Genomic DNA, 56580 nt, shown 5'->3' with positions numbered 1-56580 from the left:
ATGTATTACCTGGTGGCGCTGCCGCTGCAGCAGGACCTGTCGTACTACGACGAGACCGGCCGTGGCGCCAGCGTGCAGTGGCTGGACCTGCGCCCGGACCAGGCGCGTGCGCTGGCCGCCGACCTGGCCGAGCGGGCCAAGCCGGAAAATGCGCGCTACCACTACGATTACTACACCGCCAACTGCGCCACGATGGTGCGCGATACCGTGGACAAGGCGCTGGGCAGCGGACTGCAATCGCAGCTGTCGGGGCGCTCGCGCGGCAACACCTATCGCAGTGAATCGGTGCGCCTGGCCTCGCCGGCAGCGTGGATGTGGCTGGGCTTCGACGTCGGTCTCGGCCCGTTCGCCGACCAGCCGCTGTCGCGCTGGCAGGAAGCGTTCGTACCCATGCGTCTGGCCGATGCGCTGCGCCAGGCACGCAACAGCGATGGACGACCGCTGGTGCAGTCCGAACAGGAACTGTTGCCGCACCGCATCGACCCGGAACCGAAGGAATTCGCGCGCCGCTGGTGGCCGTGGCTGCTGTGCGGCCTGGTGATCGCCGCCGGCGTGCTGGCGCTGCGCAGCCGCCCGCGGCTGCTGGCCGGGCTGGCCCTGCCGTTCTGGCTGCTGTGTACCATCGCCGGCAGCCTGCTGGTGTTCCTGTGGGGCTTCAGCACCCACTACGCCGCCTGGGCCAACCGCAACCTGCTGCTGCTTTCGCCGCTGGCGGTGCTGCTGCTGCCGGGCGCGATCGCCGTGCTGCGCCGGCGCGTGCCGGGCCGCATGTTCAGGATCGTGCTGTGGCTGCTGGCGGTACAGGCCGTGGCCGCGCTGGTACTGCACTGGCTGAGCCTGCAGGCGCAGTACAACGTGCAGTGGATCGTGCTGCTGCTGCCGGTGCACGTCGCCCTGGCGTGGGTGCTGGGGCGTCGTCCTCACTTGTCCGAAACACGCCCCTGACGCACGATGGCGGGCATGTCATTGCCCGCCTCCGCTTCCGCACCTGCCTCGGCCAACCCCGCCTGCGTCATCAACTGCGTCCACTACGATGACGAGGGCAAACGCCACGACATCAGCCTGGACGCCATCAGCGATGTCATTGCCAGTGGCAACGGCTTCGTCTGGGTGGGCCTGTACGATCCCAACGACGATGTGCTGCTGAAACTGCAGGAGGAATTCTGCCTGCACGACCTGGCCATCGAGGATGCGCGCAACGCGCACCAGCGGCCCAAGGTCGAGACCTACGGCAATTCCCTGTTCGTGGTGGTGACCACCGCGCAGATGGTCGATGAGCGCATCCAGTACGGCGAGACCCACGCCTTCCTCGGCCCGCGCTTCCTGGTGACCGTACGCCACGGCGCTTCCCTGTCGTACGCGCCGGTTCGTGCGCGCGTCGAGCGCGAGCCGCAACTGCTGAAGATGGGCCCCTCGTACTGCCTGTACGCGGTGACCGACTTCGTGGTCGACAACTACCTGCCGATCGTGCATCGCTTCCGCGACACCCTGGACCTGCTGGAAAAGGACATCTTCGCTGACAACTACAAGCGCAGCACCGTGGTGCGGCTGTACGAACTCAAGCGCGAACTGAACAAGATGCGGATGGCAGTGGCGCCTCTGCAGGACGTGCTGGCACAACTGCGCCGCTACCAGGGCGATCTGATCCCCGACGAAGTGAAGCTGTACGTGCGCGACGTGCACGACCACGCTGTGCGCATCAGCGATGTGATCGACACCCTGCGCGAAATGCTGGGCACCGCGCTGAGCGTGAACCTGTCGCTGGTGACGCTGGCGCAGGGCGAGACGGTCAAGCGCCTCGGTGCATGGGCCGCACTGCTGGCGGCGCCGACGCTGATCACCAGCTGGTATGGCATGAACTTCAGCCACATGCCGGAGCTGAGTGAACCATGGTCCTACCCGCTGATGATCGTCGGCGTGGGCGGCGTGTGCGTGGGGTTGTACCGGTTGTTCAAGCGCTCGAAGTGGTTGTAGAGCGTATCGACCAACGGTCCATACCCACCAAACCGGTAGGCCACGACCGTGAGTCGTGGCACATGACCCGCCTTGGGTAGTGCCGGCCGCTGGCCGGCAACCAGGCAATGCCGGCCAGCGGCCGGCACTACCGTTCGGCATCAAGCCACGTAGACGGTCTTGATGTTCATGAACTCATGGATGCCGTGGTCGGCCAGTTCGCGGCCGAAGCCAGACTGCTTGCTGCCGCCGAACGGCAACCGCGCGTCACTCTTGACGATGGCGTTGACGAACGCGGCGCCACACTCCATACGCTGGGCAAAGCCTTCGCCGCGCACCGGGTCGCGCGTCCACACACTGCCGCCCAGGCCAAAGCGGGTGTCATTGGCCACGCGCAGCGCCTCGGCCTCGTCCTTGACCCGGATCACTGCGGCCACCGGCCCGAACAGTTCCTCGTCGTACGCCGGCATCCCTGGACCCACATGATCGAGCACCGTGGCCGGATAGCCGGCATGCGTGCCGGCAATCGGCTCGCCACCGATCAGCACGCGCGCGCCCTTGGCCACACTGGCCTGCACCTGCTTGTGCAGTTCGTCGCGCAGGTCGGCGCGGGCCATCGGCGCCAGCGTGGTACCACGCTCATCCGGATCGCCGTACTGGCGCTCGCCCGCCGCCTCAACGAAGCGACGGGTGAATTCATCGGCCACGGCATCCACCACGATGAAGCGCTTGGCTGCGATGCAGGTCTGGCCGCTGTTGTCGAAGCGTGATTTCACTGCCGCCGCCACGGTCTTGTCGAGGTCGGCATCGTCGAGCACCACGAAGGCATCACTGCCGCCGAGTTCCATCACCGACTTCTTCAGCTGGCTGCCGGCATTGGACGCGATCGAGCGCCCTGCCCGTTCGCTGCCGGTCAATGTCACCGCCTTCACCCGCGCGTCGCGCAGCACGTCGGCGGCCTGGTCGTTGTCGATGTGCAGCACATCGAACACGCCTTCGGGAAGGCCACCGTCGCGGCACACCGCCAGGATCAGGTCGGCGCACTGCGGCACGTTGCTGGCGTGCTTGAGCAGGGCCACGTTGCCGGCCATGAACGCCGGGGCCAGGAATCGGAACACCTGCCAGATCGGGAAATTCCACGGCATCACCGCGAACACGCAGCCGATCGGCTCGTAGCGCACGTAGCTGCGCTGGGCTTCGGTGTCGATCAGCTGCGGCTTGAGGTAGTCGGCGGCATGGTCGGCGTAGTACTCGCAGGCGGCGGCACACTTGTCGACCTCGGCCAGCGCTTCGGCCTTGAGCTTGCCCATTTCATGGGTCATCGCCTGCTGCAGGTCGTCGCGGCGCGTGCGCAGCTGCGCGGCGATCTGGCGCAGGATGGCGCCCCGGTCCTGCAACGAGCGATCCGCCCAGCCCGGGAAGGCATCGGCGGCAGCCTGCAGGCGCTGCTCGATATCGGCAGCGCCCATCAGTTCATGGCGGTAGGTCACCAGGCCGGTGGCCGGATCAACGATCTCGACGGTCATGGGGGATCTCCTTCAGGAAGACCCCCATTGTGCGCCGCCGGCCGTGAGCCGGATGTTGCCGGCGCTGATGTTGCCGGCCCTGCCGGCAGACCTCAGCCGTTGTCCTGCCGCGCCAGCTGCAGGTCGCGCTGGCGCCGCTTTTCGGCGCGTGCATTGATGTACCAGCCGATCACCGCGGCGATCGATACCGCCGACACCAGCAGCGTTGCCAGTGCATTGATCTTCGGACTGATGCCCATGCGCACCGAGGCGAACACCTTCATCGGCAGCGTGGTCGAACCCGGCGTGGCGACGAAGCTGGCCACCACCACGTCATCCAGCGACAGGGTAAAGGCCAGCAGCCAGCCTGCCACCAGTGCCGGGGCGATGATCGGCAGGGTGATGCGGCCGAACACGGTCAGCCGGCTGGCACCCAGGTCCATCGCCGCTTCTTCCAGCGAGAGATCCATTTCCTGCAGGCGCGAAGACACCACCACGGTGACGAAGCACAGGGTGAAGGTGACGTGCGCGATCCAGATGGTGGCCAGGCCGCGCGCGGGGAAGCCGGGAATCGCGCCCATCGAGGCCAGCAGCGCCATCAGCGAGAACCCGAGGATGACGTCCGGCATCACCAGCGGTGCAGTGACCAGGGCGCCGAACAGCGGCTTGCCGCGGAAGCGCTTGAAGCGGGTCATCACCATCGCCGCCAGCGTGCCCAGCACGGTGGCGGTACAGGCGGTCCAGAACGCCACCACCAGGCTGGTCCACATCGCGTCCATCAGCGCGCGGTCGGCGAACAGGTCGCTGTAGGCACGGGTGGAGAACCCGGCCCAGACCATCGCCAGCCGCGAGCTGTTGAACGAGTAGAACATCAGCAGCAGGATCGGCAGGTACAGGAAGGCGAAGCCGAGCAGCAGCACGCCCAGCCCCAGGCCCTTGGCGGTACGCGGGCTCATGCCTGCTTTCCTTCCAGCAGGCGCTGCTGGGAACGGTTGAACAGCAGGATCGGCACCAGCAGCAGCAGGATCATCGCCACCGCCATCGCCGAGGCACCCGGCCAGTTGCGGTTGTTGAAGAACTCGTTCCACAGCTGGCGGCCGACCATCAGCGTCTCCGAACCGCCCAGCATTTCCGGGATCACGAATTCACCGATCGCCGGGATCATCACCAGCATGCAGCCGGCGATGATGCCCGCCTTCGACAGCGGCAGGGTGATGCGCAGGAACGCCTGCCACGGCTTGGCGCCAAGGTCGTAGGCCGCTTCCAGCAGGCGGTGGTCGTGCTTGACCAGGTTGGCGTACAGCGGCAGCACCATGAACGGCAGGTAGCAGTAGACGATGCCGATGTAGGCCGCGGTCGGGGTGTCGATCAGCTGCAGCTTCGGCAGGCCCAGGCCGGTCATCAGCGTCTGCAGGCCGGTGAACTGCAGGAACTGGTCAAGCAGGCCGTTGCGGTCCAGGATCGCCTTCCACGCATACACGCGGATCAGGAACGACGTCCACGACGGCAGCACCACCAGCATCATCGCCACGTTGCGCGCGGCCGGCGACAGGCGTGCGATGGCATAGGCCATCGGATAACCGATCAGCAGGGTGAGGAAGGTGGAGATGGCCGCGATCTTGATCGAGCTGAGGAACGCCTGCGCGTAGATCGAATCGCGGAACAGCGCCAGGTAGTTTTCCAGGTTCAGCTTCAGCGAGAAGCCGCCGTCCACGTACTGCAGCAGCCAGGTGTACGGCGGCGAGCCGACCCGGCTGAGCGAGAAGCTGATCATCAGCACGATCAGGAACGGCACCGCGAAGAACAGCAGCAGCCACAGGTACGGAATGCCGATCACCGTGGCACGCAGCCCCGGCAGCCAGCGCTTCAGGCCGGCGACGTTCATGAGGTCAGCACCACGCCATCGTTGTCGCGCCAGTGCACCCACACACTGTCGCCCCAGGTCAGGCCATCGCTGGCCCAGCGCTGCGAGTTGGCGAAGTTGGCCAGCACCTTGGCGCCGCTGGGCAGGCGCACGTGGTAGACCGAGTGGCTGCCGAAATAGGCGATGTCCTCGATCACGCCCTGTGCCTTGTTGGTGTGCCCTTCCGGCTCGTCCTTGCCGATCATCACCTTCTCCGGGCGCAGCGCGAACGCGACCGGCTGCCCTTCATAACCGGTGATGCCATGGGCGATGTAGATCGGTGCCGGGAACAGCGGCGAGCGCACGGTCACGTACTCGGGCAGGTCCTCGTCGATCACCCCGTCGAACAGGTTGACCGAACCGATGAACTCGGCCACGAAGCGGTTGGCCGGCTGCTCGTAGACCTCGTCGGGCTTGCCGACCTGCTGGATCCAGCCGGCATCCATCACTGCGATGCGGGTGGCCATGGTCATCGCTTCTTCCTGGTCGTGGGTGACCATCACGCAGGTCACGCCCGACGACTCGATGATGCTGACCAGTTCCAGCTGCATCTGCGAGCGCAGCTTCTTGTCCAGCGCGCCCATCGGCTCGTCCAGCAGCAGCAGCTTCGGCCCCTTGGCCAGCGACCGCGCCAGCGCCACGCGCTGCTGCTGGCCACCGGACAGCTGGTGCGGCTTGCGCTTGCCCAGGTGGCCCATCTGCACCAGCTCCAGCATCTCGCCGACGCGCTTGCTGATCGCGTCCTTGGCCAGGCCATCCTGCTTCAGCCCGAAGGCGATGTTCTGCTCGACCGTCATGTGCGGGAACAGCGCATAGGACTGGAACATCATGTTGACCGGCCGCTGGTACGGCGGCAGCGCGTCCAGGCGCTGGCCATCGAGGGTGATGCTGCCCTTGGTGGGCGTCTCGAAGCCGCCCAGGCAGCGCAGCAGGGTCGACTTGCCACTGCCGGAGCCGCCGAGCAGGGCAAAGATCTCGCCCTTGCGCACGTCCAGATTGACGTCGTCGACGGCGACGAAACCGTCGAATTCCTTGCGCAGGTCACGAATGGAGAGATAGCCGGGCGCACCGGTCGTGTCGACGACGGCGGCTACCGGCTGGGCTTCAACGGGCATGGGGGCTCCGGGAGCGGGCGGTGGACAGCGGCCGCCATTCTAACGGCCCGGGGGCGCAGGGGATATGACGGCAACAGGCGGGCGGGGCCGGTCGGACCGCGCCTGCGCGGCCACTGCCCTTGCCGGGCAAGGCGCGCCTCCCTTCCCGGGGAGCGGGCGCCGGGCATGACCCGGCGCCGCCGGACCGGCTTACCGCCCGGTCTTCACCTCGGTCCACAGCCGGGTGTAGAGCTTGTCGGTCTCCGGCGTGTTGATCGAATAGGTGAACATCCTCTCGGCCACATCGGCCGGCGGGTAGATGGTCGGATCGGTACGGATCGCCTCGTCCACCAGCGGGGTCGCGGTCGGCACCGGGTTGGCGTAGTGGATGAAGTTGGTGTTGGCTGCGGCCACCTTCGGCTGCAGCAGGTAGTTGATGAACGCGTAGGCCGCTTCCGGGTGCTTGGCGTCCTTCGGGATCGCCAGCATGTCGAACCACTGCGGGGCGCCTTCCTTCGGGATCGAGTAGGCCACGTGCACGCCATTGCTGGCTTCCTCGGCACGGTCGCGGGCCTGGATGATGTCACCCGACCAGCCGACCACCAGGCAGGTGCCGCCATTGGCCAGCGAGCCCACGTACTGCGAGGAGTGGAAATTCTGCACGTACGGACGGATCGACTTCAGCAGGTCGGCCGCCTTCTGCAGCTCGGCCGGGTCGGCGCTGTGCGGGTCCAGGCCCAGGTAGTGCAGCGCGATCGGGATCATGTCCGCCGGCGTGTCCAGGATGGTCACGCCGCAGTCCTTCATCTTGCTGATGTTTTCCGGCTTGAACACCAGGTCCCAGCTGCTGGCGATGTCGGCGCTGCCGCCGAAGCGCTGCTTCAGCATGTCCACGTTGTAGCCGATGCCGGTGGTGCCGATCATGTACGGCACGCCGTACTGGTTGCCCGGGTCCTGGGTGGCGATGCGCTTCATCACCGCCGGATCGAGGTTGGCCAGGTTCGGGATCTTGCTCTTGTCCAGCGGCAGGAACACGCCGGCCTGGATCTGGCGCCCGAAGAAGTTCAGGGTCGGCACCACCACGTCGTAGCCGCTGTTGCCGGCCAGCAGCTTGGTCTCGACCATCTCATCGCTGTCGAACACATCGTAGGTCACCTTGATCCCGCTCTCCTTCTCGAAGGTCGGAATGGTGTCCTCGGCGATGTAATCGCTGTAGTTGTAGACGTTCAGGACCTGGCTGTCCTGCGCGCCACCTTTGCCACCGCCACAGGCGGCGAGCATGGCGGAGGCCAGGCCGAGCGTGAGGATACGCAGCTTCATCGGGTGCTCCAGAATGCGGAAGGGGGGCCGGCGGAGCCGGCAACGGGTGCCAGCCTACCCCCCGGCGGCGGATTTTTCTATTGCGGACGCTCAGACGTTCAGCAGCAGGAACTCGCGTTCCCACGAGCTGATGACACGGAAAAAGGTCTCGTATTCCTTGCGCTTGACCGAGATGTAGGCCCGGCAGAAACGCTCGCCCAGCAGCGCCTGCAGCGCGCCGCACTGTTCCAGGCCATCCAGCGCCTCGCCCAGCGAGCGCGGCAGGTTGTAGCCCAGTTCCTTGGCACTGCCACTGACCGGCGCATCCGGCGCAAGGCGCTCACGGATGCCGAGCAGGCCACAGGCCAGGGTGGCCGCCATGGCCAGGTAGGGGTTGGCGTCGGAACCGGCAAAACGGCTTTCGACGCGCATGTTTTCCGGAGTATCCAACGGCACCCGCAGGCCGCAGGTGCGGTTGTCGAACCCCCAGTGCACGTTGCTTGGTGAAACCTCGCCGAACACCAGCCGGCGGTAGGAATTCACGTTCGGCGCGAAGAAGGCCATGGCCATCGGCACATACTTCTGCAGGCCCGCCAGGTAGTGGGCGAACATGGGGCTGAAATCCTCGCCGCCATGCTCGCCACTGAACACGTTCTGGCCGTCGCTGATCCGCACCAGGCTCTGGTGGATGTGCATGGCACTGCCGGGCTCGTTCTCCATCGGCTTGGCCAGGAACGTGGCGTACACGCCGTGGCGCATCGCCGATTCGCGCATGGTGCGCTTGAACAGGAACACCTGGTCGGCCAGGTCCATCGCGTTGGCGTGGGTGAAATTGACCTCCAGCTGCGCCGCGCCGGACTCGTGGATCAGCGTGTCGACGTCCAGCTTCATCGCGTCGCAGTAGTCGTACATCAGGTCGAGGATCGGGTCGAACTCGTTGACCGCATCGATCGAGTAGGACTGGCGCGCCGTTTCCGGACGGCCTGAGCGGCCCGCCGGAGGCAGCAGCGGGAAATCCGGGTCGGTGTTCTTCTGCACCAGGAAGAACTCCAGTTCCGGTGCCACGACCGGGCGCAGGCCCAGTTCGGCATAGGCGTCCAGCACCCTGCGCAGCACGTTGCGCGGCGCCAGCTCGTGCGGTTCGCCGGTCTTGGTGTAGCAGTCATGGATGATCTGCGCCGTCGGGTCGGTGGCCCAGGGCACCATGCGCACGGTGTCCGGGTCCGGACGCAGGATCATGTCCGAATCCGACGGCGAGGTCAGGTCGTAGTAATCATCGGGGAACTCGCCGGTGACCGTAGTGGCGAAGATGCCTTCCGGCAACCTCGTGCCGTAGTCGTGCGAGAACTTGTCGGCGGGAATGATCTTGCCGCGCGCGTTGCCGGTGATGTCCGGCACCAGGCATTCGACCTCGGTGATCCGCCGCTCCTTCAGCCAGCGCAGCAGGCTGCTTTCCTGCGGTGCGGGGGGCGTGGCCGTCTTGCGCGGGCGCGTTCGGGAACTCATCGGGAATCCAGTCGGTTCTGTTGGTGCTGCCGGCAAGCTTGGCCGAACGCACGGAAAATAGCGTGATAGAACGGCACCTGCATGACACGCCACTCCGGGTGCCACTGTACGCCGAGCACGAATCGATGATGCAGGCTGCGCGCCGCCTCGACCAGCCCGTCGTCGGCCACCGCCTCGACCTGCAGCCCCTGCGCCAGGCGGGCGATGCCCTGCCCATGCACCGAATTGACCTGCACGCGCTCGCCCTCGTGCCACTGCGCCAGCCAACCATCGGCTGCCAGCGTGACCGCGTGGGCCGGGCCGTACTGCACCTCCACCAGCGCCTGCGGGTCCTCGCGATGGTCATCCAGGCCCGGCACGGCATGCACCTGCGGATGCAGGCTGCCGCCCAGTGCGACGTTCAACTCCTGGAAGCCGCGGCAGATCGCCAGCACCGGCAGGTCCAGCGCCAGCGCCCCGTGCAGCAGCGCGAAGGCATTGGCATCACGCGCCGGATCATGCGGGTTGCCCGGCCAGCTGCGGCCGCCTTCATAGTGTTGTGGTTCGATGTTGCTGACCGCACCGGTCAACAGCAGGCCATCCAGCCCCTGCAGCCAGTCACTGGCCGGCAACGGCGGCTGCAGGCTCGGCAACACCAGCGGGGTGACGTCGGCCGCCTCGACCAGCGCGTGCAGGTACTTCTCGCCGGCCACCGCGAAACGGTGATGGCCGAGCACGGTACTGTCGGTGGGCAGGCCCACCCAGGGCAGCCGGCGCATGGGAAAACTCCTTGGCGTGGGGACACGTTACCCGCCGGCCGACGAACGCGGCAAGTCATCACCGTCACACCATGGCCGTCATCCATCGGCGAAACTACACGGGTGAACACCGATCACCCTCCCCCACTCCGACCGTCTGCGCCGCAAGCGCGAGGCCTGCAGTGAGCGCCGCCTTCCCACCCAGCTGGTACGCCGCCAGCCTGCCCGAACCACCCGCGCTGCCCGCGCTGCGGGGCGATGCGCAGGCCGATGTGGCCGTGCTTGGCGCCGGATATACCGGCCTGACCGCGGCGCTGGAACTGGCGGCGCGTGGCCAGCGCGTGGTCCTGCTGGAAGCACAGCGGATCGGCTGGGGCGCCTCAGGGCGCAACGGCGGGCAGGCGCTGGTTGGCTATGGCTGCGAGGTGGATGAGCTGGAGCGCCAGCTCGGCCGCGATGATGCCCGCCGCCTGTTCGACTGGTCGCGCGATGCGGTGCAGGCGATGCGCATGCGCATCGACCGCCATGGCATCGACTGCCACTGGGTGGAAGGCCACGCCAGCGTCGCCATCCGCGAGCGTCACGAGCGTGATCTGCGCGCCAACTGTGAACACCTGCAGCGCCACTACAACTACCCCATGCAGTGGTGGGACCGTGACACCCTGCATGCGCAGCTGGACAGCCCGCGCTACCGCGCCGCGATGTTCGACCCGCTCAGCGCGCACCTTCAGCCGCTGGCCTATGCACGTGGCCTGGCCGATGCAGCACGCGCTGCCGGGGTGGTCATCCACGAGGATTCGCCCGTGGTGCGCGTCCAGCGTGGCTCCCAACCCGCGCTGCACACGGCGCAGGGCAGCGTGCGCGCCGCGCACCTGGTGGTGGCCGGCAACGCCTGGCTGCAGGGCCTGCTGCCCCAGCTGGAACGGCGGATCATGCCGGTCGGCACCTATATCGGTGCCAGCGCGCCACTGGGTGCGCAGCGCGCCCGCGCCCTGATCGGTAACAACATGGCCGTGGCCGACACCGCTTGGGCACTGGACTATTTCCGCCTCAGCCACGATCACCGCCTGCTGTTCGGCGGCCGCGCCAGTTATTCGGCCCTGCCCCCGCCCGGGCTGCACGGGGTGATGCAGCGGCGCATGCACCAGGTGTTCCCGCAGCTGGCCGACGTGCCGCTGGAGCAGGTCTGGGGCGGCTACGTGGACATTACCCGCAACCGCGCCCCGCACTGGGGCCGGCTGGATGGCAACCTGTATTTCGCGCAGGGGTTCTCGGGGCATGGCGTGGCCGCCGCCGGGCTGGCTGGCGAGGTGATTGCCGCCGCCATCGCCGGCCAGAGCGAGCGCCTGGACGTGTTCCAGCGCCTGCGGCATGCGCCCTTCCCCGGCGGGCGCCTGCTGCGGATGCCGCTGCTGGTGGCGGCGATGTCGTGGTACAAACTGCGGGACGCGTTGTGGTGAAACAGTGAGCTGGCACGGAAAGATTCCGAAGAACCGGCAACTCCTGATCCTCTACAGCATGTGAAAGACACTTATACAGAAGGCGTGACGGAATTCTCATTTGATCGGCAGATCGCATCGTCAATTGCATTATCTAATGCATGCCGATACCGTCCCCCCAGAACCGGGTCCCGCGGCGAATGGATACTGACAGGGAACGTGCTAGAGGGAGAAGTGCGATTGAACTGGTGGAATGAAGGTCTGCAGTTGAAGTTGCGTATCCGCCCGGCGGGGCTAGCGCTTGCGCTGTTGTATGCCATCGCGTGCTGGGCGTCTCGCCAGTTGTCGCTCGACCAGTTCTACCTGCCCGCCGGCGTCCGCGTGGCTGCAGTGCTGTTGTTCCCCCCTCGCTGGTGGCCGTACCTGCTGCTCGGCGAATACGCCTACTTTGCGCAGATGCGCGTGCCAATGATCGAGAAGTATGGGCTGGCCTGGATAGTGCTTGGTTCGGCGCTACTGATGCCTGCAGTGATGCTGATCGTGCATCTGCACCGGAAGATGATGGTCACCACGAAGAACGCGTGGCTGATTTCAGTTGCGGCGGCATCGGCGCTGGTGGTCACGGCGCTCAATCTGATGTTGGCACACCTTCTGTGGCCGACACCACCGGATATGCCGGTGCTTGCCAGCATCGCGCGCCTGGTCGTTGGCGACTTCATTGGCATACTGACGCTTGCACCGCTTGCGTTGCTGTGGACACGCCGGACCGGCAACGCCCGTTGGACATCAGGCTTCACTCCGCCTGCACTCGCTGCACTGACGTTGATGACGATGATTGGCCTGTATGCCGCACAGCTCCCGCTGGACGAAGCCAACGCCAAGACGTCGATGCAGCTGCTGATGGCGCTGCCGGTCGTCGTGCTCACCTGCCTGTATGGCTGGAGAGGTGCGGCGATCGGCGTACCGTCGCTCAACTTGATCATTGGTCTGACCACACCAAGCCCCTATACCGGTGCGTTCGATCCAGCCGCGTTCGCGACCCAGCAGATCATGGCGGTCACCGGCGCTGCACTGCTGGTGCTGGGGTCGCGCATTACCCACTACTACCACCGTTCGAGATTGGGCGAAGTGGGTGAAAGAGATGCGCTCAAGCACGCGCGCAATTCACTGGTGGCAAGCGAGCTTGATCTCCGTGAGCGCGCGCGACACCTGAGGAAGCTGGGGGACGGCATCGACACATCGCTCAGCGAGGTGGTGAATTGGCTCAATGCACAGGGCCATCCCACGATAGCGAACAGTCTCCTGCATATGGCTTCGGTCCATTCACGACAGTTCCGTGAACAGACCAGCATGGTCTACCCCGCCGCATTGGAACATCTTGGGCTCTACGTCGCCCTACAGGCCGGCGGCGTACGTAAAAGCTGGGATCTGAGTCATCGCGTGATGCGCCCTTGCTTGCTCGGTGATCCCTGTCAGCTCAGCGTCGGCCTGCAGCTTGCCGCCTATCGCGCTCTCACCGATGCCGTTTCACTGTTGATCAACAGTGAATCAGGTCAGATCAGCATCCGCGTGCGTTGTGGCAGGAGAGGAGAACGCCGCGGCATCCTGATGACGGTCGCACTCCTGGATTCGTACCGCAGCCTGTCACCGTCCACTTGCACCGCCACGGTCGAGCGCTTGGCTGGCCGGACGATTGCCTATGGCGGAACAGTGCAGTGCCATCGGAATCGGATACGGATGGCGATGATGGAAACGGGTGACTCCGCTGCCATCGGCATTGCATCATTCAACGCTATGGATCACGTAACGGCCTCGGGACAGGGAAACTCGCAGACCCAAACCTGATGGCCGATGCCCGCCAAAGGGCAGCCCTTACCGCAATCACCCTCTAACCGCGTTCATCGCGGCAAGTGCAGCGGCGCGGGATATCCCCACACCGCTGCGCACTTCAGCGTCTTTACGGTGTTTCAACCGACCAGATGACCTCGCCGCCACTACGATAACGCACCAGTGAAAAATCACTGCCGCTGTAGATCTGCGAGCGGCTGGCGCCTGCCGGTATCTGGATTTTCTGCTGGGGCAGCGAAACCTTAGCCAGATTGTCGCCTGCCGGCAGCACCCAGTATGCCCCCCCTGCGTTGCCGATGATCAGCTGCACGTTTCCGAGGAGGTCGTTCACCTGCAAATAGGTGATGCCGTCACGCTGGAATCCATAGAGCTGCCAGCTGGGATCCTGGCTGAGATTGACCGCAGCCGGACTTGCCTGCCCCAATCCAGCCGTAGCCAATGGCTTTCCATGAAAATCCGAGGGACCGCCCGCGATTGCCGGGGCAGCGGCAAGCATCAGAAATCCAGTAGCCGTACCAAAACATGAAAATCGCACAGTGACCTCCAGGTCGAAGTTGAAGTCGAGAACCTCCAGCTGATACTAACCGCTTCCCATCTGAGCAATGGGCCAAACGACGAGTACGGACGCTTTCGTCCTAAAGTTGCACTCGAAACTGCCGCTATCCGTGCCGAGCCCTCCCTCGTGAGCCACCGCATCATGCCCGTCCTGCCGCAGGCCGCCGTCGATGGCGACCTGGCCGATCCGCTGCCACAGCGGATCCTGCTGGTCGAAAACTCCCGTGCTTTCACTGGCATGCTGCGCGAGGCCATCGAGCAACGCCTGGAACTGCCGGTGGTGATCGCCTCCACCCTGGCCGAGGCCGACCGCCTGCTGAGCGAGGATGGGGGCTGGTTCCTGGTGCTGACCGGGCTGGTACTGGCCGACGGCGACCGCGATGCGGTGGTCGAGTTCTTCCTCAAGCGCGGCCTGCCGACCGTGGTGGTCAGCAGCGTCTACGATGAAGACCTGCGCAAGCGCGTGCTGCAGCAGCAGATCATCGACTACGTGCTGAAGAACACCCCCGGCAGCATCGATTACCTGGTCTGGCTGGTGCAGCGGCTGGAACGCAACCGTCGCATCGCGGCCCTGGTGGTGGACGATTCGCCCTCCGCGCGCGGCTATGCCGCGGCCCTGCTGCGCATGTACGGCCATGAGGTGCACGAGGCCGCCGACGGCAACGAAGGCCTGGCAGCGATCGAGGCGCACCCGGCGATCCGCCTGGCGGTGGTCGACCAGGAGATGCCCGGCATGCAGGGCGTGGAATTCACCCGCCGCCTGCGTACCCTGCGCTCGCGCGACAAGGTGGCGGTGATCGGCATCTCCGGCAATACCGATGCGTCACTGATCCCGCGCTTCCTGAAGAACGGCGCCAACGACTTCCTGCGCAAGCCTTTCTCGCGCGAGGAGTTCTTCTGCCGGGTCTCGCAGAACGTGGACCAGCTGGAACTGATCGGCACCCTGCAGGACCTGGCCACCCGCGATTTCCTCACCGGCCTGCCCAACCGCCGTTGCTTCCTTGAGCAGAGCCAGCGCCAGCTGCCGCAGCTGCAGCTGCACGGCCAATGCGTGGCGGTAGCGATGATCGACATCGATCACTTCAAGCACATCAACGACACCTACGGCCACGAAGCCGGCGACGATGCACTGCGTGCGGTAGCCGGCGCGGTGGCCGCGCACGCGCGCAGCCAGGACCTGATCGCGCGCTTCGGTGGCGAGGAATTCTGCCTGCTGGTGCCGGACATGGAACAGGACGAGGCGCTGCTGTACTTCGAGGAACTGCGCCAGCGCATCGCCGCGCTGGAAGTGGACATCGGCTCGGCCACGCTGCGCATGACCGTCAGCATCGGCCTGTGCTGCCTGCGCCCGCAGCGTGATGCGCTGCACCGGCTGATCTCCGAGGCCGACCGCCAGCTGTACCTGGCCAAGGCCGGCGGCCGCAACCGGGTCAGCTGCACCACCATGGCCAGTCCGCTGCGCCCACGCGAGCCCGCCCTGCCCTGACCGGCACGCCTTGATCCAGATCAACGCCGCCCGCGCGCTGCGGTTCTACAGTCGGCCCCGACATACGCATGAAGGGGAGCCGGGGATGGCACTACTGGTCTGGCAGGACGATCTGAACATCGGCATCGATGTGATCGATCAGCAACATCGCCGCATCATCGAGATGCTCAACCACCTGCACGTGGCCCAGGCCAGCATGCAGCGTGCGGCGGTGGGCGAAGTGATCGATGAAGTGGTCGACTACACCATGTCGCACTTCGCGTTCGAGGAAGAGCTGATGGAGGAGGCGGGTTATCCGTTCTGTGCCGCGCACAAGCGTGTGCATGAAGTCTTCATCAAGCGCGTGGCCGAGTACCGGCTGCGCTTCCAGGCCGGCGAGGACATCAGCGACGAGCTGCGTACCATGCTCTCGCGCTGGCTGTTCAACCACATCCGTGGCGATGACCAGGCCTACGCCGAGCAGGTCAAGGCGCACCTGAACCAGTTCGCCCGCGAGCATCAGGGCGGCGGCTGGCTGGGGCGCACGCTCAAGCGCTTCTTTGGTTGAGCCGCAGTGCGCGCCGGTGCAGCGCCACCAGCGCGCACAGCGTCGCCACCGCGGTCAGGCACAGGTAGTAACCCACCGCGACCAGGCCGAAGTGTTCGGCCAACCACGTGGCCAGGTACGGTGCCGGGGCCGCGCCGAGGATGCCGGCCAGGTTGAATGACAGCGACGCGCCGGTGTAGCGCACCTCCACCGGGTAGATCTCGGCCAGGAAGGTGCCGCACGGCCCGTAGGTCAGGCCCATCAGGAACAGGCCCAGGCACAGGAAGCCAGTAACCAGCCACGGGCTGTGCGGCTGGAACAGCGGTGCGAACAGCACGCCGAATCCGACGATCAGCACGCTGGCCACGATCATCGTGCGGCGCGTGCCCCAGCGGTCTCCGTAGCGTGCCGACAATGGGATGCCCAGTGCGAAGAACAGCATGCCGGCCATCTGCATCAGCAGGAACTGTTCGCGGCTGTAGCCCAGCACCGCGGTGCCATGGCCGAGGCTGAACACTGTCATCAGGTAGAACAGCACGAAGGTGGCGAACGCCCCCAGCGTGCCCAGCAGCATCGGCACCGGATGGTCACGCAGCACCGTCAGCATCGGCAGCCGCACCGGCGACTTGCGCTCCAGCGCCTTCTTGAAGTCGGGGGTCTCGTGGATGTTCAGGCGCACCCACAGGCCCAGCCCGACCAGCAGCGCGCTGGCCACGAAGGGAATGCGCCAGCCCCATTGCAGGAAGTCGTCCTGGCTCAGGCAGCGGCCCAGCACCAGGAAGATGCCGGCCGACAGCAGGAAGCCCAGCGGTGCGCCCAGCTGCGGGAACATGCCGTACCAGGCGCGCTTGCCCGGTGGTGCGTTCTCGGTGGCCAGCAGCACCGCCCCACCCCACTCGCCCCCCAGGCCCAGGCCCTGGCCGAAACGGCACAGCGCCAGCAGCGCCGGCGCCCACAGCCCGATCTGCGCATGGGTCGGCAGCAGGCCAATCAGTACCGTGGACAGGCCCATGGTCAGCAGTGCGGCCACCAGGGTGGCCTTGCGGCCGATGCGATCACCGAAGTGGCCGAACACCGCCGAGCCCACCGGCCGGGCGATGAACGCCACCGCGAAGGTCGCCAACGACTGCAGCAGTGCCGCCTGTTCGCTGCTGTCCGGGAAGAACAGGTGCGGGAACACCAGCACCGCGGCCGTGGCGTAGATGTAGAAGTCGAAGAACTCGATGGTGGTGCCGATCAGGCTGGCCAGCAGGACACGGCGGGGGGAATTCACGGGCGGTGCGGCAGCGCGGGTCGTCGACATCGGCAACACGGGTAACGGTGGATCGCCCGATTCTGCCACGGGCCGGTGGCCGCACGGGACGATGGTTTCAGCCGACACCGATGCCAACGAAATTTTTCAGGCCGCCCGCTAGGCTGCGCCACCGGTCCCTGCATGGAAGCTTCGCCGATGGCTGCAGTCGCGTTGCCGTGGTCCGATTCCCCGAAGCTGCCGCGCATGGCGGCGTGGCTGGTGGTGCTGCTGGTGCATGGCCTGATGGCGCTGTGGTTGTGGGGCAGTGGCCGGATCGTGCTGCGCGCTGACGATGGCGCACGGATCTCGTTGCGCTGGCTGCCACCGGAGCTGCCGGCGCCGGCGCCGTCACTTCCGGCGTTGCCCTCCGTACCGATGACGCGCCGGGCTGCATCGGTGAAGCCCCACTCTGCCCCGATCGCGCAGGCAAGTACCGCACTGCCGGCCGAAGAGGCTCCGGCGGCAGAGGCGCCGCTGATCCTGGGCCTGCCTGCGGGCAGCATCGACGGTGGCGACGGCATCAGCGCCGCGGGAGTCGCGCCACGCCTGATCGGTCGCCGCGAGGTGCATGCTGCGTTCGCGCCGCGCCGCAACTACTTCCGCATCCGCCGGCAGATGACCCCCGAGCAGATCGTGCACGGCGTGGCGCAGCTGCTGGGGCTGTGGCCGCCCGGGTATATCGTCGACCCTTGCGAGCTGGGGAAGCAGGATATGGACTATTTCCAGAATGTGGTCGAAGAGGCAGATCGCGACCTGTTGCGTGCTGCGGTGCTGCAGGTGAGCACACGCTGCCGGTAGCGTTCCCCAAAGAGCAGTCGAGCGTGGCTCGACTCTACAGAAGCGCGGGCAGACCCGACGCTACAACTGGATCCAGGTGGCCTTGATCTCGCTGTACTTGTCGAACGCGTGCAAGGATTTGTCGCGCCCATTGCCCGACTGCTTGTAGCCACCGAAGGGGGCGGTCATGTCGCCGCCATCCCAGCCATTCACCCACACGCTGCCGGCGCGCAGCTGGCGTGCAACGCGATGCGCGCGACCAAGATCACGTGTCCACAGGCCGGCAGCCAATCCATAGCGGCTGTCGTTGGCCAGGCGCACGGCTTCAGCTTCGTCATCGAAACCGAGCACGGCCAGGACCGGCCCGAACACTTCCTCGCGCGCCAGGGCCTGCTCGGGCCGTACCTGGTCGAACACAGTGGGCTGCACATAGCAGCCGCCCGCTTCCACCTCGGCGCGATGGCCGCCCAGCATCAATCGGGCGCCCTCGCCTTCGGCACGCGCGATATCGCCCATCACCTTGTGCAGATGCGCGGCATCGACCAGCGCACCCATCGGTGCGTCGGCTTCCAGCGGGTGGCGCGGCTGCATGTGCTGGCCATAGGCCACCACCTGGTGCACGAAATCCTCGCGGATCGAGCGTTGCACCAGCAGCCGCGAGCCAGCAGTGCAGACTTCCCCCTGGTTGAAGAAGATGCCCTGCGCCACGCCCTTGGCCGCCGCATCGAGGTCGGGGGCGTCGGCGAACACCACGTGCGGGCTCTTGCCGCCGCATTCCAGCCAGACCCGCTTGAGGTTGGATCGGCCAGAGTATTCCAGCAGCTTCGCGCCCGTGGCGGTGGAGCCGGTGAAGGCCAGCACGTCCACGTCCATGTGCAGGGCCAGCGGTTCGCCGACGCGCGCTCCATGGCCGGGCAACACGTTCAGGACCCCGTCCGGCAGGCCCGCCTCGGCGGCCAGTACCGCCAGCCGCAGCGCACTCAGCGGCGATCGTTCCGAAGGTTTGAGTACCACTGAATTGCCCATCGCCAGCGCCGGCGCGATCTTCCAGCAGGCCATCAGCAACGGGAAGTTCCACGGCACGATGGCCGCCACCACGCCGGCGGCCTCGCGCGTGACCAGCCCCAGTTCGTGCGGGCCGGTGGGCGCGATCTCCCCGTACAGCTTGTCCACCGCTTCAGCGGTCCAGCTCAGGCAGCGCACCACGCCGGGCAGGTCGATGCGCCGCGCATCGCGCACCGGCTTGCCCATGTCCAGGGTTTCCAGCAGGGCCAGTTCGTCGGCGTGCGTTTCCACCAGCGCAGCCAGCGCCAGCAGCACGCGCTTGCGATGCGCCGGGCTGGCCTGCGACCAGTGGCCCGCATCGAAGGAGCGGCGGGCCGCCAGCACGGCACGCTCCACATCCTGCGCGTCGCAGTCGGCGACCGCACCCAGCACGCGACCGTCGATCGGGCTGATGCAGTCGAAGCGGGCGCCGCTGGCAGCGTCGACCTGGCGGCCGTCGATGAAGGCCTGGCCGGGCATCGACAGCTGGAGCGCCAGCGCCTGCCAGTGGCTGCGGTCGGGGAAATCGGCCATGGAACACTCCTGCAATCAACCAGCCTTGCTTATACCGGGGCCGCCGCGACTTCGCCGTGACGCAGCTGCGCTACATTCATCGCATCGCACCCGATGGAGCTGGCATGAAGCGTCCCGAAAGCGACCTGCACGACCTGGCCACCCAGCGTCCCGAATCCCTGGACGCGTACTGGATGCCGTTCACCGCCAATCGCCAGTACAAGGCGGCGCCGCGTGTGCTGGTACGCGCCGAGGGCATGCACTACGAAGATGTCGACGGCCGCCAGATCCTCGACGGCACCGCCGGCCTGTGGTGCTGCAACGCCGGCCACGCGCGGCCACGCATCGTCGAGGCCATCGTCGAGCAGGCCCGCACGCTCGACTATTCACCGGCCTTCCAGATGGGCTCGCCGCCGGCCTTCGCACTGGCGCAGCGGCTGGCCGCACTGGCGCCGGCCGCGCTCAACCATGTGTTCTTCACCAGCTCCGGGTCCGAGGCGGTGGATACCGCGATGAAGATCGCGCTGGCCTACCACCGCCAGCGTGGCGAAGGCCAGCGCACCCGCTTCATCAGCCGCGAGAAGGCCTACCACGGGGTCGGCTTCGGCGGCATGGCACTGGGCGGCCTGCCCAACAACCGCAGGGCATTCGGCCTGCAGCTGGGCGGCGTGGACTATCTGCGCCACACCCTGGACCTGCAGCGCAATGCATTCAGCAAGGGCCTGCCACGCCAGGGCGCGGAGCTGGCCGATGACCTGGAGCGGCTGATCGCGCTGCACGATGCATCGACCATTGCCGCGGTGTTCGTTGAACCCATCGCCGGTTCAGCCGGGGTGATCCTGCCCGCACCGGGTTACCTGCAGCGGCTGCGCGAGCTGTGCGACCACCACGGCATCCTGCTGGTGTTCGATGAAGTGATCACCGGCTTCGGCCGGGTCGGCATGCCCTTTGCCGCACAACGCTTTGGGGTCACCCCGGACCTGCTGACCTTCGCCAAGGCGGTCAGCAACGGTGCGGTGCCGCTGGGCGGCGTGCTGGCCAGCGATGCGGTGCATGCCGCGTTGATGCAGGCGCCCCCGCAGGCCATCGAGCTGTTCCACGGCTACACCTATTCGGGCCATCCGCTGGCCTGCGCAGCGGCGCTGGCCACGCTGGAGGTCTATGCCGAGGAGCGCCTGTTCGAGCGCGCCATCGAGCTGGGTGAATACTGGCAGGAGCGGTTGCACGCCCTGCAGGGGCTGCCCAACGTGATCGATATCCGCAACTTCGGGCTGGTCGGTGCGGTGGAGCTGGCGCCACGCCGGGACACCCCCGGCAGCCGCGGCTACGAGGTGTTCCGCCGCTGCTTCCACGACGGCCGGCTGCTGGTGCGCTGTACCGGCGACATCATCGCGTTGTCGCCGCCATTGATCGTGGACAAGCCGCAGATCGACCAGATCACCGGCATCCTCGGCGAGATGATCCGGGCCACCGCCTGAGTCCGGATCGGCGGTGGCGAGCAGGTACAATGGACGGTTCCGCTCCTGCTCGCTGCCGTGCCCATGGATATCGTCGTCAAAGAAGAACTCAAGGCCTACATCGACCCGCTGACTGCGGACGAACATGACGCGCTGGAGCGCAGCATCCTGGCCGAAGGCTGCCGCGATGCGCTGGTGCTGTGGGGCGATGTGCTGGTCGACGGCCACAACCGCTTCGGCATCTGCCAGAAGCACGGCCTGCCGTTCAACACCGTGCAGAACACCCGCTTCCAGAGCATGGAAGACGTGCACCTGTGGATGATCGAGCAGCACCTGGGCCGTCGCAGCGTTTCGGACTTCCAGCGCGGCGTGCTGGCGCTGCGCAAGCGCGACATCCTGGCTGCCCGCAAGCAGGTCGAGCAGGCGCAGCTGCAACGCGAGAGCGACGGCACCGCCGAGATTGTCGAGGACGCTGGCGAAGACAGCCCGCCGTGGGAACCGGCGCCGAAGATCAGCCGCGCCGAGCTGGCCCGCGAAGCCAAGCTGAGCACCAGCCAGGTCGGCATGATCGAGCGCATCCACGCCCAGGCCGCGGCCGAAGTGGTGGAAGCGGTGAAGGCCGGCGTGATTTCGATCAGCGCCGCCGCAGCCGTGGCCGACCTGCCCGAGGAAGAGCAGCGCGCCGCCGCCGCCGGTGGCAAGGATGAACTGAAGCAGGCCGCCAAGCGCGTGCGCGAGTCCAAGCGCAAGCCGCGTGCCCCGAAGCCGGACGCGGCCGAGATGGACTTCGAGGAGCCGGATGAGGACGCGATCGCCAGCCGCGACGCCGAAGTGCTGTCGGCCCTGGAGCAGCTGGGCGAGGACGCACCGGCGCTGCGTCGCCGCGTCGTCGCGTTGACCCGCGAGAATGACACCCTGCGCGCGCAGCTGGCCGCGCTGCGCAAGCAACTCGAAGCGCTCTGAACCAGCGGGTAGTGCCGGCCGCTGGCCGGCAACCCCATGAACGTTCCGGGTGCGTTGCGGATGCCGGCCAGCGCCCGACACTACCCGATGCTCATGCAGGGCCGGATAGACTTCGGGCATGACGCCTGCCAACGATCCGCGCCGCGCACAGCTGCGGCGCCTGAAAGCCCTCGCGCTGGGCCTGCTGCTGTTGATGCTGGCCGGATTCGCGGTCAGCCACTGGCAGGGCGAGCGCGGCATCTGGGCCTGGGTCTCGGCCTTCTGCGAGGCCGCCGCCGTGGGTGCGCTGGCCGACTGGTTCGCCGTCGTCGCGCTGTTCCGGCGGCCGATGGGACTGCCCATTCCGCACACCGCGATCATCCCGCGCAGCAAGGAACGCATCGGTGACAGCCTGGCGCTGTTCGTGCGCGACCAGTTCCTGGAACCGGGCGTGCTGTTGGCCAAGCTGCAGGTGTTCGATCCGGCCAGCCGCCTGGGCAGCTGGCTGGCCGATCCGGCGCGTTCGCGGATGCTGGCCGACATGGCGCGCGGCTGGGCGTTGCAGGCACTGGATTTCTTCGACGAGACCGCCGTGCGCCGGCAGCTGCACGGTTTCGTGGTGCAACAGCTGCGGCAGTGGAATGCCGCCGCCACCGCCGGCGAGCTGCTGGCCCTGCTGACCGCCGATGGCCGTCATCAGCGCGTGCTGGACGAGGGCCTGCAGCGGCTGGGGCGCTGGCTGGAGCAGGCGGAAGTGAAGGAGCGCGCCTCGCAGCTGATCGTGCGCTACATCCAGCGCGAATGGCCGACGCTGTCGAGCACGGTGAACTGGGTCAAGCCGATCGACGAGATCGGTGACAGCCTGGCCGAGCGCCTGGCGCGCGCGGTGCTGGAAGAACTGCAACAGGTGCTGGCCGAGCCGGAGCATCCGCTGCGCCAGGACTATGAGCGCTGGCTGCAGGCCTACGTGCAGCGCCTGCGCGAAGACCCGGCGCTGGCCGAACGCGTCGAACAGCTCAAGCAGGAAATGATCGACCACCCTGCCCTGCAGGAGTACGTGCAGGGGCTGTGGGCGCGCATCCATGCCAGCCTGCGTGCCGACCTGCAGCGCGACGACTCCGCACTGGTCGGCCACCTGCAGCGCAGCCTGGCCTCGCTGGGCAGCAGCCTGCAGGCCGACCCCGCCCTGCGTGAGGCACTGAACCAGCACCTGCTGGAAGGCGCGCAGCGCCTGACCGAGCGCCTGCGCGAGGGCGTGACCACGCATATCGCGCAGACCGTAAAGGGCTGGGACGAGCGGCACCTGGTCGAGCAGCTGGAACTGAGCGTGGGCCGCGACCTGCAGTTCATCCGCTTCAACGGCACCCTGGTCGGCGGGCTGATTGGCCTGCTGCTGCATGCGGCGACGGTGATCTTCCGGTTCTGAACGCGCGCCTCGATCCACCGGCTGTAGTCGTCACGCTTGATTAACGAAATGCGAATGCCTATCATTTGCTAATCGGTTGTACGCTTAGCCAAGCGGGGCACGGATGCACGTACCCACCCGCCCCTTCGCCCGTGTACATCCCCCGACTACCGGGTCGCCTGCACTGCGCGGGTGGCGCACCGTCGATGGGGCTCGCTGGGCGACGTGCGCGGAGCGCATGGCGACTGTACCTGCGCATTCCATCGCCTGATTCGTCCTGCATGGAATCGCACTGATGGCAATGCCGCTGAACTCCCCCCGTCCCACCGTGTTGGCCCTGGCCGTGACTGCATTGATGATCGCCCCGCTGGCCCACGCCGACGGCACTGCCGATCCTTCCGCGCGCACGCTGGATACGGTGAAGGTGACTGCCGATGGCGAGATGCCCGGCAGCTATACGGTGAAAGGCGCGCGCACCGCGACCAAGCTCGACCTGTCGCTGCGCGAGACGCCGCAGTCGGTAACGGTGGTTACCCGCCAGCGCCTGGATGACATGGGCCTGTTCTCGCTGTCGGACGTGATGGGCCAGGTGACGGGCGTCAGCGTGTCGGTCACCGACAGCGAGCGCATCAACTATGTCTCGCGCGGCTACACCATCGACAACTTCCAGATCGACGGCATGCTCAACACCTTCGGTGGCTCGATCAAGACCAACACCGACAACGTGATCTACGAGCGCATCGAAGTGATCCGCGGCGCCACCGGCCTGACCACCGGCGCGGGTGATCCGTCCGGCACCATCAGCATGATCCGCAAGCGGCCGACCGACACTTTCCAGATGGGCGCCAACCTGACCCTCGGCCGCTGGAACAACCGTCGCCTGGAAGCCGACCTCGGCGGCCCCGTCGCCTGGGACGGCCGCATCCGCGCACGCATCGTGGCCGCCAAGCAGCAGAGCGACTCGTTCCGCGATGTCTACAGGCTCGACAAGGACGTGTTCTACGGCATCGTGCAGGCCGACCTGAGCGACAGCACGCTGTTCGAAGTGGGCTACGAGTACCAGTCGCCGCACACCACCGGCGTGACCTGGGGCGTGGTGCCGTACTGGGGCGCCGACGGCGCACCGGCCAACCTGCCGCGCTCGACCAACCTTTCTGCGTCCTGGAGTGCCTGGCCGATCGTGGAGAAAACCAGCTTCGCTCGACTGGAACAGCAACTGGGCAACGGCTGGTCGGTGAAGGGCAACGTCAGCCACGCCGTGCGCGATACCGATGGCAGCGTCTGGTACGGCGCGGCCGGCTACCCGCGCGCCGACGGTACCGGCGTGACCGCCTACATTTCGCACTTCAACGAACACAGCACGATGGACGTGTTCGACATCAACGTGGGCGGGCCGTTCAAGCTGTTCGGGCGCGAGCACGAGCTGGTGTTCGGCCTCGGCCAGTCGGTGCGCAAGGGTGAGTCCGAGGCCACGTCGTTCGATTCCAGCGCACCGGGCTACGCGCAGGTGCCCGACTGGCGTCACTGGACCGGCGAGGTACCGGTACTGCCGGTGACCCGCTTTGGTCGCCTGTCGTCACAGGACGAACTGCGCCAGCGCGCCGCCTATGTTGCCGCCCGACTTCGCCTTGCCGATCCGTTGCTGGCCGTGGTGGGCGCCCGCTATGGCAGCTGGGAAACCCGTACCTGGGCCTATGGCTATGATGCCGCCGGCAACCGCAACAGCACCAAGCGCAGCGGCTACAAGCCCGACGACATGCTCACCCCGTATGCCGGCCTGGTGTACGACTTCAACTCGACCTTCAGCGGCTATGTCAGCTACACCGACATCTTCAAGCCGCAGAAATCCCGCGACCGCAACGGCAACTACCTGGAGCCGGTGGTCGGCGACATGTATGAAGCGGGCGTCAAGGCCGAGTTCTTCGGCGGCCTGCTGAATGCTTCGGCGGCGGTGTTCGAAGGCAAGCAGGACAACGTGGCCGAGATCGATGATTCAGTGCCGGTGAACTCGCTGCCCGATGGCAGCCAGGCCTACCGATCCACCGGCAAGGGCAACAAGGTGAAGGGGTGGGAAATCGAGACCCAGGGCAGCATCGGCGAGCAATGGAACGTCTCGGCGGGATTCGCCCATACCGTCATCCGCAACAAGGACGGCGTGCTGCAGCGGACCACAGCCCCGCAGGACACCTTCCGCCTCAACGCCAGCTGGCGCCCCGGCGGTATCGATGGCCGCTTCTGGCTGGGAGGCGGCGCCACCTGGCAGAGCCGCATCTGGAACACCAGCACCAAGGCGGATGGCAGCAAGGCCAATATCACCCAGGACGCGTTCTACCTGCTGAACCTGGCCGGCGGCTACCGCTTCAACGAGAACTTCAGCGCGCAGCTGAACATCAACAACCTGCTGGACAGGAAGTATTTCAACAACGTCGGTTTCTACAGCGGCGTGTACTGGGGCGAACCACGCAACGTGACAATGACGCTGCGCTGGAAGCTCTGACCCCCGATGGATGGCACCGGTTCTGCGACCGGTGCCCGGCCATGGATGGCCAACCCCGGCGCGCTGCGGTGCGCCGGTCCCTTTTCACTGAAACCAGCAGGAATGCCGTGGACCGCTCGCCCGCAACCGCCAGCCCCCGCACCTTCTTCTCCAACCCACGCTGGGGCGTGCTGTCACGCTCGCTGGCCGCGATCTTCGGCGGCTACGCGCTGGCCTCGGTGACCAGCGTGTTCTGCGCGCTGGCGCTGCCCGGCGCGCGCGGCCAGACCGTGCTGACCGGCATGCTGCTGGCGATCCTGGTGGCCGCCTGCGCAGCGCTGTGGGCGTTCGCCACCCGCACTGCGCTGCGCGCCTGGGTCGGCATCCTGGTCCCCACCCTGCTGATGGCCGCCGTCGCGCGCCTGCTGGGGGCCTGGGCATGAAGAACGGATTCCGCCAATCGATGGCCTGGCTGCACACCTGGACCGGCCTGCTGGTCGGCTGGCTGCTGCTGCTGATCTTCATGGCCGGCACCGCCAGCTACTACCGCGAGGAAATCAGCCGCTGGATGCGCCCGGAGCTGCCGGCCAACAAGGTCAGCATCGACGTGGCCGCGCAACGCGCGGTGGACTACCTGCAGGCCAACGCCAGCCAGGCCGAGAACTGGTTCGTCACCCTGCCCCAGCCGCGCAACCCGGCCATGCAGATGTTCTGGCGGCTGCCGCCGGAACTGGCCGATCCCAGCCGTGGCCGGCGCGGTGGTTTTGGTGATGCCACGCTGGACCCGAACACCGGCCAGGCCCTGAAGGCGCGCGAGACGCGTGGCGGAGATTTCTTCTACCGCCTGCACTTCGACCTGCATTACATCCCGGTGCTGTGGGCGCGCTACCTGGTCGGCTTCTGCGCGATGTTCATGCTGGTGGCGATCATCACCGGCGTCATCACCCACAAGAAAATCTTCAAGGACTTCTTCACCTTCCGCAAGGACAAGGGCCTGCGGTCGTGGCTGGATTTCCACAACGTCAGCGCGGTGATGGCACTGCCCTACCACGCGATGATCACCTACACCGGCATCGTCACCCTGATGATCATGTACCTGCCGTGGGGGGTGAAGGTGGCCTACCCGCAGGACGAGGACAAGTTCTTCAGCGAAGCCTTCGGCGGCATGCCGGAGGTGACCGCGCCGGCCGAGGGCCGCGCCACGCCGCTGCCGATCGCGCAGCTGCTGGACAACGCGCGTGCGCACTGGCATGGCGTGGAAGTGGCCGGCTTCACCGTGTCCAACCCGGGCGCGGCCAATGCGGTGATCGACATCCGCCAGCGCGACGGCAAGCGCCTGTCCACCGACACCCCGGCGCTGCGCTACGACATGATCAACGGCACGCTGCTGGAAGAGACGCCGCCCTCCGGTGGTGCCACCGCCACCCGTGGCGTGCTGTATGGCCTGCACCTGGCCCGCTTCGCCGACTGGGGCCTGCGCGCACTGTTCTTCCTGTCCGGCCTGGTCGGCTGCCTGATGGTGGCCAGCGGCGTGGTGCTGTGGGCAGTGAAGGAACGGCCCAAGCACGCCAAGAGTGGCCGCATCGGCTTCGGCCTGCGCCTGGTCGATGCACTGAACATCGGCACCGTGGCCGGCCTGCCGATTGCGTTCGCCGCCTACTTCTGGGGCAACCGCCTGCTGCCGCTGGACATCGCCGAGCGCTCCAGTGCCGAGGCCAATGTGTTCTTCTACGCCTGGGGCGCGGCGCTGCTGGCCGCCTTCATCTGGCCGAAGCGGATGATGTGGGCCTGGCAACTGTACCTGGGCGCCGCCGCGTTCGCGCTGGTGCCGGTGGTCAACGCGCTGACCACCCATGCGCATCTGGGCGTGACCCTGCGCAACGGTGACTGGGTGCTGGCCGGCGTCGACCTGTCGATGATCGCGTTTGGTGCGATGCTGGCGCTGTGTGGATGGCGCATGCAGCGCTGGACGCCGCCGCTGTCTGCCGCCGAGAAGAAGAAGCGTGCCGCGGCGGCGGCTGCCAAGGCTCCGGTTGATGCTGCGGAAGCTGCCGAAGCGGAGGCCAGCGCATGATGCTTCTGGCGTTGACCCTGTCGTTCTCCGCGTTCACCGCACTGTCGCTGGCGATGGAAAAACACCAGCACGACCTGCATGGCAAGGCGGCAGCCTCGCCAGCACGGCGCACGCAATTTCGGGTGCTGGGCTGGGCCCTGCTGGCGGTGGCATTCGCGCTGTGCGTGGCCGACCATGGCTGGGCGATGGGCCCGGTGCTGTGGCTGGGCACGATGACGCTGGGCGGCGCGGTGTTGTCGTTCGGGTTGTACCCGTACCGGCCGAAGTGGATCGCCGCGCTGGCGATCGCGCTGCCCGCGGCCGGGCTGCTGGTAGCGGTGCTGTAGCCACCATCCACGCGTGGCGTGGATCTACCGGCCAGACAGGGGTAGTGCCGGCCGCTGGCCGGCATCCCATGATCCCTCTGCGGATCTGTCACCGTTGCCGGCCAGCGGCCGGCACTACCGGACTTACCCCAACCGCTTCAATTCCCACGCGCGGTGGATGCGCGCGTTGCGCTCGAAATCCGGGCCGATGGTGCGCGCGGTGATCTCGCGGCACTGGGCGAACTCGGCGATGGCGTTCTCTTCCAGCTTGAAGCGGCGGAAGTTGTTGGAGAAATACAGCACGCCACCCGGCGCCAGTCGTGCCACTGCGGCGCGCAGCAGCTTCAGCTGTTCGCGCTGCACGTCGAAGTCGTCGGCGCGCGCGGAGTTGGAGAAGGTCGGCGGGTCACAGAAGATCACGTCGTACTGCCCGCGGTCGCCTTCCAGCCACGCCATGGCGTCGGCCTGCACCAGCAGATGCTGGTTGCCGCCCTGCCCGTTCAACGCCAGGTTGTCGTAGCACCACTGCAGGTAGGTGGCCGACAGGTCGACGCTGGTGGTGCTGGCGGCACCGGCCACAGCCGCCTGCACGCTGGCCACGCCGGTGTAGCAGAACAGGTTGAGGAAGCGCTTGCCCCGCACCTGCTCGGCCATCATCCGGCGCAGCGGGCGATGGTCGAGGAACAGGCCGGTATCCAGGTAATCGAACAGGTTCACCTGCAGCAGCGCGTTGTTCTCACGCACCACGATGAACTCGTCGCGCTGTTCGAAGCGGCCGTACTTGCTGCCGCCCTTGCCGCGCTCGCGCGACTTCATCGACACCTGTTCCGGCGGCACGCCGAATACTTCACGCGCGGCCGCCAGCAACTCGTTGCGGCGACGGCGCACGTCGTTCTCCGGAATCGCCGCCGGCGCGGCGTATTCCTGCACATGCAGGAAGGTGCGGCGCTGGCCACCGTCTTCTTCATAGACGTCGATGGCCGCAGCGTACTCCGGCAGGTCGGCATCGTAGGCGCGGAAGCAGGTGATGTCCTCGCGGGCGCGCCAGCTCTTGAACTTCTTCAGGTTCTTGCGCAGGCGGTTGGCCACCATCTGCGCACCTTCGCTCAGCTCGCGCGGCTGCGCCGGGTCGCGGCCCGGCACGGCGATCGGGTCGCAGACGATCAGCGCGCATTCCAGCGCACCATTGAACATCTGGTACTTCTTGCCGGCGCGCAGGCCAGTGGCGAAGGCCAGTTCGTCGTTGCCGCACAGCAGGCTGGCGCGCCACTGCGGCACCGCCTTCTGCAGGGCATTGCCCAGCGCGCGGTACAGCGCCGGATCGGCCGCCAGGCGCTCGTCGTACGGCGGGTTGCAGACCACCGCGCCGATCTCCTGCTCCGGCGCGGCCAGGTCGGCCACGTCGGCGCGGGTGAAGCGGATCGCATGGGCAACGCCCGCTACTTCGGCGTTCTCGCGCGCCGCCTGGATCGCGGTCGGGTCGATGTCGCTGCCGTGGATGACCGGCTTCAACGCTGCCAGGCCGGCCGCTTCGCGGTCACGTGCCTCGCTCTGGATGGCCTTCCAGGCGGCCTTGTCGAAGCCCAGCCAGCGGCTCGGCGGCAGGCTGCCGTGGCGCATCAGGCCGGGGGCAACGTCGGCGGCCATCAGCGCGCCTTCGATCAGCAGCGTGCCGCTGCCGCACATCGGGTCCAGCAGCCCACCACCGGCGGCGTGCAGGCGCGGCCACTGCGCGCGCAGCAGCAGCGCGGCGGCCAGGTTTTCCTTCAGCGGCGCCTCGTGGGCAGCGCCGCGCCAGCCACGGCGGTGCAGCGGGCCGCCGCCCAGGTCGATCGACAGCGAGGCGCGGCCCTTGCGCAGCGACAGGTTCACGCGCACATCCGGCAGGTCGGTGTTGACCGAAGGGCGTTCCAGGCCTTCGTCACGCATGCGGTCGACGATGGCGTCCTTGATCCGCTGCGCCGCGAATCGGGCGTGGGTGATCTTGTCGCCGGACACGTGTGCGTCCACCGCCAGGGTCATCTCCGGCTTGATGTGCTCGTGCCACGGCAGCGCACGCACGCCGTCGTACAGGGCCTGCTCGTCCGGGCACTCGAACTCGTCGATCGGCCACAGCACGCGGCTGGCCAGGCGCGACCACATGACGATCCGCAGCGCCTGCTCCAGTTCGCCGTCGGCGTTGACGCCGGCAATGGTGGCGGTGGCCTTGCCAAGGCCCAGGGCCGACAGTTCATCGGCAAGCAGGTATTCCAGGCCCTTGGCGCAGGAGACGAAGAATTTCACGGGATCGGTTCGCAGGTGGTCGGGCGCGGCACAGGGGCCGGGCCAGTCGGAAAGGAGGGCCGTAGGCACGGCCGGCAGGCCCGCGCCGGGGGCGGCGGGGCTGCCATTGTAGTCAAAGCGGGCGGGCGCGCCGTGCGCCCGGGCTTCACAGCTGGCGCAGCAGGCGCTCGAACGCCTGCGCGGAGGCCTCCACGTGGTGCTCAAGGCGGTGCCCATCATCGACCAGCAGCAGCTGCGCCGAACGCGCCTGTGCCCAGGTAATGACCCCGGCGGCTGGCACCACCTCGTCGTGCCAGGCCTGCACCACCGTGGTCGGTACCGCGGCGGCATCCAGCGCCGGCATCGGGCCCATGGTGGTCGGCGGCACCATCAGGAACAGGCCGGCCACCGGCACCTGCAGCGAGGCGATGGCGGAAATGTAGGCACCGAGGCTGGAGCCGGCCAGCACCACCGGCCCCTGCCCGGCGGCAATGGCGGCACGCTCGACCAGGCGCCGCAGGCGGGTCGGCACGTCGCCCACCCGGCTGACCTCGCTCATCGCGTCCAGGTCGGTGTAGTCGGGGCGTTCATGGGTCCAGCCCAGGCGTTGTGCCACCTCGGCCAGCGCGGTGACCTTGGTCGCGTCCGGGCCGCTCTCGAAACCGTGCGACAGGATGCAGTGACCGCGGCTCATGCGCGCGCTCCGCGCGAGCGGGCCGATGAGGAAGGGGAAGGCAGGTTCATACCGCAATGCTAGCATCGCCGGATGCCCAACCCGCTCCTGCCCGGCCTGCAGCTGCAGCCCCTGCCCTACCACGACCGCCTGCCGCTGCGCGACCCGGCCACGCTGGAGATGGTGGTGATCCACTGCACCGAACTGCCCGACCTGGCGATGGCCCGCGAGTACGGCGAGCGCGTGCTGTACGACAGTGGCGCCGGCAACAGCGGCCACTTCTACATCGATCGCGACGGTCGCGTGGTGCAGTACGTGGCACCGGAACGGGTGGCCCACCATGTGCGCGGCATGAACGCACATACGCTGGGCATCGAGCTGGTCAATACCGGGCGTTACCCGCACTGGTTCGACAGCCGCCACCAGGCGATGGACGAGCCGTACACCGAGGCGCAGCTGGTGGCACTGGAGGCGCTGCTGCTGGCGCTGGTGGCGCGCTATCCGTCGCTGCAGCGGATTGCCGGGCACGACCAGCTGGATCTGGAGCAGGTGCCGGCCAGTGATGATGCGGCACTGACGGTGGCGCGCAAGCGTGATCCGGGGCCGTTGTTCCCGTGGGCGCGGATTCTGGCGAAGGTGCCGCTGCAGGGGTTGGGGTGAGGGTTTGCAGGGCTGCGCCCTGCAGCTGCAGAGGCGACGTCAACGTCAACGTCAACGTCAAAAGCAGGCTATCCGTGGGTTGGCGGGGTGGGTCCGGTCGCCGCATTCATGCGGCTCACGCCCCCGCAACCGGACCCAGCCCGCCTTCGACAGATCTCTGCTGCTGTTGGTAGGTGTCGACCTTGGTCGACACGGTAGATCCACGCCATGCGTGGATGAACGTCGAATCGTTCGGAATGGGCTCTTGTAGAGTCGAGCCGTGCTCGACTGCTCCTGGCCCGGATTACTCAGGCGCCGGTCGCCACCGGGCGGCTGCTGTCGCTGACCCAACCACTCCAGGAATCGGCATAGATGCGTGCGCCGGACAACCCGGCCGATTCCATCGCCAGCAGCAGGTGGCAGGCGGTGACGCCGGAGCCACACATCAGCACCACCTGTTGCGGATCACGGTTGCCGATCACGCCCTGCAGTTCGGCGCGCAGTTCCTGTGCATCGCGCAGGCGGCCGTCGAGGACATTCAAGGCGAACGGACGGTTGACCGCACCCGGCACGTGGCCGGCGACCGGGTCCAGCGGCTCCACTTCGCCACGGAAACGTTCGCCCGCACGGGCATCGACCAGCCAACCCGGCGCGTGCTTCAACCGCGCAGAGATTTCATCGGCATTGGCGATCTGGGTGGTATCGAAACGTCCCGGATAGGCCGGCAGCGCCGTTACCACCTCCTGCCCGGTCGCCAGCGGATGGCCGGCAGCCTGCCAGGCGGCGATTCCGCCGTCGAGCACGGCGACCTTGCTGTGACCAATCAGGCGCAGCAGCCACCAGAGCCGCGCGGCGGCCATGCTGCCGTCGCTGCCGTCGTAAACCACGACCTGGGTGTCCGGGCCGATGCCCCATTGGCCCAGCTTCGCGACGAAGGCGTCGCTCTCCGGCAGCGGATGGCGGCCATGGCCGACGCGCGACAGGTCGGACAGGTCGCGATTGAGATCGGCGTAGACCGCACCCGGTATGTGCCCTGCAAGGTACTGGCCGCCACCGGCCTGCGGGTCGGCCAGCGATGACCGCGCATCGACCACGCGCACCGCCGTGCTGGCGGTTGCACGCGCGTCCACCACGCGCACGCCCTCACCCAGTGCAGCGGCCAGGGTGGCGACATCGACCAGGGTGGTCCACGGCGGATCGATCAGCTTCATTGCACTTGCTCCAGGCGGCGACGCAGGTTGTAGAGGATGGCCGCGGTCGCGCCCCAGATGCGCTGGCCCGGCCAGCCGTATTCGAGGACGTGGCGGATGCGGCCGCGATGATTGATTTCGACCTGGCGCAGGTTGTCGGCGGCCATCAGGTAATCCAGCGGCACCTCGAACACCTCGGCCACTTCGCTGGGTTGTGGCACCGGCACGAAGTCCGGATCGACCACCGCCACCACCGGCGTGACGCGGTAACCGGTGATCGTCACGAAGGGATCCAGATAGCCCAGCGCCTGCACCTGGCCGGGCGCCAGCGCGATTTCTTCCTGGCTCTCACGCAGCGCAGCGGCCAGTGCATCGCGGTCGTCCGGTTCGGTGCGACCGCCGGGGAACCCGACCTGGCCGCCATGGGTACGCAGGGTTTCGGTACGGCGGGTGAGGATCACCTGCGCACCGTTGGCGCGCGGCACGATGCCGGCCAGCACCGCCGCTTCCACCGGAGGTCCCGGCGGCAACAGGTCGATCAGTTCACTGCGGTTCCAGCCGTCGCCAAGCGGCGGCACGGCCAGCGGATGCAGCGCGCGCATCAGGCGTTCGTGGTCGGCCAGTGAGCCGCGCAATGATTGCTGGAGCTGTTCGCGCAGCGGTTGCACGCGATGCAGGATGCGGCTGCGTTCCTCGTTGCTCATCGACGACCACCGCGCGATCTCATCGAGATGCCGCCCGCAGCCGGCGCACCGCCGGTCCGGATCCAGCGTGCACACTCCGATGCAGGGACTTGCGACAACACGCGCCGATTCTTCCGTTGTTTGCACCCTGCAACAGTAGCGCGAATGGGCTGGATTTGCGCGCCAGGCACTGCGCAAACAAAAACGCGCCGGTGGGATCACCGGCGCGTTTCGTTTACGGCTTCGATTTACTTGACGCTGACCAGCTTGATCTCGAACTGCACAGCCACGTTCGGCGGGAACGGGGTGCGCGGGTCGGCACCGTAGGCCTGGTCCGGCGGCAGGGTGACTTCCCACTTCGAGCCTGCCGGCATCTGCAGCAGGGTCTCGCGCATGGCCTTCATTTCGACTTCGCTGACCTTGATCGACGGAATCTGCTGGGCCGGGCGGGCTTCGGTCGGGCGCTGGCCGTACGGGAACGGACCGGCCACTTCCAGCTGCACGGTGCTGGCCTGGGTCGGCTTGGCACCCTTGCCGGCTTCGATCACGCGGTACTGGACGCCGCTCGGCAGGGACTGCACGCCGGCCTTGGCCTTGTTCGCCGCGATGAACTGATCGCTCTTGGTCTTGTTTTCGGCAGCGGCCTTTTCGTACTCGGCCTTGGCGGCCTGGGCACGGCCCTGCTCGCGCTTCTGGAACGCTTCAACGGCCGGCTTCAGCTGCTCGGCGGTGATCGCCGGCTGCTTCTTGGCGTAGGCGTCCTGCAGGCCCTTCACCACCGAGTTGATGTCCAGCTGCTCACCGCGACCGGTCAGCTCCGCCAGGTTGTTGCCGTAGTCGTAACCGAAGTAGTAGCTCAGCTTGCCCTTTTCGGACGAAACGTCCTGGGCGAAGGCATTGCCCGTCAGGGCCAGGGCCGCGACGGCGACCGCGATAGAACGCAACTTCATCAAACAGTTCTCCAGGGGTGGTAACTCAGGGACGTTCTGCGCCGCCCTGAGGCGACGGGTTAGGATAACGGGCGCAACGTGTAACCGCTACTCACGATGCAGGCTATGACCCGTCTGCGTTCGCGGAGTTCAATCTCACTTTTTTTTAACGTTCCAGGAGTTTCCCCGTGGCCGATGCCCTGATCGCTGTCGCCGACGACGGCGCCATCCGCACCGTGACCGTCCAGCGCCCGGACAAGCTCAACGCCCTCAATGCCGCGACCCTGCAGGCCCTGGCCGAGGCGTTCAGCGCCGCCGCCGCCGACCCGGAGGTGCGCGTGGTGGTACTGACCGGCGCCGGCCCCAAGGCCTTCGTGGCCGGCGCCGACATCGCCGAGATGAACACACTCAGCGCCGTTCAGGGTCGTGATTTCTCGCTGCTCGGCCAGGCCCTGATGCGCCAGATCGAGCGCATGCCCAAGCCGGTCATCGCGCGCGTGAATGGTTTTGCGTTGGGCGGCGGCCTGGAACTGGCGATGGCCTGCCACCTGCGCATCGCCGCCGATACCGCCAAAGTCGGCCAACCGGAAATCAACCTCGGCCTGATCCCGGGCTTCGGCGGCAGCCAGCGCCTGCTGCGCCTGTGCGGGCGTGCCGCCACCCTGGAGCTGTGCCTGCTGGGTGCACCGATCAACGCGGCACGTGCGCTGGAACTGGGCATCGTCAACGAGGTGGTCCCCGCCGACGCGCTGGACAACCGCGTGCAGGACGTAGCCCGCCAGCTGGCACGTTCGGCGCCGCTGGCCCTGCGCGGCCTGCTCGATGCGGTGCACGTGGGCGGCGAGTGCAGCCTGGAAGCGGGGCTGGAGTACGAAAGCGCGCAGTTCGGCCTGCTGTTCGCCACCGAGGACATGCGCGAAGGCACCAGCGCCTTCCTGCAGCGCCGCCCGCCGGCCTTCCAGAACCGCTGACGCCATGGCATCCCGACCCAACCCCGCGCAGCTGTTCGCCCGGGTCCAGGTAGACGATCTCGATGGCGCCCTGCAGGCCGGGCTGATGGACTATGTCGCCCGTGCCGGCGACGAACAGTTGCTGCCCGGTCACCCCGAGCTTCCGCAGCGGTTGGAGCAGGCCCAGATGCAGCTTCAGGCCGCCTGGGCGGCACGCGAACGCTACCGCGCCCGTGCCGTGCGACTGGCCCGCCGGGAGGCCGAACGCGACGCGCGGCGCACGCCGGCCCCGGCGCCGGACGTGAAGCCCGCCCTGCCCGCGGCAGCGGCGGCCATCCTCGCCCGGGCCAAGGCCCGCGCCAGCGGCAAGGAGCAGTAATGGCCACGCTGAAGAAGACCGCGCGCGCAGCGGCGCGCCGTGGCGGCGTGATGCCGCGTGCCGACGTGGTGGAAATGTTCACCCGCCTGCGCGAACTCAATCCGCACCCGAAGACCGAACTGGAATACAGCTCGCCGTTCGAACTGCTGGTGGCGGTGGCGCTGTCGGCACAGGCCACCGACGTCGGCGTCAACAAGGCCACGCGCCGCCTGTTCCCGGTGGCCAACACGCCGGCGAAGATCCTCGCGCTGGGCGAGGACGGCCTGAAGCAGTACATCGCCACCATCGGCCTGTTCAACGCCAAGGCGAAGAACGTGATCGCCACCTGCGCGATCCTGCTGGAGAAGCATGGCGGCGAAGTGCCGCGTGACCGCGACGCGCTGGAAGCGCTGCCCGGCGTCGGCCGCAAGACCGCCAACGTGGTGCTCAACACGGCGTTCGGCGAGCCGGTGATGGCGGTGGATACGCACATCTTCCGCGTGGCCAACCGCACCGGGCTGGCCCCCGGCAAGAACGTGCGCGAGGTGGAAGACAAACTGGTGAAGGCGATTCCGGCCGAGTTCCTGCTCGACGCGCATCACTGGCTGATCCTGCATGGCCGCTATGTGTGCAAGGCGCGCAAGCCGGATTGCCCGGGCTGCGTGATCGCCGACCTGTGCCGTTTCAAGGACAAGACCACGGCCGAAGCGTGACGTGGACCGTGTTGTGACGAAACAAAGACGGCGGGCACCAGGCCCGCCGTCTCGCTTTCAGACGCTGTACTTCAGGTGATCAGAACGACAGGTCGCCCCAGACGCCGAATTCCTTGGTCTTGTCGTTCTTCTTGTCGCCGGCGTTGGCCAGGTGCGTGTACTTGTACACGGTCGACAGCTTGAGGTTCTTCATGACCGGGAACTCGACGCCGACGTTCCAGTACTTGTCGCTCAGGGTCGGGTCCAGGGTCTTGCTGACGTCGGTGTCATCGTAACGACCGAACACGTTGATGCCGCCGTCGGTGACGCGCACGCTGCCCCACACCGACCAGCCGCTGGTCTTGTCGGTGGCAACGGTCAGCACGTTGTTGAGGTTCTTGGCCTGGAAGTACTCACCACCGACGCGGAAGTTGCTGTCGGCGTAGGCCACCATCGCGTTGGCGCGGGTGTAGGTGTTCTCGGCGCTCTGGATGTCGGTTTCCTTGCCCAGCTTGCCGCTGTAGCCACCGACGGCGACCACGAAGTTCTCGTTCGGGGTGTAGGCCACGCGGCCTTCCACGTCCATGCCCTTGCTGCGGGTCGGGTTCTTGTAACCGGCGCCGGACACGACCGACAGGGCGTAGTTGAAGTTGTTGCCCAGGTTGCCGAAGCCATGCAGGCCCCAGTCGGACGAGTTGCCGTACTTCAGGCGATCGGTCAGGGTGTTCTCGACATAGCGCATGCCGTAGAACTTCTCGACGTACGGGATCCACGGCATGTCGGCGGCACCGACGCGCAGGTTGAAGGCCGGGTCGAAGCTGCCCTGCACGTAGGCCTTCTTGACGAACAGTTCGGTGTTGCCGATGGCCGAGCTGTACTGGAAGTCGGTGGTCAGGTTCGCCGACCAGATGTCGTTGAACTTGTGGTCGACGGTCAGGTAGAAGCGCTTGACGTCCAGGCCGGTGCCGCTGGCGGCGGTGTCCTTGCCGTTGCTGGTCTTGTCGATGTTGGTCAGGTCGAAGAACATGCGACCGCCGATCTTGTTGTCATTGACCAGCTTGGCCAGCTTGTCGACGCTGGTCTGGGTCTTCTGTGCACCTTCCAGGGCCTGGGCCTGGGTGATGTTCACTTCGGACTGCGCGTCGGACTGCGCCTGCAGCGCCTGCGAGTCGCTCTGCAGCTGCTGGACCTGGGCCTGCAGAGCAGCGATCTGCGCCTGCAGCTGCTGCAGCTGTGCCTGGGAAACGCCCGTGCTGGCGGGAGCTGCGAAGGCGTCGGCGGAAACCAGACCGAGGCTTGCAACGACCGCGGCGGCGAGCAAATGGGAACGCATTTTGGATTTCTCCAGAGGGTTGGAATGGCTTGGGCAGAACGCCACGCCGGCAGGCCGGTCAAGCGTTTTGCGAACATTCCGTTAAAACCATGACAGTCGAATGACAAACTGCGCACCAAACACAGGTTTCTTCGCGCGGTCATCCGTACGACGCATTAGCCGCGCCATCCTTGTCGATCCCTTGCGGCATATGGCGTGATGTATCGGGGTCGACGCGCAGGCCGCCCGCCGCGCAGTGCCCACCTGCCGCGCCGGTCCGGCACGGAGAACCCCGGATCGCTGCGGAATGCCAGGAGCCTGCGTGCACCGCGCAGGCCATCAGCGACATACAGGAAGGAGTCAAACAGGTGCGTCGTTCCTTCACGCCTCTGCTGCACAGGCGCCGGGCAGCGCTGTAACGGTTGCGTCATACAACGGTCCCTGCGCTGTCATCGAACCGTTATGGAATGTGCACCGGGCGGGTAACCCCGCATCCCAATCAACCCAGGAGCCACCCCGTGATCCACGCCTTCAAGTCGCGCGTTGCCGTTGCCGTCTTCGCAGCGTCGTCCGTGTTTGCCGCCAACGCCGCTGAAATCACCGGCGCGGGCGCCTCGTTCATCTACCCGGTGATGTCGAAGTGGTCGGCCGACTACAACGCCGCCACCAGCAACAAGGTCAACTACCAGTCGATCGGCTCCGGCGGTGGTATCGCCCAGATCAAGGCCAAGACCGTTGATTTCGGCTCGTCCGACGCCCCGCTGAAGCCGGAAGAACTGGCTGCTTCGGGCCTGGCGCAGTTCCCGTCGGTGATCGGCGGCGTGGTGCCGGTGGTCAACGTGGCCGGCATCGCTCCGGGCGCGCTGAAGCTGGACGGCACCGTGCTGGCCAACATCTTCCTGGGCAAGATCAAGACCTGGAACGACCCGGCCATCGCCGCGCTGAACCCGGGCCTGACCCTGCCGAGCGCCAAGATCACCGTCGTGCACCGTTCGGACGGTTCGGGCACCACCTTCAACTTCGTCAACTACCTGTCCAAGGTCAGCCCGGAGTGGAAGAGCTCGGTCGGTGAAGGCACCTCGGTGCAGTGGCCGGCCGGCATCGGTGGCAAGGGCAACGAAGGCGTTGCTGCCTACGTGAAGCAGATCAAGGGCGGCATCGGCTACGTCGAACTGTCCTACGCGCTGCAGAACAAGCTGTCGTACACCGCGATGAAGAATGCCGCCGGCAGGTTCGTGCAGCCGAGCGACGCCTCGTTCGCCGCCGCCGCCGCCAGCGCCGACTGGGCCAGCGCCAAGGACTTCTACCTGGTGATGACCAACGCCCCGGGCGCCGAGTCCTGGCCGATCACCGCCACCAACTTCATCCTGGTGCACAAGAAGCCGAAGAACGCTGCCAACGGCAAGGCCACCCAGGAATTCTTCCGCTGGGTCTACAAGAGCGGCGACGCCCAGGCCCGCCAGCTGGACTACGTGCCGCTGCCGGACAGCCTGGTCCGCCAGATCGAGACCTACTGGTCGCAGAACCTGAAGTAAGCAAGCGCGTTCCCCCGCAGGAACGGGATCGGCGGGTCCTCTCTCCCCCGCCGATCCCACCCGGGCGCGAGATCCTCGAGATCTCGCGCTCTTCATTGTTTCTGAGGGGTTGGTCGTGAAAAGCGTTTGCGCCTTCGCTGATCCGTGGGTGAGTCGGTGGGCCAGGGCGTGCAGGACACGCCGTAAACCCGTCCTTGGGGGCTCGGCCACGGCATCCATGCCGTGGACGGTCCTGCACGCCCTGGCCCACCGCCTCTCGACAGTTCATCGGGGGCGCGGTGGGGTCATGGAAGGCAGGAGCAATGGCAAGAGCGTTTGTGGAGCCCTGGCCGTCATATCCGTGCGCAGATCCGGGGTCTGCGGGGTCTCCCGGATCGTGGCACACCCTGTGAAACCCTTGTCGGAACGTGATCCAGGACACCTCTGTCATGGTCGTAATACGGCTGTAACAAAAACATCATTTCATAGCCGCATCCGCCGACCCCGTCGGCTCTTCCCCGCTATGGAGTGACCATGAAACTGCACTCGGCCGGCCTTGCCGCCCTTTCCCTGGCCATCGCCCTGGGCCTGTCGGCCTGCGGTGGCGACAAGCAGGCCGCACAGCAGCCGGCTGCCGACGGTGCTGCCGCTCCGGCCGCTGCCGGTGCCAAGGTGACCGCCGAAGTCTCCGGCGCGGGCGCATCCTTCATCTTCCCGCTGGTCTCCAAGTGGTCGGCTGACTACAACGCCAGCACCGGCGCCAAGATCAACTACCAATCGATCGGTTCCGGCGGCGGCATCGCCCAGATCAAGGCCGGCACCGTCGACTTCGGTTCCTCGGACAAGCCGCTGAGCAGCGAAGAACTGGCCCAGGCCGGCCTGGCCCAGTTCCCGTCCGCCATCGGCGGCGTGGTGCCGGTGGTCAACATCGAAGGCCTGGAGGGCGGCAAGCTGCGCCTGAGCGGCGCCCTGCTGGCCGACATCTTCCTGGGCAAGGTCAAGACCTGGAACGATCCGGCCATCGTCGCCGCCAACCCGGGCGTGAAGCTGCCGGACGGCAAGATCACCCTGGTCCACCGTTCGGATGGTTCGGGCACCACCTTCAACTTCTCCAACTACCTGTCCAAGGTCAGCCCGGACTGGAAGGCCAAGGTCGGCGAAGGCACCTCGGTGCAGTGGCCGGACGGCGTGGGTGGCAAGGGCAATGAAGGCGTCGCGTCCTACGTGAAGCAGATCAAGGGTTCGATCGGCTACGTCGAACTGGCCTACGCGCTGCAGAACGGCATGCCGTACACCGCCATGCAGAACGCGGCCGGCAACTGGGTCGAGCCAAGCGCGGAGACCTTCGCCGCCGCGGCCGCCAGCGCCGACTGGGCCAGTGCCAAGGACTTCAACCTGGTCATCACCAACGCACCGGGCGCCCAGGCGTGGCCGATCACCGCCACCAACTTCATGCTGATGCAGAAGCAGCCGAAGGACGCCAAGCGCAACCAGGACACCCTGGCCTTCTTCAAGTGGGCCTTCGAGAACGGCCAGGCTCAGGCCAACGAGCTGCACTACGTGCCGCTGCCGGCCGAACTGGTCAAGCAGATCGAGGCCTACTGGGCGACCGACCTGAAGTGATGGTTACGACGGTGCCCGCCCCGCGCGGGCACCGCTGCTTCCACGCCATGCCGCCCCGCCCCCTCCTGGCCCAGCCGTCCCCATGAATGCCATCGCCCAGCCTGTAGCCGCCCCGTCCACGCGTGATGCGCGTGATGCCCGCAACGACAAACTGTTCCGATGGGTGCTGGTCGGCACCGTCATCTTCGTCCTGATCGCCCTGGCCTGCGCCGCGCTGTCGATGCTGTGGGGCGGCCGCCATGCCCTGCAGATGCAGGGCCTGAGCTTCTTCTTCTCGGCCGACTGGAATCCGGTCGAAAACAAGTTCGGCGCCCTCGCCCCGATCTACGGCACCCTGGTCACCGCGCTGATCGCGATGGTCATCGCCGTGCCGGTCAGCTTCGGCATCGCCTTCTTCCTCACCGAAGTCGCGCCGCGCTGGCTGCGTGGCCCGGTCGGTACCGCCATCGAACTGCTGGCCGGCATCCCTTCGATCATCTACGGCATGTGGGGCCTGTTCGTGCTGGTGCCGGTAATGACCGAGTACGTCACCCCGTTCCTCAACGAAACCCTGGGCGAGTGGCCGATCATCGGCCCGATGTTCCAGGGCCCGCCGCTGGGCATTGGCATGCTCACCGCCGGTTTCGTGCTGGCCATCATGGTCATTCCGTTCATCTCCTCGGTGATGCGCGAAGTGTTCCTGACCGTGCCGACCCGCCTGAAGGAATCGGCCTATGCGCTGGGTTCCACCAAGTGGGAAGTGAGCTGGGACATCGTGCTGCCCTACACCCGCTCGGCGGTGATCGGCGGCATCTTCCTCGGCCTCGGCCGCGCCCTGGGTGAAACGATGGCGGTGGCCTTCGTGATCGGCAACAGCGTGCGCCTGTCGCCATCGCTGCTGGAACCGGGCACCACCATCGCCGCGCTGATCGCCAACGATTTCGGCGAAGCCACTGAAACCTACCGCTCGGCCCTGCTGCTGCTCGGCTTCGTCCTCTTCATCGTCACCTTCGTGGTGCTGGCCATCGCCCGCCTGATGCTGATGCGCCTGTCCCGCAAGGAGGGCAACTGATGTCCACCACCGCTGATTCGCTGTACCTGCGCCGCCGCATCGGCAACGTCGTTGCGATCACCGCATCCTGCGCCACCGCCCTGTTCGGCCTGTTCTTCCTGGGCTGGATCCTGTTCACCCTGGCCTCCAAGGGCCTGGCCGGCATCAACCTGGATCTGTTCACCAAGATGACGCCGCCGCCGATGCAGGAAGGCGGCCTTGCCAACGCCTTCTTCGGCAGCGCCGTGATGTGCGCGCTGGCGATCGGCATCGGCACCCCGCTGGGCGTGCTGGCCGGTACCTGGCTGGCCGAGTACGGCAACGCCCGCAAGGCCGGCACCGTGGTCCGCTTCGTCAACGACATCCTGCTGTCGGCGCCGTCGATCGTGCTCGGCCTGTTCGTCTACACCCTGTACGTGATGCAGACCGGCGGCAACTTCTCGGCATTCGCCGGTGCGCTGTCGCTGGCCTTCATCGTGCTGCCGGTGGTGGTGCGCACCACCGACGAGATGCTGCGCCTGGTGCCCTCGCAGATGCGCGAAGCCGCGCTTTCGCTGGGCATCCCGCAGTGGAAGGTGATCGTGCAGGTGCTGTACCGCAGCGCGTCGGCCGGCATCATCACCGGCATCCTGCTGGCGCTGGCGCGCATTTCCGGCGAAACCGCCCCGCTGCTGTTCACCGCCTTCGGCAACCAGTACTGGAACAACAACATCTTCCAGCCGATGGCCTCGGTGCCGGTGGTGATGAACCAGTTCGCCGGCAGCCCGTATGAATCCTGGCAGGTGCTGGCCTGGGCCGGTGCCCTGGTGCTGACTGTCTTCGTGTTGCTGGTCAGCCTTGCCGCCCGCGGCATCCTGCTGCGCAACCGTATCTCCCATGACTGACCTTTCCGTGGATAACGCCATGAACGACCTTTCCAATGCCGTGCCGATGCAGCGCATCGCCGTGCCGTCCTCGCACGAGAGCCTGCACACGCCGTCGCCGGTCAAGCTGGCCGCGCGTGGACTGGACTTCTACTACGACAAGTTCCACGCCCTGAAGGGCATCAACCTGGAGATTCCGGAAAAGCGCGTGACCGCGCTGATCGGTCCGTCCGGTTGCGGCAAGTCGACCCTGCTGCGCATCTTCAACCGCATCTACGCGCTGTACCCGAAGCTGGAAGCGCGCGGTGAGGTGTTGCTGGACGGCGAGAACATCCTGTCGCCGAAGTACCCGATGAACCGCCTGCGCAGCAAGGTCGGCATGGTGTTCCAGAAGCCGGTGCCGTTCCCGATGACCATCTTCGAGAACGTGGCCTACGGCATCCGCCACCACGAGAAGCTGAGCAAGGCCGACATGGCCGACCGTGTCGAGCAGGCGCTGCGCCAGGGCGCGCTGTGGGACGAAGTGAAGGACAAGCTGGGCCAGAGCGCGCTGGGCCTGTCCGGTGGCCAGCAGCAGCGCCTGTGCATCGCCCGAGCCGTGGCCCTGCGCCCGTCGGTGCTGCTGCTGGACGAGCCGACCTCGGCGCTGGACCCGATCTCGACCAGCCGCATCGAGCAGCTGGTGGAAGAGCTCAAGCACGAGTACACCATTGTCATCGTCACCCACAACATGCAGCAGGCCGCGCGCGTGTCCGACTACACCGCCTTCATGTACCTGGGCGACCTGATCGAGCACGACCGCACGGAAGTGATCTTCTCGCAGCCGTCGCAGCGGCAGACCGAGGACTACATCACCGGTCGCTTCGGCTGAAACGTCAGTCGAGCGTGGCTCGACTCTACAGACAACGGCAGTCGAGCATGGCTCGACCCTACAGAGTGGAACAACCATGAACCTTCCCAACGACCACATCGTCAAGAGCTACGACGAAGAGCAGCAGCGCCTGGTGGCCGAAATCGTGCGCATGGGCGAGATGGCCGTCGCCCAGCTCGAAGCGGCGATGGACGTGATCGAGAAGCGCGACGAGAACGCCGCCCATCGCATCATCGCCAACGATGAAGCCATCGACGCGCTGGAACAGCAGATCAGCCACGACGTGATGCGCCTGGCGCTGCGCGGGCCGATGGCGCGCGACCTGCGCGAGATCCTCGCCGGCCTGCGCATCCCGGCCGACATCGAACGCATCGGCGACTATGCGGCCAATGTCGCCAAGCGTTCGATCGCGCTGGGCAAGGTGCCGCCGCTGCCGCAGATCCAGGGCCTGCGTGCGCTGGGCCGCCTGGCCGCGCAGCAGGTGCGCCGCGCCATCGCCGCCTACCGCGACAACGACGCCGACGCCGCGCTGGCGCTGCGCGAGGACGACGCCCGCCTCGACGCGCAATACACCGCGCTGTTCCGCGAGCTGCTGACCTACATGATGGAAGATCCGCGCAACATCACCCCGTGCACGCACCTGCTGTTCATGGCCAAGAACCTGGAGCGCGTGGGCGACCACGCCACCAACATCGCCGAGAACGTGTGGTTCCTGGTGCACGGCGAGCAGCCGCTGCCGCCGCGCGAGAAGCGCGACGAGACCTCCAGCACCGGGCAGATCTGACGCTGCACTGCAACACGTGAGTTGACTCCATGGTGGCCGCTGTCCTTGCGACAGCGGCCTTCTTGTTTCCGGGCGTTCCGGCCACCGGTCTCCCCTTCTGTAACAAACCTCACGAAAATTTGAGGTCTTGGCGAGGATTCGTTGAGTAGGATCGCTGCACCATCGTTTCCACCGGCACCCCTGCCGGCCACCCGGGCACCCGCCCACACCACCCAGGAGCACGACCGATGAGCAGTTCCAACAAGACCCTGTCCCTGCTGACTGCTACCGCCCTGGCCGCCGGCCTGGGCATGACCGCCAGTGCCTCGGCCCTGAGCATGAGCGACCTCGCCCAGGGCTACCTGGTGGCCGGCCAGGCTGCCAAGGCCAGCACCGATGCCAAGGCCACCGATACCAAGATGGCCGCCGACGCGACCAAGCACGCCGAAGGCAAGTGTGGCGCCGACGGCAAGAGTGCTGAAGGCAAGTGCGGCGCCGACAAGGGCAAGGCCGCCGGTGCTGCCGCCGGTGCCAAGGCCAAGACCGGCGACAAGAAGTCGGCTGAAGGCAAGTGCGGCGAAGGCAAGTGCGGTGGCAAGCACTGACGTCCGCGCCAGCATCGTCCACCCGCGGTCGCCGCTTCGCGCGGCGGCCGCCGGGTTGGGCCTGCGCCGGGCGCTGCTGCAGGATCTGCGAGATGCACCGGCCGGCGACTTCGATTTCCTCGAATGCGCACCGGAAAACTGGATCCATGTCGGTGGGCCCGCCGGCGACGCGCTGGCCGAACTGGCGCAGCACCACCCGCTGAGCTGCCATGGCCTGTCGTTGTCGCTGGGTGGCAGCGCGCCACTGGATACCCAGCTGCTGGAGCAGGTTGGCCACTTCCTCGAAAAGCATCGCGTGCCGCTGTACAGCGAGCACCTGAGTTACTGCAGCGACGACGGCCACCTGTACGACCTGCTGCCGATCCCCTTCACCGATGAAGCGGTGCGCCATACCGCCGCGCGCATCGCCCGCGTGCAGGACCTGCTGGGCCGACGCATCGCGGTGGAGAACGTGTCCTACTACCTGGCACCGGAGCCGGCCATGGACGAACTGGCCTTCACCAACGCCGTGCTTGCAGAAGCCGACTGCGACCTGCTGCTGGACGTCAACAATGTCTACGTCAACGCCTGCAACCACGGCTACGATGCCGACGCCTTCATTGCTGGGCTGCCCGCCGATCGCATCGTCTGCCTGCACGTGGCCGGACACCTGGATGAAGCACCGGACCTGAAGATCGACACCCACGGCAGTGCGGTGATCGATCCGGTCTGGGAGCTGCTGGCGCGCACCTATGCGCGCATCGGCGCGCGCCCGACCCTGCTCGAACGCGACTTCAATTTCCCGCCCTATGCCGAACTGCAGGGCGAGCTGCAGACCATCCGCCGCCTGCAGGCCACGCATGCCGGTGGCAACCATGGCTGAGGATCCCGATTCCCTGCGCGCGCAGCAGCACGCCTTCACCGCGCACCTGCGCGACCCGCAGGCGGTGGCCGCGCCGGCAGGCCTGGAACCGCGTCGCGTGGCGGTCTACCAGCGGCTGCTGTTCAACAACCTGCTCGGCTTGTTGAGCAACGGTTTCCCGGTCTGCGTGCGCCTGCTCGGCGAACCGGCCTGGAGCGCGCTGGTGCGCCAGTACTTCGCCACCCACCGCTGCCAGACGCCGTTGTTCACCGAGCTGGCCGCCGAGTTCGTGCAATGGCTGCAGGCGCAGCCGCAGCTGCCGCATCCGGCACTGGCCGAACTGGCCCACTACGAGTGGGTGGAAACCGCGCTGTACCAGCTGGCCGCCGAGCCCCTGCCGCCCGCAGGCGACATTGATCCGCTGCAGGTGCCGCTGCAGCGCTCGCCGCTGGCCTGGCCGCTGCTGTACCAGTGGCCGGTGCATCGGCTCGGTGCCGAAGACGCGCCGACGCAGCCACCGGTCGAACCGACCGGCCTGCTGGTGCGCCGCGAAGCCGATGGCGAGGTGCGGTTCGCCGCGCTCAGCCCGCTGGCGGTGTACCTGCTGGCCAGCATCGGCGAGCAACCCGGGCTCGACGGCCACACTTACCTGCAGCACCTGGCTGGCGCCCATGGCCTGGCCGAAGACGCTCTGGCCGGACCCGGTGCCGCGTTGCTGCGGCAGTTCCTGCAGGCCGGCGTGATCGGCCAGCTCCCCGCCCCTCCCTGACCCCCTTCCGCGGAGATCCCCTGATGAACCTTCCGACCCTGGCCGTCGCACGCGGCCAGCTGGACCGTCTCGCCCCCTGGTTGGCCCCGCTCGGCCTGCGCCTGCTGCTGGCCTGGGAATTCTTCGAATCCGGCCGCGAGAAACTGCAGGGCCAGAACTGGTTCGCCGACTTGCAGGACGCCTTCCCGTTCCCGTTCGATCAACTACCGCCCGCCCTGAACTGGCAGCTGGCCACCTGGTTCGAACTACTCGGCGCGGCCTGCCTGTTGTTCGGTTTTGGCACCCGTTTCGCCGCCACCGGCCTGCTGGTGCTGACGGTGGTGGCAACGTATGCCGTGCACTGGCCGATGGAATGGCACTCACTGGGCGACCTTGCGATGGGCTATGCGATCAGCGACCAGGGCTTCGGCAACTTCAAGCTGCCGGTGCTGTTCATGGCAATGCTGCTGCCGTTGATCTTCACCGGTGCCGGCAAGCTGAGCGTGGATGCGTGGTTGGCACGGTGGTTTCCATCGGGCATGACGGTCCGGCCCGCGGCCCGGTAGGCACCGACCGGGGTCCGGCGCGCGCTGTGCCAACCAAGGTTGGCACCTACCGGGTTCCAAAGGTTGGCACCTGCCGGGTTCCAGGGGTTGGCACCTGCCGGGAACCTGGTGCTGTGGTGCTCCTGTGGGTGTCGACCCTGGTCGACACGCTCCTGCGCAGGGAACCCGTGCGCCACAGGCCAGCCGGGCGCTCGGGGGCGCTCTGCTAGAATTCACGCATGACTGACCCCACTCCCGCACCTGCCGCCGCTCCCGATTCCGCAGTTCCCCAGGCGCAGCGCGCGATGTCACAACGCTTCCGCGGCTTCCTGCCGGTGGTGGTCGATGTGGAAACCGGCGGTTTCGACAGCCAGCGCAATGCGCTGCTGGAAATCGCCGCCGTGCCGATCGAGATGGACGAGAACGGCCTGCTTTACCCCGGCCAGACCGCCAGCGCACACGTGGTGCCGGCCGAGGGCCTGGAGATCGATCCGAAGTCGCTGGAAGTGACCGGCATCATCCTCGACCATCCGTTCCGTCTGGCCAAGGAAGAGAAAGCGGCACTGGACCACATCTTCGTCCCGGTGCGTGCCGCGATGAAGAAGTACGGCTGCCAGCGCGCGATCCTGGTCGGCCACAACGCCCATTTCGACCTCGGTTTCGTCAATGCGGCCGTGGCGCGCACCGGTCACAAGCGCAATCCGTTCCATCCGTTCAGCGTGTTCGACACGGTCACTCTGGCTGGTATCGCCTACGGGCAGACCGTGCTGGCACGTGCGGCCACGGCCGCCGGGCTGGGCTGGGACGCGAATGAAGCGCACAGCGCGGTGTACGACACCGAGCAGACGGCGCGCTTGTTCTGCACGATTGCCAACGCCTGGCCGCGCTGAAGCAACACTTCGCCGCGCTGTCGCGCGATAGTCGAGCATGGCTCGACTCTACAGGTCTGCGTGGGTGAATTCCGTGGTGGGTGCCGACCGTTGGTCGGCACTGTCGGTTGGGCATCCCATCCATCCACGCCATGCGTGGATGCGATCAACCAATACTCGTACGATCGCGGCCGTCGCTCTTGGCCCGGTATAGCGCGCGGTCGGCGCGCTGGTACAGCAGCGCCGGGGTGCGGTCGTCGGCGTCCAGCTCCACCAGGCCTGCGCTGAAGGTCACGCGCAGGCCGTCCACGCCGGCCCAGTCCGGATGGTCATGGAACAGCCCGCGCAGGCGCGCGCACAGCTGCGCGGCTTCTTCCAGGCGGGTGTCGTTGAGCAGCAGCGCGAACTCTTCGCCACCGGTGCGCGCGGGCAGGTCCGAATCGCGGCTGGCCGCGGCGATCAGTCGCGCCACCTCCACCAGCACCGCATCGCCGATGCTGTGGCTGTGGCGGTCGTTGACGTCCTTGAAGTGATCGATGTCCAGCACCACCAGGCACAGCGGATGACCGCTGCGCTGCGAGCGGGCGAAGTCGCGGGCCAGGGTTTCATCGAAGCCGCGGCGATTGGCCAGCCCGGTCAGGGCATCTTCGCGGGCCTGCCGCTCGAAGGCCTCGGCCTGCCGCGCCAGGCGCTCGGCCAGCTCGGTCTTTTCCTGGTTCAGCGCCTGCAGGTGCACGGTCTTGGCCTGCAGGTCGAAGGTCGCTTCGTCCACGCGCCGGGCCAGGCGCAGGTTGCTGGCCTTCAGCTGCTGCAGCAGCAGGCGGTACAACGCCACCAGGCCGGCCAGCAGCAACAGCCCGCCCAGCGCCTGCACGCTGCGGCGCTGCCACCAGAACGGCTCCACGGTGAAGCTCCACACCGCTTCCTGCTGGCCCCAGGCCCCCGCCGGGTGCGCAGCGGCCACGTGCAGGGTGTAATCCCCCGGTGGCAGGCCAACGAACTCGACGCTGCGCTGCGGGCCGCGTTCAACCCAGCCGGCATCCAGCCCATCCAGCCGCGTGCGGTAGCGGATCCGGTCGGACATCAGGTAGCTCAGGCCCACGTAGCTCACCGCCAGGCGGCGGCCACCCGGAATGTAGTTGCGGTCGGGCCCTTCCCAATGCACCGGCGCACCATCCACCTGCACGCTCTCGATCGCCGCCGGCGGTGACGGGCGTTCGCGGAAGCGCTGCAGGCGCTGCGGATCGACCGTGCTCAGCCCGCCCGCGGTGACCACCCAGAACGTGCCATCCTGGCGCAGGATCGCCGACGGGCCCGAACTGCCGTTGGCCTGCGCGTTGGCCATGCCGTCGATCTCGTTGTAGCGCTCCACCACCACCCGCGGCGCGCGGCCGTCGGCCACCGCATTGAGCGTGGCCATGTCGGTGCGCAGCACGCCCCGATTGCTGCTGACCCACACGTTGCCAAGGCGATCGGGCACCAGCTGGAACACCGCATCCACCGGCATGCCCTGCTCCAGCCCCACCCGCGCCAGCCGGCCGTTCTGCCAGCGGTACAGGCCGCGGTCACTGCTGATCCACATCGCATCGCCCAGCTGATGGAAGCCGAACACGCTGCGGCCGCCGCCCATCGGGGCCAGGTCGATCGACTGCACGTGGTTGCCGCGCAGCACGCGGATGCCTTCGATGGTGCCGATCCACAGGTTGCCCTGGTGGTCATGCTCGAGCGCGGTGATCAGGCCACCGGGCATGCCCGGCACGCTCGATACCTGCACGCGGTCGCCGTCGATGCGGACCACGCCCTTCTGCGTGCCGGCCCAGACCACGCCCTGCGCATCCACGCTGATCGCGCGGATGTTGCCTCCCGGCATGCCATCGGCGGCCGCATAGTTGTGCCGCAGGCTGCCGTCAGGGCCGAGGCTGTAGACGCCGTCACCGAAGGTGCCGACCCACAGATCCCCCGCCGGGCCCTGCGCCAGGCTGAGGACCGACGGCGCCTTGCCCCCCCGGTTGTGCAGCGGTACGGGACGGAAGCGGCCGTCGGGCGTCTGCAGGTCCAGGCCGCTGGCGCTGCCGACCCACAACTGGCGGTCACGGTCCTCGAACACGGTGCGCACATAGTCGCCACTGAGGCCATCGCGCTCGGTGTAGCTGCTGAACAGTGTCTCGCGCAGGCGGTACAGGCCGCCGTTGGCACCCACCCAGATGCTGCCCTCCGCATCCTCGCGCAGGCTGACAACACGCCCGCCGGGCAGGTTCAACCCAGCCGGCAGCCGCTCCAGCCCATGCGTGGAGATCCGCAGCAGGCCCTGGTTCTCGGTACCCAGCCACAGGTCGCCGTGGCGGTCCTGCAGCATCGCGGTCATGTGCAGCTGGCCCGGCAGGCGGTGCACCAGCACCAGCTGATCGTCCTCCACCCGGTACAGGCGCTCGCCGGCGACGATCCACAGGGCGCCATCCGGAGCGCGGTACGGCCACGACAGCCCGGTACCCGCGCCCAGGCCCCACGCGGCCGGTGCGCGCTTGAGCACACCGTCGTTGTCACGCAGCACCAGCCCATCGAGCGTGCCGATCCAGACCCGGTCCTGCGCGTCGACCACCAGTTTGGTGAAGCTCATCGCCATCGGCAGATCAGCCGCCGGTGCCTGGTAGACGATGCCCTTGTCCGGCACCAGGTAGCCGAGCCCCTTGCCTTCGTACAGCAGCCACAGGCGCCCCTGGCTGTCCATCTGCATGGACTGGATCAGCACCTGCGGGGTATCGCCCTGGTGCTCCCACACCCGCCACTGGCCGTCGTTGCCGCGATGGCTGACATTGCCGCGCGAATCGCTGATCCACAGCCCGCCCTGGCGATCCACGTAGAGCGCGCCGATGCCGTTGTCGCGCAGGCCCGGGCGGGTGCTGCGGTCGAACACGGTGAAATCCAGGCCGTTGTAGCGCACCAGGCCTTCCCAGGTGGCGAACCAGAGATGCCCCTCCGGGGTCTGCGCGATGTCACGCAGCGAGTTGTGCGGCAGGCCGTTGCGCGAGGTCCAGACGTCGATCGCGTAGTCCCGCAGCGGCGGCGCGCCTTCCTGTGCCGCCAGTGGCGCGGCCACGGCCAGCAGCAGCCACAGCAGCCCCTGCCGCAATGCCCGCCTGAATGATGATCCGCGGCGCTCCGCCCAGCGCCTCGTGTCCCCCTGTCCGCCCATCAGTGCAGTGGCGGTGGCCAGCGGTGGCTGCGGGGTCTGGCAGCGTGCGGAAACGCGCGGGCAACGCGGGGCGGCGTGCCGACGGGAACAGGCTGGCTCATCGGGGGGCGTCTGGGGAGATGCGCGAATGATAGGGCAAACGCCAGCCCGCCGCGCCTAATCAGCCATGGACCACGCCCGCGGCAACAACGGCTGGCTTTCAGATCCAGCCGTGCAGGCGATGCGGGTTTGCGGCGGGAGGGCTTGGTCCGGTGCAGCGTCCGATCCCAGGCGGTGACCACAGGCCGGTCCAGAAGACCCCTCGCCTGGCCCCTCAGCGGAGGGATAACTACGTCCTGTCACCGGCACGACGCCTGTAATGGGCTACCAGATCGGCCGGGTAGTACTCGTGGTCGCGGAAGCTCGAATCGTCGATGTCGAACAGCATCACGACCAGCGCGGCCTCGAAGGCCCAGTAGCCCATGTAGCCGCTGTCGTCGTCACGGTGATTCCCGTGCCAGTACACGTTGCGGCTGCCTGCATACCAGCCGTCCAGGAACTCCTTTACGAGCCCGGGCCGGCCCGACGGTGAGGCGATTGCTTCCATGAGCGGGAGGTATTGGCGATACAACACCTCAGTGGAAACGGGCCGGCCCGCATCCCCCAGCGCAACTGCGATCGCGTCGAAGAGCTTGTCTTTTCCGGCGATCCGCAGCAACTTCAAGCTTCGTTGAATGTACTCTCGCCCCATATCCAGCGAGAGCGCGAAAGCCAGCCACCATAGCCATTGCACGAAGTGATCTTGCCGGATGTCCTCGAACTGGAAACGGTAACTTCTCTCACCGGTCTCCAGTAGATCGCAGAGTTTGCTCATCTTCTCGCGCACTGGAAGGAGCGACCTCACCTCACCCTTGATTGATTCGATGTCATCACCTCGGGAATATCGCATTACCACCACTCCCAACACTGAATCGAAAAGCCTTGAGGCAGCAAGAACACGCCCTTTGCGCGGCAGTTCATCCCCCGCGATTCTCGATTCCTTTCGATGAATCGAGGCTCTCTCATGCTCGATCCAGCGGTCAAAGTAGCTTCTGTTCTTGCGCGAATCTCGCATTTTCATTGTTGGATCAAACCCTTAATTGACTCCGAAGCGGTCATCAATCGATTCTGACAGTCCCAACCGTTCCGTCTTCGGCCACTCTGACAACAAGCTTCTCGACGCGCCCCTCTTCCAGAGCTTCTACAATCTTCTCTGCCTCATCCTTACCAACTTTCGCCTCTAGACGCTTTCCAATCCACTCATCATCCATCTGCCGCGTACCGTCCCTGTACGGCCCACCCAAACGGCCCGTGTTGTACTTCGCTTCAGTGATCACATAGTCAGGCGGCGGATCCGGGTGGCTGTAGACCCCATCGATGCCATTCTCTCCCGGACGATACACGCCATCGGTCTTCCCCACTGGCGTCAGTCCCTTGTCCAGCATCGCCTGATGCGCTCTTGCCTCGCCGAACGCAGCACCTGCGGCGCGCGTGCGCGGCAACCGGGTTTCCACCACCCCATCGGCATCCGGCGCCCGGCTTTCCGTGTGCCGACGCTTGCGCGCGCGCAATGCCCGCGCCAATGCCGTGAACGCCTCACCCAGCTCGTCCAGCAGCGCTGCCAGACGCTGTCCCAGCCGCCCGATCCGGGCCGCCCAGGCTGCGCCGCCATAGGCGGTTCCGGCCGTGCCTGCGCTGAACGCGCCCAGCAGCACGCTGATAACGACATCGAGCGCAAACTGGCTACCGTAACGCTGGGTCAACTCCTGCAGCTCGTCTGGCGGTACCGCCTTCGCCCAGTACGCGGGGAACGTCGCCAACAGCTGCCAGGTCGGGCCGTCGTCGAACAGCAGGATCAGCTGCTCCTTGATCGTACTGGCCTTGTCCAGCACCTGCTCGCCTGCTGCACGATGCCCTGCAATGCGTGCATCCAGCCCGTTCCAGTCACCTGCCAGCAGCAGTCCGCTCAGTTCGCGCAGTTCCGCATCGGCCTTGAAGCGCAGCACCGCCAGTTGCCACACCGTTTCCACGCTGCCACTGACCCAGTCCCATGCCCCCTTCGTCTGGCCTTCGATGCGGTTCAGCTCCATCAGGAAGGCCCGATGAGCAGCGTTGGCACTGTTCCATTGTCGCTAGTCCGCAGCAAAATCCTGCCGGGTCTGCTGCACGATGCGCTGCAGGGCGGCGCGAAGTCGTTCGCGGCAGGCCTCAATCTCAGCCGAGTCGGTGCTGCCGGCCTCGTGCTGGTAGATCACCTGCACCGGCCCCACGCTCACCTGCGGCAGACGTGCACGGCCTTCGTCATCGAGATGGCCGCTGAACACGCGGCCATCGGACAGGGTCGCCCGGTAACTGACACCGCGCGCGGGCGTACAGTCCAGGTCGCCGTAATGGCAATGCAGCACGACCTCGCGCGTAGCTGCCACATCGCGGGCAACGAAACCGCTGGACGGTGGCCTGGCGCTCCACAGGTTCACCTCCGCCGGCGCGGTAGGCGCCGCGGAGACCGACGCACGGCCACCGCCGTCAACCACATACACCAGCGACTGAGCGCCTCCGAGCAACCTGCAGCCACAGGCCAGCGAATCGCCTTCGCGCGCGATCGGCTTGCCATCGACGATCAGCGTCGGGTCCCCGGTGACGATCTCGAACGCGCCCCCATGCTTTGGACACGTCGCCTTGTCACCCACGCAGGCCACGGCCTTGCCTTCGATATCCGTATTCGACGATCCGGTCAGCACCCGCCCGCCGCCCGTGGTGGCGTCGCCGACCACGATCCACATCCGTGCCATCTGCCATCCGCGAGAAACTTCGATGGCTTCAGGTGACGGGCCGCACGCAGCGCAGGCAATTCAACGCTGACGCAATTGCCCCGACCGTCTAGGCAACGCCTTGCAACGCAGGCGATTACCGCACGTGACGCATTCGCCCTATCGCGCCGCAAGCAGGGCTATCGCGTCAGTATCCGGCGGGGCCTGTCGGAATGCAGCCCCTCCCGCGTCGACTCAGCCGGCGCGGCCCGGCGGCACCACCTGCGCACTGGCCGGCCACTGCACCACGGCTTCCAGTCCGCCTTCGGCGCGATTGCGCAGCCACAGGCGCGCACCATCCTTCTCGGCCAGCGCGCGGGCAATGGTCAGCCCCAGGCCGGCACCACCGGTTTCGCGCGAGCGCGAGGTTTCCACCCGCACGAACGGGTCGAACACCGCTTCCAGCTGGTCCTCGGCCAGCCCGGGGCCATCATCGGCCACCATCACGGTGATCGCGCCGCCACTGCGCTCCACCCGTACCCGCACGCGCTGGGCGTACATCACCGCGTTGTCCACCAGGTTGGAGAACAGGCGGTGCATGGCCAGCGGGCGCAGCATCAGCACCGCACCGGTCCCCCCTTCGAAGACGACATCGGCGCCGCCTTCGGCGGCATCTTCAACGATGCTCTCCAGCAGTGAATCCAGGTCCAGCGCCGCACGCTGCTCGGCACTTTCGGCGCTGCGTGCCAGTTCCAGGCCTTCGCGCACCAGTGCCTGCATTGCCGCCAGATCGCCGATCAGGCGCTCGCGCAGCACCTCGTCGGTGACATTTTCCAGGCGCAGGCGCAGGCGGGTCAGCGGGGTCTGCAGGTCGTGGGTGATCGCCGCCAGCATCTGCGTGCGCTCGGCCAGATGCCGCTGCAGGCGGTGCTGCATCGCGTTGAAGGCTTCCGCCGCACGCTGCACTTCGCGCGGTCCGCGCAGGGGCAGCGGATCCCGCTGCAGGTCATCGCCCAGGTCTTCGGCGGCGGCCGCCAGCTCCTGCAGCGGCGCGCTGGCCATGCGCGCGACGATGTACGCCAGCACCGCGATCGCCAGTACCAGCAGGGTCAGGAACCACGGGTCGACGGCGAGGATGCCGTTGTGGGCCACCGCTGGCGAGTCCAGCGCCAGCTTCAGCAGCGTACCGTCGTTGAGGGTTACGTCGACCGCGCGGCACTTGGGCGGAATGAACGCCGGATCGCGCTCGCGCGGATGCTTGCGATGCCCGGGCGGCGGCGGCGGCAGCAGGTCCTGCAGCTTCGGAATGCAGGAGCGGAACGAAGTGAAGTGCACGTGCGCGCGCGACACCGGGCCGGGCCGGTCATCGAGCACTTCCATCAAGGCCGTATCGGCCCGGCCCAGGCGCGCGCCCGGCAGCAGCGCACGCACGCTGGGGCCACCGACTTCCAGCAGCCGCTCGCGCAGTTCGGGGTTGCCGTCCAGCAGGTTGACGTAGCCCTGCAGGCGGTCGGCGATGCGATTCAGGTTCTGCCGCTCGAACTCCTGCTGGCGCTTGGAGGTGGCCAGCATGGTCGCGCCGATCGCGGCCACGCTCATGCCCAGCAGCAGGATCACGAACAGCCGCCCGACCATCGAGGACAGGAAATGGCGCAGGCGCTTCATCGCGACCTATTCCAGGTTGACCGACGAGGCCAGCACGTAGCCTTCGTTGCGCACCGTCTTGATCAGGCCGTCCGGCCCGCCATCGTCGCCCAGCTTGTTGCGCAGCCGGCTGACCTGCAGGTCGATCGCGCGGTCCTGCGCCTCGTAGTTGCGGCCACTGCTGAGCGCCACCAGCTGCTCGCGCGACAGCACCTTGTTGGCATGCGCGATGAACACCCGCAGCAGCCGGAACTCGGCACCGGACAGCACCACCACGCGATCGTCCGGGTCCACCAGGTGGCGGTGCTCCAGGTCGAATATCCAGCGCGAGAAGCGCGCGCGGCGTACCGCCAACGGCTCCAGGTTGGCCGGCAGCGCTTCGGTGCGGCGCAGCACGTTGCGGATGCGCGCCAGCAGCTCGCGCGGCTCGAACGGCTTGGCCAGGTAATCATCGGCGCCCATTTCCAGGCCCAGCACGCGGTCGATCGGCTCGGCACGCGCGGTGAGCATGATCACCGGCGTGTTCGAGCGCGCGCGCAGGTCGCGGCATAGGGTCAGGCCATCTTCGCGCGGCAGGTTGAGGTCGAGCACGATCAGGTCCACGTGCTCGCGGTCCAGCAGCTGGCGCATGGCGGTGCCATCGGCGGCCGTGCTCACCTGGTAACCGGCGCGGCCAAGCTGTTCGGCCAGCAGGGTCCGGATGTCGTTGTCGTCGTCGACGATCAGCAATCGATGCATCGTGTTTTCAGTCTCCATGTCGCGATCATCCCGTGTCGGCAGCTGAACCGCATCCGGGGCAATGCGTACCAGTGTATCCAGCCGAGGCCGCGATACCTGTGGTTACGCGTATTCACCGACAGTGTTACATAGAGACATA

General features: G+C 67.0%; 51 protein-coding genes (1 of these 51 cut by a window edge). 29 read left to right on the top strand and 22 right to left on the bottom strand.

The features are described from left to right. A protein-coding gene (locus AC5P7U_RS08975) for a lipoprotein N-acyltransferase Lnb domain-containing protein (protein ID WP_197564897.1) crosses the window boundary here: on the top strand, positions 1 to 945 show its 3' portion. Its footprint begins 252 nt before the window's first position; the window shows 945 of its 1197 coding nt (coding positions 253-1197); its start codon lies beyond the left edge, outside the window; its stop codon occupies positions 943 to 945. Positions 946 to 951: 6 nt separating this feature from the next. After that, on the top strand, positions 952 to 1974 hold the full coding sequence (locus tag AC5P7U_RS08970) for a magnesium and cobalt transport protein CorA (RefSeq protein ID WP_006429303.1): 1023 nt from the start codon (positions 952 to 954) through the stop codon (positions 1972 to 1974). A gap of 140 nt (positions 1975 to 2114) precedes the next feature. On the opposite strand, the gene AC5P7U_RS08965 is transcribed toward AC5P7U_RS08970, so the two are convergent. The 7 genes from AC5P7U_RS08965 to AC5P7U_RS08935 form a co-directional block, all read right to left on the bottom strand. Further along, the gene (locus AC5P7U_RS08965; protein ID WP_197564585.1) at positions 2115 to 3479 is read right to left on the bottom strand and encodes an aldehyde dehydrogenase family protein; all 1365 of its coding nucleotides are present in this window, start codon (positions 3477 to 3479) and stop codon (positions 2115 to 2117) included. A 92-nt stretch (positions 3480 to 3571) separates the two neighbouring features. Then, positions 3572 to 4414 carry an ABC transporter permease subunit gene (locus AC5P7U_RS08960; RefSeq protein WP_106550353.1) on the bottom strand — a complete coding sequence of 281 codons (843 nt, stop codon included), beginning with the start codon at positions 4412 to 4414 and terminating at the stop codon, positions 3572 to 3574. Further along, entirely contained in the window at positions 4411 to 5343 is a 933-nt protein-coding gene (locus AC5P7U_RS08955) for an ABC transporter permease subunit (protein ID WP_006429237.1), read from the bottom strand. The genes AC5P7U_RS08960 and AC5P7U_RS08955 overlap by 4 nt, the downstream gene beginning before the upstream one ends. After that, a complete protein-coding gene (locus AC5P7U_RS08950) occupies positions 5340 to 6476 on the bottom strand; it encodes an ABC transporter ATP-binding protein (protein WP_053449267.1) in 1137 nt (378 codons plus the stop codon). The genes AC5P7U_RS08955 and AC5P7U_RS08950 overlap by 4 nt, the downstream gene beginning before the upstream one ends. Before the next feature lie 189 nt (positions 6477 to 6665). Next, on the bottom strand, positions 6666 to 7775 hold the full coding sequence (locus AC5P7U_RS08945; protein WP_312560471.1) for a polyamine ABC transporter substrate-binding protein: 1110 nt from the start codon (positions 7773 to 7775) through the stop codon (positions 6666 to 6668). Positions 7776 to 7865: 90 nt separating this feature from the next. Beyond that, the gene (locus AC5P7U_RS08940; RefSeq protein ID WP_006429229.1) at positions 7866 to 9260 is read right to left on the bottom strand and encodes a glutamine synthetase family protein; all 1395 of its coding nucleotides are present in this window, start codon (positions 9258 to 9260) and stop codon (positions 7866 to 7868) included. Next, positions 9257 to 10018 carry a gamma-glutamyl-gamma-aminobutyrate hydrolase family protein gene (locus AC5P7U_RS08935; protein WP_197564586.1) on the bottom strand — a complete coding sequence of 254 codons (762 nt, stop codon included), beginning with the start codon at positions 10016 to 10018 and terminating at the stop codon, positions 9257 to 9259. The genes AC5P7U_RS08940 and AC5P7U_RS08935 overlap by 4 nt, the downstream gene beginning before the upstream one ends. 161 nt (positions 10019 to 10179) lie before the next feature. Between AC5P7U_RS08935 and AC5P7U_RS08930 the strand changes: the two genes are divergently transcribed. Both AC5P7U_RS08930 and AC5P7U_RS08925 read left to right on the top strand, forming a co-directional pair. Continuing rightward, the gene (locus tag AC5P7U_RS08930) at positions 10180 to 11457 is read left to right on the top strand and encodes an NAD(P)/FAD-dependent oxidoreductase (protein ID WP_197564587.1); all 1278 of its coding nucleotides are present in this window, start codon (positions 10180 to 10182) and stop codon (positions 11455 to 11457) included. 213 nt (positions 11458 to 11670) lie between these two features. Further along, a complete protein-coding gene (locus tag AC5P7U_RS08925) occupies positions 11671 to 13281 on the top strand; it encodes an MASE1 domain-containing protein (RefSeq protein ID WP_006429168.1) in 1611 nt (536 codons plus the stop codon). A gap of 112 nt (positions 13282 to 13393) precedes the next feature. Here AC5P7U_RS08925 and AC5P7U_RS08920 read toward each other — a convergent pair whose 3' ends face one another. Then, positions 13394 to 13780, bottom strand: coding sequence for a hypothetical protein (locus tag AC5P7U_RS08920; protein ID WP_230078928.1), 387 nt, complete (start codon positions 13778 to 13780; stop codon positions 13394 to 13396). A gap of 201 nt (positions 13781 to 13981) precedes the next feature. Between AC5P7U_RS08920 and AC5P7U_RS08915 the strand changes: the two genes are divergently transcribed. Together AC5P7U_RS08915 and AC5P7U_RS08910 are read left to right on the top strand one after the other, a co-directional pair. Next, a complete protein-coding gene (locus AC5P7U_RS08915; RefSeq protein ID WP_006429166.1) occupies positions 13982 to 15325 on the top strand; it encodes a diguanylate cyclase in 1344 nt (447 codons plus the stop codon). An 85-nt stretch (positions 15326 to 15410) separates the two neighbouring features. After that, a complete protein-coding gene (locus AC5P7U_RS08910) occupies positions 15411 to 15872 on the top strand; it encodes a bacteriohemerythrin (RefSeq protein WP_006429165.1) in 462 nt (153 codons plus the stop codon). Here AC5P7U_RS08910 and AC5P7U_RS08905 read toward each other — a convergent pair. Then, on the bottom strand, positions 15853 to 17154 hold the full coding sequence (locus AC5P7U_RS08905) for an MFS transporter (protein ID WP_006429164.1): 1302 nt from the start codon (positions 17152 to 17154) through the stop codon (positions 15853 to 15855). The genes AC5P7U_RS08910 and AC5P7U_RS08905 overlap by 20 nt on opposite strands. A gap of 147 nt (positions 17155 to 17301) precedes the next feature. Between AC5P7U_RS08905 and AC5P7U_RS08900 the strand changes: the two genes are divergently transcribed. Next, the gene (locus AC5P7U_RS08900) at positions 17302 to 17943 is read left to right on the top strand and encodes a hypothetical protein (RefSeq protein ID WP_197564588.1); all 642 of its coding nucleotides are present in this window, start codon (positions 17302 to 17304) and stop codon (positions 17941 to 17943) included. A gap of 60 nt (positions 17944 to 18003) precedes the next feature. On the opposite strand, the gene AC5P7U_RS08895 is transcribed toward AC5P7U_RS08900, so the two are convergent. Then, positions 18004 to 19500 (bottom strand): aldehyde dehydrogenase, encoded by a 1497-nt coding sequence (locus AC5P7U_RS08895; protein WP_006429104.1) that lies wholly within the window; start codon positions 19498 to 19500, stop codon positions 18004 to 18006. A 104-nt stretch (positions 19501 to 19604) separates the two neighbouring features. Between AC5P7U_RS08895 and aptA the strand changes: the two genes are divergently transcribed. The 7 genes from aptA to AC5P7U_RS08860 all read left to right on the top strand — a co-directional run bounded on the left by aptA (position 19605) and on the right by AC5P7U_RS08860 (position 28159). Continuing rightward, a complete protein-coding gene (gene aptA / locus AC5P7U_RS08890; protein ID WP_414547022.1) occupies positions 19605 to 20957 on the top strand; it encodes an omega-aminotransferase AptA in 1353 nt (450 codons plus the stop codon). A gap of 63 nt (positions 20958 to 21020) precedes the next feature. Further along, positions 21021 to 21899 carry a ParB N-terminal domain-containing protein gene (locus AC5P7U_RS08885; RefSeq protein WP_308309031.1) on the top strand — a complete coding sequence of 293 codons (879 nt, stop codon included), beginning with the start codon at positions 21021 to 21023 and terminating at the stop codon, positions 21897 to 21899. 118 nt (positions 21900 to 22017) lie between these two features. Then, the gene (locus tag AC5P7U_RS08880; protein ID WP_414555213.1) at positions 22018 to 23304 is read left to right on the top strand and encodes a DUF445 domain-containing protein; all 1287 of its coding nucleotides are present in this window, start codon (positions 22018 to 22020) and stop codon (positions 23302 to 23304) included. A 274-nt stretch (positions 23305 to 23578) separates the two neighbouring features. Continuing rightward, entirely contained in the window at positions 23579 to 25780 is a 2202-nt protein-coding gene (locus AC5P7U_RS08875; RefSeq protein WP_495221007.1) for a TonB-dependent siderophore receptor, read from the top strand. Between the two features lie 107 nt (positions 25781 to 25887). Beyond that, on the top strand, positions 25888 to 26202 hold the full coding sequence (locus tag AC5P7U_RS08870; RefSeq protein ID WP_133934245.1) for a DUF3649 domain-containing protein: 315 nt from the start codon (positions 25888 to 25890) through the stop codon (positions 26200 to 26202). Next, entirely contained in the window at positions 26199 to 27833 is a 1635-nt protein-coding gene (locus AC5P7U_RS08865; RefSeq protein ID WP_495221006.1) for a PepSY-associated TM helix domain-containing protein, read from the top strand. The genes AC5P7U_RS08870 and AC5P7U_RS08865 overlap by 4 nt, the downstream gene beginning before the upstream one ends. Then, positions 27830 to 28159: a DUF3325 domain-containing protein gene (locus tag AC5P7U_RS08860; RefSeq protein ID WP_006429006.1), complete on the top strand. Its 330-nt coding sequence runs from the start codon at positions 27830 to 27832 to the stop codon at positions 28157 to 28159. The genes AC5P7U_RS08865 and AC5P7U_RS08860 overlap by 4 nt, the downstream gene beginning before the upstream one ends. A gap of 123 nt (positions 28160 to 28282) precedes the next feature. Here AC5P7U_RS08860 and rlmKL read toward each other — a convergent pair whose 3' ends face one another. Together rlmKL and AC5P7U_RS08850 are read right to left on the bottom strand one after the other, a co-directional pair. Then, entirely contained in the window at positions 28283 to 30421 is a 2139-nt protein-coding gene (gene rlmKL / locus AC5P7U_RS08855; protein WP_180878290.1) for a bifunctional 23S rRNA (guanine(2069)-N(7))-methyltransferase RlmK/23S rRNA (guanine(2445)-N(2))-methyltransferase RlmL, read from the bottom strand. A gap of 145 nt (positions 30422 to 30566) precedes the next feature. Then, positions 30567 to 31094, bottom strand: coding sequence for a hypothetical protein (locus AC5P7U_RS08850; RefSeq protein ID WP_495221005.1), 528 nt, complete (start codon positions 31092 to 31094; stop codon positions 30567 to 30569). 72 nt (positions 31095 to 31166) lie between these two features. Here AC5P7U_RS08850 and AC5P7U_RS08845 point away from each other — a divergent pair, with 72 nt between their 5' ends. Further along, positions 31167 to 31733, top strand: coding sequence for an N-acetylmuramoyl-L-alanine amidase (locus AC5P7U_RS08845; RefSeq protein ID WP_495221004.1), 567 nt, complete (start codon positions 31167 to 31169; stop codon positions 31731 to 31733). Between the two features lie 287 nt (positions 31734 to 32020). Here the strand turns inward: AC5P7U_RS08845 and AC5P7U_RS08840 are convergent, their stop codons facing one another. The 3 genes from AC5P7U_RS08840 to AC5P7U_RS08830 all read right to left on the bottom strand — a co-directional run bounded on the left by AC5P7U_RS08840 (position 32021) and on the right by AC5P7U_RS08830 (position 34535). After that, on the bottom strand, positions 32021 to 32923 hold the full coding sequence (locus tag AC5P7U_RS08840) for a sulfurtransferase (RefSeq protein WP_197564116.1): 903 nt from the start codon (positions 32921 to 32923) through the stop codon (positions 32021 to 32023). Beyond that, on the bottom strand, positions 32920 to 33732 hold the full coding sequence (locus tag AC5P7U_RS08835) for a CoA pyrophosphatase (RefSeq protein ID WP_053512056.1): 813 nt from the start codon (positions 33730 to 33732) through the stop codon (positions 32920 to 32922). Before AC5P7U_RS08835 ends, AC5P7U_RS08840 begins: the two co-directional genes overlap by 4 nt. A 101-nt stretch (positions 33733 to 33833) precedes the next feature. Continuing rightward, positions 33834 to 34535, bottom strand: a complete 702-nt coding sequence (locus AC5P7U_RS08830) for an FKBP-type peptidyl-prolyl cis-trans isomerase (RefSeq protein ID WP_005408797.1) — start codon at positions 34533 to 34535, stop codon at positions 33834 to 33836. A 167-nt stretch (positions 34536 to 34702) separates the two neighbouring features. On the opposite strand from AC5P7U_RS08830, the gene AC5P7U_RS08825 reads away from it, so the two are divergent. The 3 genes from AC5P7U_RS08825 to nth are packed head-to-tail and all read left to right on the top strand — an operon-like array spanning position 34703 to position 36535. After that, positions 34703 to 35485 (top strand): enoyl-CoA hydratase/isomerase family protein, encoded by a 783-nt coding sequence (locus AC5P7U_RS08825; RefSeq protein WP_197564115.1) that lies wholly within the window; start codon positions 34703 to 34705, stop codon positions 35483 to 35485. 4 nt (positions 35486 to 35489) lie between these two features. Next, a complete protein-coding gene (locus tag AC5P7U_RS08820) occupies positions 35490 to 35843 on the top strand; it encodes a hypothetical protein (RefSeq protein ID WP_197564114.1) in 354 nt (117 codons plus the stop codon). Beyond that, on the top strand, positions 35843 to 36535 hold the full coding sequence (nth, locus tag AC5P7U_RS08815) for an endonuclease III (protein ID WP_312560503.1): 693 nt from the start codon (positions 35843 to 35845) through the stop codon (positions 36533 to 36535). The genes AC5P7U_RS08820 and nth overlap by 1 nt, the downstream gene beginning before the upstream one ends. 79 nt (positions 36536 to 36614) lie before the next feature. Here nth and AC5P7U_RS08810 read toward each other — a convergent pair whose 3' ends face one another. Then, a complete protein-coding gene (locus tag AC5P7U_RS08810) occupies positions 36615 to 37847 on the bottom strand; it encodes a porin (protein ID WP_006428639.1) in 1233 nt (410 codons plus the stop codon). Between the two features lie 497 nt (positions 37848 to 38344). Between AC5P7U_RS08810 and pstS (AC5P7U_RS08805) the strand changes: the two genes are divergently transcribed. The 11 genes from pstS (AC5P7U_RS08805) to rnt all read left to right on the top strand — a co-directional run bounded on the left by pstS (AC5P7U_RS08805) (position 38345) and on the right by rnt (position 48119). Next, positions 38345 to 39361, top strand: coding sequence for a phosphate ABC transporter substrate-binding protein PstS (gene pstS / locus AC5P7U_RS08805; protein ID WP_006428638.1), 1017 nt, complete (start codon positions 38345 to 38347; stop codon positions 39359 to 39361). Positions 39362 to 39874: 513 nt separating this feature from the next. Next, positions 39875 to 40963, top strand: coding sequence for a phosphate ABC transporter substrate-binding protein PstS (gene pstS / locus AC5P7U_RS08800; protein WP_133934234.1), 1089 nt, complete (start codon positions 39875 to 39877; stop codon positions 40961 to 40963). Between the two features lie 82 nt (positions 40964 to 41045). Beyond that, positions 41046 to 42014: a phosphate ABC transporter permease subunit PstC gene (gene pstC, locus AC5P7U_RS08795; protein ID WP_008267250.1), complete on the top strand. Its 969-nt coding sequence runs from the start codon at positions 41046 to 41048 to the stop codon at positions 42012 to 42014. Further along, the gene (pstA, locus tag AC5P7U_RS08790) at positions 42014 to 42877 is read left to right on the top strand and encodes a phosphate ABC transporter permease PstA (protein ID WP_006428262.1); all 864 of its coding nucleotides are present in this window, start codon (positions 42014 to 42016) and stop codon (positions 42875 to 42877) included. Before pstC ends, pstA begins: the two co-directional genes overlap by 1 nt. Positions 42878 to 42896: 19 nt before the next feature. Continuing rightward, positions 42897 to 43727, top strand: a complete 831-nt coding sequence (gene pstB / locus AC5P7U_RS08785; RefSeq protein ID WP_005408788.1) for a phosphate ABC transporter ATP-binding protein PstB — start codon at positions 42897 to 42899, stop codon at positions 43725 to 43727. Between the two features lie 76 nt (positions 43728 to 43803). Continuing rightward, complete coding sequence (gene phoU, locus AC5P7U_RS08780) at positions 43804 to 44511, top strand: phosphate signaling complex protein PhoU (protein ID WP_006428132.1); 708 nt, start codon at positions 43804 to 43806, stop codon at positions 44509 to 44511. A gap of 227 nt (positions 44512 to 44738) precedes the next feature. Next, positions 44739 to 45095 (top strand): hypothetical protein, encoded by a 357-nt coding sequence (locus tag AC5P7U_RS08775; RefSeq protein ID WP_049456565.1) that lies wholly within the window; start codon positions 44739 to 44741, stop codon positions 45093 to 45095. Continuing rightward, entirely contained in the window at positions 45082 to 45957 is an 876-nt protein-coding gene (locus AC5P7U_RS08770; RefSeq protein WP_414554906.1) for an HvfB family MNIO-type RiPP peptide maturase, read from the top strand. The genes AC5P7U_RS08775 and AC5P7U_RS08770 overlap by 14 nt, the downstream gene beginning before the upstream one ends. Beyond that, positions 45950 to 46705, top strand: coding sequence for an HvfC family RiPP maturation protein (locus tag AC5P7U_RS08765; protein WP_006428025.1), 756 nt, complete (start codon positions 45950 to 45952; stop codon positions 46703 to 46705). Before AC5P7U_RS08770 ends, AC5P7U_RS08765 begins: the two co-directional genes overlap by 8 nt. A 23-nt stretch (positions 46706 to 46728) precedes the next feature. Then, positions 46729 to 47250, top strand: a complete 522-nt coding sequence (locus AC5P7U_RS08760; RefSeq protein WP_197564110.1) for an HvfX family Cu-binding RiPP maturation protein — start codon at positions 46729 to 46731, stop codon at positions 47248 to 47250. A 218-nt stretch (positions 47251 to 47468) separates the two neighbouring features. Further along, entirely contained in the window at positions 47469 to 48119 is a 651-nt protein-coding gene (gene rnt, locus AC5P7U_RS08755) for a ribonuclease T (RefSeq protein ID WP_006428023.1), read from the top strand. A gap of 145 nt (positions 48120 to 48264) precedes the next feature. Here the strand turns inward: rnt and AC5P7U_RS08750 are convergent, their stop codons facing one another. The 6 genes from AC5P7U_RS08750 to AC5P7U_RS08725 all read right to left on the bottom strand — a co-directional run bounded on the left by AC5P7U_RS08750 (position 48265) and on the right by AC5P7U_RS08725 (position 56459). Next, complete coding sequence (locus AC5P7U_RS08750; RefSeq protein ID WP_495221002.1) at positions 48265 to 51291, bottom strand: two-component regulator propeller domain-containing protein; 3027 nt, start codon at positions 51289 to 51291, stop codon at positions 48265 to 48267. Positions 51292 to 51619: 328 nt separating this feature from the next. Then, positions 51620 to 52390: a PoNe immunity protein domain-containing protein gene (locus tag AC5P7U_RS08745; RefSeq protein WP_197564108.1), complete on the bottom strand. Its 771-nt coding sequence runs from the start codon at positions 52388 to 52390 to the stop codon at positions 51620 to 51622. A gap of 37 nt (positions 52391 to 52427) precedes the next feature. Further along, a complete protein-coding gene (locus AC5P7U_RS08740; protein ID WP_006427868.1) occupies positions 52428 to 53399 on the bottom strand; it encodes a DUF1761 domain-containing protein in 972 nt (323 codons plus the stop codon). A gap of 42 nt (positions 53400 to 53441) precedes the next feature. Beyond that, positions 53442 to 54101 (bottom strand): PAAR domain-containing protein, encoded by a 660-nt coding sequence (locus AC5P7U_RS08735; RefSeq protein WP_006427866.1) that lies wholly within the window; start codon positions 54099 to 54101, stop codon positions 53442 to 53444. Positions 54102 to 54314: 213 nt separating this feature from the next. Then, complete coding sequence (locus AC5P7U_RS08730; protein WP_006427864.1) at positions 54315 to 55724, bottom strand: ATP-binding protein; 1410 nt, start codon at positions 55722 to 55724, stop codon at positions 54315 to 54317. A gap of 6 nt (positions 55725 to 55730) precedes the next feature. Beyond that, positions 55731 to 56459 (bottom strand): response regulator, encoded by a 729-nt coding sequence (locus AC5P7U_RS08725; RefSeq protein ID WP_006427862.1) that lies wholly within the window; start codon positions 56457 to 56459, stop codon positions 55731 to 55733. Positions 56460 to 56580: the final 121 nt, after the last annotated feature.

It is taken from the genome of Stenotrophomonas sp. YJH_SMC_57, assembly GCF_059369755.1.
Note: the sequence above shows the minus strand (reverse complement) of the source record. Positions and strands in the feature narration are given on the sequence as shown.

Excerpts from the sequence above, each read along its gene's own strand:
- AC5P7U_RS08880 (WP_414555213.1), top strand. The coding sequence starts at position 22,018 with ATGACGCCTGCCAACGATCCGCGCCGCGCACAGCTGCGGCGCCTGAAA.
- AC5P7U_RS08955 (WP_006429237.1), bottom strand. The coding sequence starts at position 5,343 with ATGAACGTCGCCGGCCTGAAGCGCTGGCTGCCGGGGCTGCGTGCCACG.
- AC5P7U_RS08915 (WP_006429166.1), top strand. The coding sequence starts at position 13,982 with ATGCCCGTCCTGCCGCAGGCCGCCGTCGATGGCGACCTGGCCGATCCG.
- AC5P7U_RS08885 (WP_308309031.1), top strand. The coding sequence starts at position 21,021 with ATGGATATCGTCGTCAAAGAAGAACTCAAGGCCTACATCGACCCGCTG.
- pstC (WP_008267250.1), top strand. The coding sequence starts at position 41,046 with ATGAATGCCATCGCCCAGCCTGTAGCCGCCCCGTCCACGCGTGATGCG.
- AC5P7U_RS08750 (WP_495221002.1), bottom strand. The coding sequence starts at position 51,291 with ATGGGCGGACAGGGGGACACGAGGCGCTGGGCGGAGCGCCGCGGATCA.
- AC5P7U_RS08765 (WP_006428025.1), top strand. The coding sequence starts at position 45,950 with ATGGCTGAGGATCCCGATTCCCTGCGCGCGCAGCAGCACGCCTTCACC.
- AC5P7U_RS08875 (WP_495221007.1), top strand. The coding sequence starts at position 23,579 with ATGGCAATGCCGCTGAACTCCCCCCGTCCCACCGTGTTGGCCCTGGCC.
- AC5P7U_RS08860 (WP_006429006.1), top strand. The coding sequence starts at position 27,830 with ATGATGCTTCTGGCGTTGACCCTGTCGTTCTCCGCGTTCACCGCACTG.
- AC5P7U_RS08950 (WP_053449267.1), bottom strand. The coding sequence starts at position 6,476 with ATGCCCGTTGAAGCCCAGCCGGTAGCCGCCGTCGTCGACACGACCGGT.
- AC5P7U_RS08745 (WP_197564108.1), bottom strand. The coding sequence starts at position 52,390 with ATGAAAATGCGAGATTCGCGCAAGAACAGAAGCTACTTTGACCGCTGG.
- AC5P7U_RS08895 (WP_006429104.1), bottom strand. The coding sequence starts at position 19,500 with ATGGCCGATTTCCCCGACCGCAGCCACTGGCAGGCGCTGGCGCTCCAG.
- nth (WP_312560503.1), top strand. The coding sequence starts at position 35,843 with ATGGCCACGCTGAAGAAGACCGCGCGCGCAGCGGCGCGCCGTGGCGGC.
- pstS (WP_133934234.1), top strand. The coding sequence starts at position 39,875 with ATGAAACTGCACTCGGCCGGCCTTGCCGCCCTTTCCCTGGCCATCGCC.
- AC5P7U_RS08945 (WP_312560471.1), bottom strand. The coding sequence starts at position 7,775 with ATGAAGCTGCGTATCCTCACGCTCGGCCTGGCCTCCGCCATGCTCGCC.
- AC5P7U_RS08850 (WP_495221005.1), bottom strand. The coding sequence starts at position 31,094 with ATGAGCCGCGGTCACTGCATCCTGTCGCACGGTTTCGAGAGCGGCCCG.
- AC5P7U_RS08775 (WP_049456565.1), top strand. The coding sequence starts at position 44,739 with ATGAGCAGTTCCAACAAGACCCTGTCCCTGCTGACTGCTACCGCCCTG.
- pstB (WP_005408788.1), top strand. The coding sequence starts at position 42,897 with ATGAACGACCTTTCCAATGCCGTGCCGATGCAGCGCATCGCCGTGCCG.
- AC5P7U_RS08735 (WP_006427866.1), bottom strand. The coding sequence starts at position 54,101 with ATGGCACGGATGTGGATCGTGGTCGGCGACGCCACCACGGGCGGCGGG.
- AC5P7U_RS08725 (WP_006427862.1), bottom strand. The coding sequence starts at position 56,459 with ATGGAGACTGAAAACACGATGCATCGATTGCTGATCGTCGACGACGAC.
- AC5P7U_RS08740 (WP_006427868.1), bottom strand. The coding sequence starts at position 53,399 with ATGGAGCTGAACCGCATCGAAGGCCAGACGAAGGGGGCATGGGACTGG.
- AC5P7U_RS08865 (WP_495221006.1), top strand. The coding sequence starts at position 26,199 with ATGAAGAACGGATTCCGCCAATCGATGGCCTGGCTGCACACCTGGACC.
- AC5P7U_RS08820 (WP_197564114.1), top strand. The coding sequence starts at position 35,490 with ATGGCATCCCGACCCAACCCCGCGCAGCTGTTCGCCCGGGTCCAGGTA.
- aptA (WP_414547022.1), top strand. The coding sequence starts at position 19,605 with ATGAAGCGTCCCGAAAGCGACCTGCACGACCTGGCCACCCAGCGTCCC.
- AC5P7U_RS08970 (WP_006429303.1), top strand. The coding sequence starts at position 952 with ATGGCGGGCATGTCATTGCCCGCCTCCGCTTCCGCACCTGCCTCGGCC.
- AC5P7U_RS08810 (WP_006428639.1), bottom strand. The coding sequence starts at position 37,847 with ATGCGTTCCCATTTGCTCGCCGCCGCGGTCGTTGCAAGCCTCGGTCTG.
- AC5P7U_RS08965 (WP_197564585.1), bottom strand. The coding sequence starts at position 3,479 with ATGACCGTCGAGATCGTTGATCCGGCCACCGGCCTGGTGACCTACCGC.
- AC5P7U_RS08935 (WP_197564586.1), bottom strand. The coding sequence starts at position 10,018 with ATGCGCCGGCTGCCCTGGGTGGGCCTGCCCACCGACAGTACCGTGCTC.
- AC5P7U_RS08840 (WP_197564116.1), bottom strand. The coding sequence starts at position 32,923 with ATGAAGCTGATCGATCCGCCGTGGACCACCCTGGTCGATGTCGCCACC.
- AC5P7U_RS08760 (WP_197564110.1), top strand. The coding sequence starts at position 46,729 with ATGAACCTTCCGACCCTGGCCGTCGCACGCGGCCAGCTGGACCGTCTC.
- AC5P7U_RS08845 (WP_495221004.1), top strand. The coding sequence starts at position 31,167 with ATGCCCAACCCGCTCCTGCCCGGCCTGCAGCTGCAGCCCCTGCCCTAC.
- AC5P7U_RS08910 (WP_006429165.1), top strand. The coding sequence starts at position 15,411 with ATGGCACTACTGGTCTGGCAGGACGATCTGAACATCGGCATCGATGTG.
- phoU (WP_006428132.1), top strand. The coding sequence starts at position 43,804 with ATGAACCTTCCCAACGACCACATCGTCAAGAGCTACGACGAAGAGCAG.
- AC5P7U_RS08960 (WP_106550353.1), bottom strand. The coding sequence starts at position 4,414 with ATGAGCCCGCGTACCGCCAAGGGCCTGGGGCTGGGCGTGCTGCTGCTC.
- AC5P7U_RS08920 (WP_230078928.1), bottom strand. The coding sequence starts at position 13,780 with ATGCTTGCCGCTGCCCCGGCAATCGCGGGCGGTCCCTCGGATTTTCAT.
- AC5P7U_RS08940 (WP_006429229.1), bottom strand. The coding sequence starts at position 9,260 with ATGAGTTCCCGAACGCGCCCGCGCAAGACGGCCACGCCCCCCGCACCG.
- pstA (WP_006428262.1), top strand. The coding sequence starts at position 42,014 with ATGTCCACCACCGCTGATTCGCTGTACCTGCGCCGCCGCATCGGCAAC.
- AC5P7U_RS08830 (WP_005408797.1), bottom strand. The coding sequence starts at position 34,535 with ATGAAGTTGCGTTCTATCGCGGTCGCCGTCGCGGCCCTGGCCCTGACG.
- rnt (WP_006428023.1), top strand. The coding sequence starts at position 47,469 with ATGACTGACCCCACTCCCGCACCTGCCGCCGCTCCCGATTCCGCAGTT.
- AC5P7U_RS08900 (WP_197564588.1), top strand. The coding sequence starts at position 17,302 with ATGGCTGCAGTCGCGTTGCCGTGGTCCGATTCCCCGAAGCTGCCGCGC.
- AC5P7U_RS08905 (WP_006429164.1), bottom strand. The coding sequence starts at position 17,154 with ATGTCGACGACCCGCGCTGCCGCACCGCCCGTGAATTCCCCCCGCCGT.
- AC5P7U_RS08730 (WP_006427864.1), bottom strand. The coding sequence starts at position 55,724 with ATGAAGCGCCTGCGCCATTTCCTGTCCTCGATGGTCGGGCGGCTGTTC.